The sequence below is a fragment of the Flavobacterium sp. genome (genome assembly GCF_965277525.1).
In the GTDB taxonomy this organism is placed as follows: domain Bacteria; phylum Bacteroidota; class Bacteroidia; order Flavobacteriales; family Flavobacteriaceae; genus Flavobacterium.
Window position 1 is genome coordinate 346,030 of sequence record NZ_CBDIDC010000014.1, and the last position, 57,671, is coordinate 403,700.

A 57,671-nucleotide genomic window follows, 5' to 3' on the forward strand; every position below is an offset into this window, starting at 1 on the left:
AAGAGCTGCTTTGTTCAATATCCATTTCCCAAAAAATGCTGACGCTCTGGCGAAAGCCCAATTTAGATTGAAATTTGAAGAATTGTTCTTTATTCAATTGCAATTGATTACCAAAAACCTGATTCGGAAACACAAAATAAAAGGGTATCCTTTTTCAAAAGTGGGTGAATTTTTTAATGATTTTTATCAGAATCATTTACCGTTTCAACTTACAAACGCTCAAAAAAGAGTGGTCAAAGAAATCCGTTCGGACATGGGAAGTAATGCCCAAATGAATCGATTGTTACAAGGGGATGTAGGTTCAGGAAAAACGATTGTAGCTTTTTTAAGTATGCTGCTCGCTATAGACAATGGCTTTCAGGCTTGTCTGATGGCGCCTACTGAAATTCTTGCCAATCAGCATTTTATTGGCTTATCAGAGCTGGCTGAAACATTAAACATCAACATAAAAATCCTTACGGGTTCCTCTAAAATCACAGCCCGAAGAGTCATTCATGAAGAACTTGAAAACGGAAGCTTGCATATTATAATAGGTACTCACGCTTTATTAGAAGACAAAGTAAAATTCAAAAACTTAGGCTTGGCTGTAATTGATGAGCAACATCGATTTGGAGTTGAACAAAGGTCTAAATTGTGGAAGAAAAATGAAATTCCACCACACGTTCTGGTTATGACCGCCACTCCTATTCCGAGAACTTTAGCGATGAGTTTGTATGGCGATTTAGACATCTCAGTAATTGATGAATTACCACCTGGCAGAAAACCAATTCAAACTGTACATCGTTTTGATAGTAATCGTTTGAAAGTATGGAAATTCCTGAGAGACGAAATTGCGCTGGGAAGACAAATCTATATTGTTTATCCGCTGATTCAGGAATCAGAAAAAATGGATTATAAAGATTTAATGGACGGTTACGAAAGTATCTCGCGTGACTTTCCATTGCCTCAATATTCGATTTCAATATTACACGGAAAAATGAAACCGGCAGATAAAGATGCAGAAATGAAACGCTTTTCTGAGGGTAAAACCAATATAATGGTTGCAACAACTGTAATTGAAGTTGGTGTTAACGTACCGAATGCCAGTGTAATGATTATCGAAAGTGCTGAACGTTTTGGATTATCCCAGTTACACCAGTTGCGTGGTCGCGTAGGTCGTGGTGCTGAACAAAGTTATTGCATTTTGATGACAAGCCATAAATTGAGCGCTGACAGTAAAACAAGAATGGAGACCATGGTTCAGACGAATGATGGTTTCGAAATTGCCGAAGTTGATCTTAAACTTCGTGGTCCCGGAGATTTAATGGGAACGCAACAAAGCGGTGTTTTAAATCTTCAAATTGCTGATATCGTACGTGACAGGGATATTTTAAGTTTAGCCCGAAATTATGCCATGAAAATTTTGAAAGAAGACGGGCCGTTGCAAAAACCGGAACACGCTATACTAAAAGCAGTTTTTATCGAATTGACGAAGAAAAAAAGCATTTGGAATTATATTAGTTAAAGATTTATAGCTTAAAAGTTTTAAAACTTCAATGAATTAAAAAACAGAACGTCTAAATATTTTATGAGTTAAAACATATAAAACAGCTACAATATTATCAGAAATTTCAAGGCTTCTATAATTAATTTGATTATTTTCAAAATAAATCAAACTTGCTTTAAACCTTTTTATCAAAAGCATGTCCTATTTACAAAAAATTGTCAAAAATAACTGTTAAGAGACGTTTAAAGTTAATATTATGCAAGTGTTAAATAAAGCCTAACATCTTTCGTTTTCGTTTCAAAAAGTTAAATTTGCAAGCTTACTAAAAACACATACCAAAAAAAAATTACCCCAATTTTATGAAAGTAAAAAACCTTGTTTACGCCTTACTGATTATCTGTATCGGAGGATTTATAACGTACCGAATTGTTTCCAATAAAAGCAAAAATGATGAATCTAAAAAGTCCGGTGATAAAAACACTCCAACCACAGTAAGCGGAATTGTTATTAAAACAGCTACTTTTGATAACAACCTATCACTTTCGGGGTCTATAGAAGCAAACGAACAAATAGAAATACATAGTGAAGTTTCAGGAATTGTTGAAGGTATTTACTTTACCGAAGGCAGTAACGTAAATAAAGGTCAGGTACTTTTTAAAGTAAATGATATTGAACTTAAAGCACAATTAAGACAAGCGGTAACCAGAGAAGGTCTTGCTGCTGAAAACGAGAGAAGAGCTAAATTATTACTTCAAAAAGAAGCTATAAGTCAGGAAGAATTTGATGTTGCAAAGGCTGATCATGCTTCGGCACAAGCTCAAAGTCAATTGATTAAAGCACAAATCGCAAAAACTTCTATAAAAGCCCCTTTTTCAGGAAAAATAGGATTGCGTTCTATTTCTCCGGGAACTTACATTACTCCAACCATTTTAGTGGCAAAATTAGTCAATACAGGAAAATTAAAAATTACATTTTCTATTCCTGAAAAATATGCTTCGCAGGTACAAGCAGGTTCTTCTATTGAATTTAAGGTTTCCGGTTCAGATAAAGTTTATTCGGCAAAAATATATGCCATAGAACCTGAAGTAGCAGTTGCTACCCGTACTTTACAAATTCGTGCCATTGCGGATAACATTGATGGAAAACTTTTTCCGGGAACTTTTGCCGATGTAAAATTACCTTTAAACATTATTAAAGACGCTATTGTGGTTCCCTCTGAAGCTATCATTCCGGTGCAAGATGGTAAAAAAGTGTATATCGCCAATATGGGCAAAGCCAAAGAAGTGATGGTGGATGCTACTACGAGAACTGATGCTTCTATTTTGATTTTATCAGGATTGAAAGCTGGAGACACCTTAATTACCAGTGGTGTTATGTCATTAAAAAATGAAGCACCGATAAAAGTTAACGTAAAAAAATAATCTTTAAGTTATGAGTTTTGGGTTATGAGTTGTAAAACCTCATTCACTAAATCTAAACTCTAAAATCATACATCATAATGAGTTTATCAACTACAAGTATAAAAAGGCCTGTTCTGACTATTGTACTGAATCTTTTGATTATTTTATTCGGTTTCCTTGGTTATACCTTTTTGGGAGTTCGGGAATTTCCTTCGATTGATCCTGCACAGGTTTCTATCCGAACCAATTATACAGGAGCCAATTCTGATATTATTGAGTCACAAATTACAGAGCCCCTTGAAAAAGCAGTAAATGCAATTGACGGGATTCGAAATATAACATCTTCCAGTAATCAGGGAAGCAGTAACATTACTATTGAGTTTAACCTTGACAAAAACCTGGAAGAAGCCGCGAATGACGTACGTGACAAAGTATCACAAGCCGTCAGAAGTTTACCGCAGGATATTGATGCTCCTCCGGTTGTATCGAAAGCTGATGCTGACAGTGAGGCAATTATTTCGATGACGGTACAAAGTGATACCCGTAGTTCGTTAGAATTAAGCGATTATGCTGAAAATGTTATTTCACAACGATTAGAAACTATTCCGGGTGTGAGCGCTGTTCAGATTTGGGGACAAAAACGTTACGCAATGCGTTTGTGGATTGATCCCGTAAAATTAACCGCTTATGGTTGTACTGTTGCGGAAGTTCGTGCTGCCTTAAATGCACAAAATGTAGAATTACCTTCAGGAAAACTAACCGGTAATAATACGGAACTTACTGTAAAAACAATTGGAAATCTTTCTAAGCCCGAGGAATTCAATAATATTATTATTCGTACTGACGGTGATAAAATTGTTCGTTTGAGCGATGTTGGGGGTGCTGAATTAGGTCCTGAAAACTTAGAAACAAAACTTAGCCAGTCAGGTCTTCCGCTAATTGGTTTGGCTATCGTGCCAATGCCAGGGGCTAATTACTTAGATATTTCGAAAGAGTTTTATAAAAAATACGATGCTTTAAAGAAAGATCTTCCAAAAGATATTAAGTTGAATATTGCGCTGGACAATACGATTTTCGTAAAAAAATCAGTACTTGAAGTTGCGGAAACTTTAGGGATTTCTATTATTCTTGTGATTATTATTATTTACTTGTTTTTTAGAGACTGGGCAATTGCCTTCAGACCCTTAATTGATATTCCGGTTTCGTTAATCGCAACGTTTTTTATTATGTGGCTTTTTGGATTTTCGATCAATGTATTGACATTATTGGCCATTGTTCTGGCTACGGGACTTGTAGTGGATGACGGAATTGTGGTTACTGAAAATATCTTCAAAAAAGTCGAAGAAGGAATGTCGCCAATCGAAGCGGCAATCAAGGGATCTAATGAAATTTTCTATGCTGTGATTTCTATTTCAGTAACGCTTGCAGCTGTATTTTTACCTGTAATATTCTTAGAAGGTTTCGTAGGCCGACTCTTTCGGGAATTTGGTGTAGTGATTGGTGCCGCAGTATTAATTTCGGCTTTTGTATCACTGACTTTAACGCCAATGCTGAATGCCTATTTAATGAAAGGCGGAGAACAGAAAAAATCGAAATTCTACATCAGAACGGAACCTTTTTTCGAGAAATTGAATAGTGGATATGCAGAGGCATTAAATCGTTTCATGGAGAAAAAATGGATCAGTTTCCCCATTCTAATTGCATGTTTTGGATTGATTTATTTATTCTTTACTATTCTTCCAAAAGAAACCGCACCTTATGATGACCGTAGTTCTGTAACAATGCGTATGACTACTCCTGAAGGATCTTCGTACGAATATACAGATCGTTTTATGCAGGAAATTTCAAGGCTAATTGACGACTCTATTCCGGAGAAAAAAGTAAGTTTAGTGATTACTTCGCCAGGATTTAGCTCAAACTCGGTAAATTCGGGATTGATCAGACTGACTTTGAAAGATGTAGATGAAAGAAAAACATCTCAAAAAGAAATTGCAGAGAAATTAACCAAATGGACTAAAAAATATCCTAGTGCAAAAACTTCTGTTACACAACAGCCCACAATTGCTGTAAACAGACGTGGAGGACTTCCGATTCAGTATATCATTCAGGCACCTACTTTTGAGAAATTAAGAGAAAAAATCCCTGTTTTTATGGATGAAGTGGGTAAAAGCGATGTGTTCTCTACTACAGATGTGAACCTGAAATTTAATAAACCTGAAATAAACGTCAGTATAGATCGTGCAAAAGCCGAAAGTTTAGGAATCTCAATCATTGATATTGCACAGACTTTACAGCTTTCGTTAAGCGGACAGCGTTTTGGTTATTTCATTAAAAACGGAAAACAATATCAGGTGATTGGTCAGTTTGATCAAAAAGACCGATCTAAACCTTTGGATTTAACTTCGATGTTTGTAAAAAACAAAAAGGGTGAATTAATACAGATGGATAATGTGGTGAATGTAGAGGAACAAAGTAATCCTCCTCAATTGTACCACAACAACCGTTATATGTCAGCCACTGTTTCCGCAGGTTTGGCACCCGGTAAAAGTATCAGTGATGGTATTAAAGAAATGGACCGAATAAAAGCCAAAGTGCTGGATGAAAGTTTCACAACTGATTTAAGTGGAGAATCCCGTGATTTTGTTGAAAGTAGCTCGAACACTTCTTTTGCTTTTGGATTGGCTTTACTATTAATCTTTTTAATTCTGGCGGCTCAGTTTGAGAGTTTTATCGATCCTTTAATTATCATTCTTACAGTGCCGATGGCGGTTGCAGGAGCTTTATTTTCATTATGGCTGTTCAATCAAACCTGGAATATATTCAGTCAGATTGGTACGGTAATGCTTATTGGTCTGGTAACTAAAAATGGTATCCTGATTGTTGAATTTGCCAATCAGTTACGAGAACAGGGAAAACCGAAATTAGAAGCTATTTTAGAAGCGTCAGAAGCACGTTTACGTCCTATCCTGATGACAAGTTTAGCGATTGCTTTAGGGGCTTTGCCAATTGCGATGTCGCTTGGAGCGGCTTCTACAAGTAGAATCGGAATGGGAGTTGTTATTGTTGGCGGGACTATTTTCTCCTTAGCTTTAACTCTTTTTGTAATTCCAGCTATTTATTTTATGTGGTCTAAAGCCCGAAAACATTATCCGGAATTTGATCATATTGACGAATACGAAAAAGAAAGTAAATAATTTATTAGCCCCGAATTCATGCGGTACAGTAAAATAAATTGGTGAATTCGAGGCAAAAGAAAACCTATATGAATATTAAAATTTTATTTAGTACTTTATTAGTGCTCTTATGCATTGCAAAAACAAATGCGCAAGAAGTCCTTACTATTGAAGATGCCATGAAAATAGCATTGGAAAATAATTTTGAAATCAAGATTGCCAAGAACAATTCGAAAATAAGCGAAACCAACGTAACGGTGGGAAATGCCGGAATGTTGCCTGTTGCTACCGCTTCGATTACGGACAATAACAGTGTGCAAAATTCATCGCAGACGCGTCAGGACGGAACTACAACATCATTAAACAACGCTAAAAACAATAGTTTGAATTATGGTGTAAGTTTAGGGTGGACTGTATTCGACGGAATGAAAATGTTCGCGAAATTAGATCAGCTGAAAGAATTACAAAAATTAGGTGATGCTGAATTAAAAAGAACCATTTTGATGAAAATTGGTCAGGTAAATTCAGCTTATTACGATTTAGTACAGCAGCAACAGCAATTGTCTGCTTTAGATACCACAATAGTCATTTCGAAGCAACGATTGACTTTGGCACAAAATCGTTTTACTATCGGAAAGGCTTCAAAACTAGAAGTTCTGAATGCCCAAGTCGATTTGAATTCAGATCAGGTTGCTTTGCTAAGGCAAAAAGAATCGTATAAGAATGCTAAAATTTTACTGAATCAACATTTAGCCCGTGATCCAAAAATAGATTTCACAGTAAGCAATACTGTTAAGGTTGACAACAAACTGGTTTTGATTGACTTAATGGAGTTAGCACAAAAACAAAATCCGGCTTTAGAATCGCAAATAATCAACAAACGAATTGCCGAATTGCAACTCAAGCAGGTTAAAGCAGATCGATATCCTGTTGTCAACTTAACTTCGGGGTATAATTTCTCGGATAATCAGTCCAGTTTAGGGTTTACAAGTCAATCTTCTGCCAGAGGTTTGAATTATGGTTTTAATGCAACACTTAATATATTTGATGGTTTTAACCAGCATCGTAATGAAAAAGTAGCAAAACTTGAAATTGAAAATTCTAAAATTGCTATCGAACAACAAAATCTAATTTTGAATACACAATTAAGCACTGCTTTTCAAACCTACTTAACGAATTTAGAATTAATTGGTTTAGAAGAAGATAACGAAGCTATTGCCAAACAGAATCTAGACATTACTTTAGATAAATTTAGAATCGGAACCATTACAACTCTTGATTTCAGAACAGCTCAGCTCAATTATGTTAACGCAAAAGTACGTTACAGCAATGCGCAATATGAAGCGAAGTTATCTGAAATTGCTTTAAAAGAATTAGCGGGAAATATTAATTTTTAAAGTAAATTTGTTTCAAAACGAAGACAAATGATCTCATATAACACTAAGGATTGGTTTACTTTTATATTCCATATTCATAAATCAGATACCGTTAGAAAGTTATTTCCGATTATGATTGCCATCGGAATCTATTCTTCTGTTATTGGATATCTTGAAATTTCTTATTTTAAATTTGGCAAAAACGATTACATTCATAACATCCCGATTATGCACGGAATGCTGGGATTTGTAATCTCGTTATTGCTTGTTTTCAGAACTAACACCGCTTATGATCGCTGGTGGGAAGGACGAAAATTATGGGGTGGTTTGGTTAATAATAGCCGTAATCTGGCGATTAAACTTTCGGCAATACTTAAAGATGAAAATGATCGAAAATTCTTCAGAAAATTCATTCCCACTTATGCATCAATTTTACACAAACATCTTCATGATTCTGAGACCAGTAAACAACTTTTTGACGATGTAGATTTAGAGATTGATCATCATAAACACAAACCAAATCAGGTTAAAAGAATGATGTTTCATAAAATCAATGATTTGTATGACGCCAAAAAAATTACCGGAGATCAGCTCATTATTTTAAACGAAGAATTACAATCTTTCACGGATATCTGTGGGGCCTGTGAGAGAATTAAAAATACTCCTATTCCCTACTCTTACAGTGCTTTTATAAAAAAATTCATCTTCTTTTATACCATGACACTGCCTTTTGGGTATTCTATTAGTTTAGGATACTTTGTAGCTCCGGTTGTTGTTTTTATTTTTTACGTACTGGCCAGTTTAGAGCTTATTGCTGAAGAAATTGAAGACCCTTTTGGTGATGATGAAAACGATTTGCCAACCAAAAAAATAGCAGAGAATATCAAAAAACATGTTGAGGAACTGATTTAATGAAACGTTAAATCTGGGTTTTCTATATATATTTTGATTAAATTTAAAGTCGCTACTTAAAATTTAATCACAATGAACAACCAACGTGCTTTAATCAGTCCTCCTCAATTATCGAATGAAAAATCATTAAAGACACTTGTTGAAAACCGTACGGTTTATAACTTAAATCATTGCGAATTAAATCTTTTTGAAACCTATGAATCTTCTCAATTGGTTCCGCTAAAGTTTAATGATTTTGTAGTTACCAGCATGTTGAGGGGCAAAAAAGTAATGCATCTTTTTGATGATCCCGGATTTGATTATTTACCCGGAGAAACCGTTGTGATTCCGTCAAACGTAGAAATGAAAATTGATTTTCCTGAAGCATCAAGAGAAAACCCAACGCAATGCCTGGCGCTGGCCATCGACAAAACTAAAATAACCGACACTTTAAATTTTCTAAACGAACGTTATCCAAAGGAAGGCAGTAATACGTACTGGCAATTAAATTATCAAAACTATTTTTTCTATAATAATGTAGATCTTGCTTCCACGATCAACAAACTGATCAAAGAATGCATGAGCACTTCGATTACCAAAGATGCCCTCGCAGACCTTACCTTGCAGGAATTGCTAATCCGAATCATACAAACACAGACGGTAAAATCTATCGATGAAGGAATTGCAATCCACACCAATAATCCGATTTTTGAAGTAACAGAATTCATCAGGCTTAATTTAAAGGAAAACATAAATATGAAAAATCTGAGTGAAAAGGCCTGTATGAGTCCAGCCTCTTTCTATCGTTTTTTCAGAAGAGAATTAGGAATGAGTCCGATTGAGTATGTTTTGAATGAAAAAATAAAACATGCTAAAAAACTACTCCGAAACCCAGGAATACAAATTAATGAAGTTTGCTATTTGTCCGGTTTTGAAGATGCTAATTATTTTATCCGATTGTTTAAAAAGCATGAAGGCATCACGCCGAAGCAATATCAGTTGTTGTATGTGAATTAAAGAAAGATGCAAAGGCGAAAAGGTTCACAGGTACAAAGAGTTGCGCGCATTTTTTATCATTTCGACGAAGGAGAAATCACACTAGAAATTCCGAAGAAATCGTCAATCTTTTTCTAATTACACGTGTGATTTCTCCCTTTGGTCGAAATGACAAGATCGAGAAAAATCTCTGTCCCTTTGTTGCTCTGAACCTTAGAACCTATTCAATAATACTTACCGGCTCCAAATCCTTTTCTTCTTCCTCAGTAAAAATTCTATATTCTATTTGAAACGTTTTCTTTAATGGAGTTTCTAATGAAAAACCTCCAACTCCAAAGGCATCAATTACTTTTAAGGTAAAATGGGCATGCTTCCAATATTCGAATAAATCTTTATCGACCCAGAATTCAGTATCTTCAATCGTTCCAATGCAAACATCTCCCATTCTTTGATAGTATCCTCCTTTTTCAAAACATTGTGGCTGCGTCCCTTCACAGCATCCTCCTGCCTGATAAAACATCAAATCACCATGTTTTTCTTTAAGGATTTTTATCAATTCAATCGCTTTATCCGTGGCGTCAAGTCTCTTTATCATGATCTTTTTCTTTACATTAAATTTACAAAAAAAGGTAAGTCAGAAACTTACCTTTTCAAACCAACATTATAACAAATTAAAAGAAACCTAATTTCTTTTTATCATAAGAAATCAGCATATTTTTAGTCTGACGGTATTGTCCTAACATCATTTTATGGTTTTCACGACCAATACCGGATTGTTTGTAACCTCCAAAAGGCGCTCCTGCAGGGTAAGAATGGTACTGATTGATCCAGACACGACCTGACTGAATAGCTCTTGGCACCTGATAAATTTCATGTGCGTCACGTGTCCAGACTCCGGCCCCCAAACCGTACATCGTATCATTCGCAATTTCAATAGCTTCTTCAGTCGTTTTAAAAGTCGTAACTGCGAGAACTGGCCCGAAAATTTCTTCCTGAAAAATTCTCATTTTATTATTCCCCTTAAACAGTGTGGGCTTAATATAATAACCACCTTCAAGATCTCCGCCTAAATGATTTTCATCGCCACCTGTCAAAAGCTCTGCCCCTTCTTCTTTTCCTAATTTTATATAAGACAAGATTTTTTCCTTCTGAACTAATGACGTTTGTGCTCCAATCATCGTCGATTTGTCCAGTGGATTTCCTGCTATAATGGCCTCTGTTCTTTCGATCACTTTGGCAATAAACTTATCGTATATATCTTCATGAATTAATAATCTCGACGGACAAGTACAAATTTCACCTTGATTTAAAGCAAATAAAACAGCACCTTCGATTGCTTTATCAAAGAAATCATCATCGTGATCTGCTACTGACGGAAAGAAAATATTTGGTGATTTACCTCCTAGCTCAAGTGTAACCGGAATAATATTTTCAGTAGCATATTGCATGACCAGACGTCCTGTAGTAGTTGAACCGGTAAATGCCGCTTTCGAAACTTTTTTGTTCGTCACTAACGGACGTCCCAACTCAGCACCAAAACCATTTACGATATTCAAAACTCCGGGAGGAAGAATGTCTCCTATTAATTCCATTAAAACTAAGATAGAAATTGGCGTGCTTTCTGCAGGTTTCAATACAATAGTATTTCCTGCTGCCAATGCCGGAGCGATTTTCCAAACGGCCATTAAAATCGGGAAATTCCACGGAATAATTTGGGCAACAACGCCTAAAGGCTCGCTTAAAGCAATGGAAACTGTTTGGGAATCTAGTTCTGCAATTGAACTTTCTTCGGCACGAATTACACCTGCAAAATACCTGAAGTGGTCTATTGCCAACGGAATATCTGCTGCAAGCGTTTCACGAATTGGTTTTCCGTTATCAATTGTTTCTACAGTTGCAATGTATTCAAGATTATCTTCTATCTTTTGTGCAATCTTATTTAATAAAATACTTCTCTCGGTAACTGATGTTTTTCCCCAGGTTTTAAACGCCTCATAGGCTGCGTCTACTGCCAATTCCAGATCCTCTTTGCCTGAATGCGCTGCTTTTGTAAATACTTTTCCATCAATTGGAGAAAGAACATCAAAATATTCTCCTTTTACCGGAGCTGTAAACTTTCCGTTGATGTAATTATTGTACTTTGCCTTAAATTCAGGTCTTTGAATGGTATTGCTCATAATAAATATTTTTTGGATTCCTTTCAAATTTACTTTCATAATCCGAAACAGAATAGCACTTTTCATTCATGTAATAGCACAAAAATTACATATTTCTTTTTATAACTAATTTTTAATAATTAATTATTAAAATATTGGCATTAAAATTACGCACTACTCAATAATAAAGGTTTTTGCACAGAATAAAAGCAGCTATAAAAAACCAAATAAATTGTTTCTTTCTACCACACGCAATCCTTATATTTGTATCCTTATACAAGAATAAAAAAGTTAACATGAAAATATCTTACAACTGGTTAAAACAATTCATTAAGACAGACTGGACATCTGAACAAACTTCAGAATTACTAACAGATTTAGGCCTGGAGGTAGAAGTAGTCGAAAAATACCAATCAGTTAAAGGCGGTTTGGAAGGAGTTGTTGTAGGACACGTACTTACTTGCGAAAAACATCCTGATGCAGACCGATTAAAAGTTACCACCGTAAATATCGGGTTAGAAGCTCCTATACAAATTGTTTGCGGTGCGGCTAATGTTGCAGCTGGGCAAAAAGTACCTGTAGCCACTATAGGAACTGTTTTATATGATAAAGATGGTGTGGAATTTACCATCAAAAAAGGAAAAATTCGTGGACAGGAAAGCCACGGAATGATTTGCGCCGAAGACGAATTAGGTTTGGGCACAAGCCATGACGGAATTATGGTTCTGGATGAAAAATTGAAACCCGGAACACCGGCTTCAGAGGTTTTTAAAGTTGTAAATGATGAAGTTTTCGAAATAGGATTAACTCCAAATCGTGCGGATGCGATGAGTCATTATGGCACGGCCCGTGATTTAAGAGCGGGAATGTTACAACGCGGTGTCAATATAGAACTGATTACTCCTTCTGTGAGTAATTTCAGAGTTGATATGCGTACTTTGAAAATCGATGTGAATGTTGAAGAGCCTCTTTTGGCACCTAGATATTGCGGTGTAACGATTTCAGGAATTTCTGTTCAGGAATCGCCGGCTTGGTTGCAGAATCGTTTAAAAGCGATTGGATTAACGCCAAAAAATAATGTTGTCGATGTTACTAATTATGTTTTACATGAATTAGGGCAACCTCTTCACGCCTTTGATGCTGCAAAAATCAACGGAAAAATAATTGTAAAAACACTTCCGGAAGGTACCAAGTTTGTCACTTTAGACGATGTCGAAAGAACATTACACAAAGAGGATTTAATGATTTGCGACGAAAAAGGGCCGCTTTGTATTGCAGGTGTTTTTGGAGGAAAAAAATCCGGTGTAACGGAAGGTACCACTTCAATATTCTTAGAAAGTGCCTATTTTGATGCTGTCAGCATTCGTAAAACAGCTAAAAGACACCAATTAAACACAGATGCTTCTTTTAGGTTTGAAAGAGGAATTGATCCTACTATTACAGAATATGCCCTAAAACGTGCAGCTCTTTTAATTCTGGAAGTAGCAGGCGGAAAATTAACGTCTGATGTTGTAGAAGTATATCCAAAAAAAGCAGAAGATTTTTCTGTTTTACTGAACTTCAGTCATGTTTCGAAGATTATCGGACAGGAAATCCCGAAAGATACCATTAAAAAAATCCTGGTTTCTTTAGATATTAAAGTAAACAGTGTTTCGGATTCCGGTTTAGGTTTAACAATACCGGCTTATCGTGTAGATGTGCAACGCGAAATTGATGTTATCGAAGAAATCCTAAGAGTTTACGGGTATAATAATATCAATTTCTCGAAAAAATTCAACGCAACCGTTTCAAATTCGCCAAGAACTGAAGATTATAAAGTACAAAATGTAATTGCTTCTCAATTAAACTCACAAGGGTTTCATGAAATGATGGCCAACTCTTTGACTACTGCGGCTTATACTAAATTATCAACCGTATTAAAAGAAGAGCATAACGTTACGATTTTGAATCCGTTGAGCAATGATTTGGCTACCATGCGTCAATCTTTATTGTTCTCTGGTTTAGAAGCTATATCCTATAACATCAATAGAAAAAATTCAGACTTAAAATTATTTGAATTCGGAAAGTCTTATCATAAATACCTTAACGGATACGAAGAGCACAAACATCTCACTTTATTGATTTCCGGAAACAGGAATAAAGAAAGCTGGACAAACCCACAAAAAACAACGGATTTCTTTTTATTAAAAGGATATGTGAAAGGGATTTTGACTCGTTTAGGAATTGATAAAATTTCGAATGCTCCCGTACAAAGTGATATTTTTTCAGAAGGAACGGCCATTTGCTACAACAATGATACATTAGTTGAAATGGGTGTGGTAAAAAAATCGATCTTAAAACATTTCGGCATTAAGCAAGATGTTTATTTTGCTGATTTTAATTGGGATTTGGTGCTGAAAATCATCACTGGAAAAATTAAGTATTCTGAAATACCTAAATATCCTGAAGTTCGTAGGGATTTGGCTTTATTGATCGACAAGAATACAACTTATGAAAGCATTTTTAATCTTGCTAAGCAAACCGAAAAATCGCTTTTAAAAGACGTTAATTTATTTGATGTTTACGAAGGAGAAAAACTTCCGGAAGGCAAAAAATCGTATGCTTTGAGTTTTACTATTCAGGACAATACAAAAACGCTTACAGACGTTCAAATTGATAAGATCATGTCGAAATTGCAACAAACTTTCGAGACTGAACTTGGAGCTACTTTGAGATAAGATCGTTTTCTATAAAATAAAAATCCCAATTTTGAATTATTTCAGAATTGGGATTTTTTTTATTTCTGATTATTTTATCTTTAATATGTAATAGCAACAAAAACAGAATAGTCTTTAATTTTTTCTCTTCCGTTCAGAAATGATAATTCCATCAGGAAATTACATTGTACAATTACACCTCCTAATTGCTCTACTAATTCACAAACTGCTTTTGCGGTCCCTCCTGTCGCTAAAACGTCATCGTGAATCAAAACCCTGTCTCCTTTTTTTATTGCGTCTGTGTGCATCTCTAAGCTATCTGAACCGTATTCTAATTGATACGTAGCCGAAATGGTTTCGTAGGGCAGTTTTCCGGGTTTTCTAACGGGAACAAAACCTGCATTTAATTCCTGAGCCAATAACATCCCAAAGAAAAAGCCTCGACTCTCTGCTCCTACTACTTTATCTATAAGTTGTCCATTTAGGGATTCTGCTAAAATAGAAAGTGCCTCTTTTCTGGCCATCGGATCATTTAGCAACGGAGTGATGTCTTTAAACAAAATTTCTTTTTTTGGAAATCCCTGAATATCACGTATATAATTTTTAATCTTCATTTTTTTTCATTTTTATGTTATTTTATGCTTGGATATCTCACATTTCTTTCTATCTTTGCACCCGCAATAAGCAGTCAACGAAGTTACAAAAAAATAGCTAATTGACAACAAAATGGCCTCGTGGCGCAACTGAATAGCGCACTTGATTACGGCTCAAGAGGTTACTGGTTTGAATCCAGTCGAGGTCACAAAATTAAAATCCTATTTCTTACGAAATGGGATTTTTTTTTGCCTTTTTGGACATAAATTAGCAAGCTAACAGATCACGGATCAGGTTCAAAAGTTGGGGATTAGGCAAAAAGATTAAATAATCTGAATAAGAAAAAGTCAATATTTCTGACTCCTCTAAACTGAGATCTAAAAGCGTTTATTTTGGTATTAAAAGATTCTGCTGAAGCATTTGTACTTCTATTGTCAAAATAGTTTAAGATGGACTGGTAATTAAAAGTTATGGTATTGAGTAAGATATTCAATTCCGCTCAATGTTCGTTTGGCCGATTCAAAACTTTTAAAGCCTAATCCGTTTTGTATGCGCCACTTTATAAAACGATGGTCCTGTTCGATAATATTGTTGATATATTTACACTGCCGGATTTTAATCTTTGAGATCGAACTCTTGTTGTCTACTTTGATCGCTGCAGTATTAGAACCGCTTTTATCAATGTTAATTATTCTTGGCCGGCAGTTATTACCAATTGCTTTAATTAGAAATGACTGAGCACTCCTTCTCTGTCTTTTTCTGGTCAAAAGAAAGTCAACCGTATGACCTAATTTATCGACCGCTTGATATAAATAACACCAAATACCTTTTACTTTGATATAGGTTTCATCCAATCTCCAGCTTGTCCCCACTCTACCCTTTCTCTGCTTCATCTCCGACTCAAGCAAAGGTGTAAACTTATAAACCCAGCGCTGCATAGTAGCATGATCAACAGAAACTCCTCGCATTTTCATGATCTCTTCAACATCCCGATAACTTAAAGTAAACCTAAGCTTAAAATATACTGCCTGCAGAATAATAGACTTTGGATAACAATGACCTTTGGTATTCATTTTTCGATGGGTTTAAAATTATAAAGATAAAGTTATTCCCAAATGCGGCAGAACCTTATCAGATACTTATAAAAATTAAAACCAAAAGACATTTCAATAATGCAAAAAACAGTCAAAATTGTTTGATTTAAAATCAGCACAAACTTTACTTTCTTTTATGAAAAATTAAGAGAACAATTAATTCTTTATCACCTTAAAATTGTTTGTTTTGCCATTTTCCATGATTTTTATAAAATAAATCCCATCGGCTTTTTCCAAAAGATCTATTTTATCTGTTCCCGAATTTATTTTTTTAGCTAATATTAATTGTCCTAAATTATCGTACACTTCTATTTGCTTATCGGATGGAAGCTGCAAATAAAACATTCCTTTGCTTGGATTTGGATAGATTTTTAAAGTAGGATTGGTGCTAAAATCATCTGTACTTAAAGTTGCGCAATCAGTGATAATTGGAAAAGAACAAGGCACAAGTAACCGAACGGCATATTGACCTGAAATTGTAGGTGTAAAAGATTGATTTGTTTCGCCCACTATATCGGTACCATCACAGTTTATCCACTGATAACCAACTCCTACTTGATCAGCCATTAGTGTACCATTATTTTTACTAACGGTAGTTATGATGTTTGGTGGTGCACTATTTATGGTTAAATCCAGTTTTTCGGTTATGCAGTTCGTTGTTGTTCCATTATAAATTCCAGATACTGTATACGTAATTCCATTCCAAAGATAACTTCCGCAAGCCGAAGCTGTAGTTGTATTATTTGTTGCCGGAGTGATTGTCAAATCCAGTTTCTCGGTCACGCAATTTGTGGTTGTTCCGGTATAAATTCCAGATATCGTATACGTAATTCCATTCCAAATATAGCTTCCGCAAGCTGAAGCAGTAGTTGTATTAATCGTTGCAGGAGTTATTGTCAAATCCAGTTTTTCAGTCACACAATTCGTCGTTGTTCCTGTATAAATTCCAGATGTCGTATACGTTACACCATTCCAAACATAACTTTCACAAGCCGAAGCCGTAGTTGTATTAATCGTTGCAAGAGTTATTGTCAAATCCAGTTTCTCGGTCACGCAATTTGTGGTTGTTGCGGTATAAATTCCAGATACCGTATACTCAATTCCATTCCAAATATAGCTTCCGCAAGCTGTCTGCGTTGTGATATGATCCGAAATTGGATTAATAGTTAAATCCAGTTTTTCAGTCACGCAATTTGTGGTTGTTCCTGTATAAATTCCAGATGCCGTATACGTTACACCATTCCAAACATAACTTTCACAAGCTGAAGCAGTAGTTGTATTATCTGTTGCAGGAGTTATTGTTAAATATAGTTTTTCGGTTACACAATTTATTGTTTTTCCTGTATAAATCCCAGATTTGGTATAAACTTGATTATTGTTTACCCAAGTGTAAGAATCGCAAGCTGTTGCCGTAGTTACATGATCTAAACTTGCTGTAATTGCTATTGTCAACATAGCCGAATCTGCACATTGATTAGCATCGGGAGTAAACGTATAAATTGTTGTTGCCGTTGTGTTTATTGATGGCGACCAAGTTCCTGTTATACCATTATTAGAAGTTGTTGGCAATGTAAAACTACTTCCCGAACATAACGGGGCAATGGTGGTAAATGTGGGAATAGTTTTTGACGTTGCCTCAATAGTCATCGTGCTGGCACAATAGGATTGTGTTATTTGAGTTGGGTTGTGTTTGCTGGTCGTCGTACCATCTCCAAATTGACCAGCACCATTATATCCCCAAGCCCATAAAGTCCCATCCGATTTTAGTGCTGCAGTATGTCCATATCCTTCGGATATACTTTTCCATAATGTTTCCGTACCAATTCTTTTAGGAATAAGTTGGTTTGTTGTTGTGCCATCGCCTAATTGACCATACTCATTATTCCCCCAAGACCATAAGGTTCCATCTGTTTTTACTGCAACAGTATTCCCAAATCCAACCGTAACTTCCTTCCAATTTGTGGCAGCACCTATTTTTACAGGAATAAGTTGGTTTGTTGTTGTACCATCTCCTAATTGACCATAATGGTTACTTCCCCAAGCCCACAAAGTGCCATCGTCTCGTACTGCAACTGTATGCATCTCTCCACAAGCTACACTCATCCAAGAGTTCGTATTACCATAAACAGCAATTTGTTGTGGCTGATAAATGGAGGAGCTTGTACTACCATTTCCTAATTGTCCAAAGCCGTTACGTCCCCAACCCCATAACGTTCCATTGGTTTGTATAGCAAAAGTATGGTATTGTCCCGAAGATACAGCTTTCCAACTGGCATCATTGGGATTGTCAATTTTTCGGGGTATAGTAGTATTACCATAATAACCTAATTGACCCGTGCCATTCTCTCCCCAAGACCATAGAGTGCCATCGGTTTGTATAGCAAAAGATTGGTTTCTTGCTGCCGATACCGATTTCCAATTGGTAGCCGTTCCTATTCTAGTAGGGCTATCTTTGTTTATTTTTGTGCCGTCTCCTAACTGTGCATTTTCATTATATCCCCAAGCCCAAAGGGTACCATCTTTTTGAATGGCAATAACGTGCATCTCGCCACAGGCTACACCCTGCCAGTTTGTTCCAGTTCCTATTTGTATAGGTGTCTTTGCAAATTTACCAAAGCCTAATTCAACATATTCACTACTTCCCCATCCCCACAAGGTGCCATCTGTTTTTATTCCGATAGTAAAATCGGGACCTGCTGTAATTGTTACAAAATCGGCTGGTGTATAGATATAAGTAGTGGTCTTGGTATTGTCTATAGCAGGTGTCCATCTGCCTGTTGCACCATTTGTGCTGGTTGTTGGTAATGCACTTATGCTTTCTCCTGAGCAAACAGGGCTAATTTGTTCAAATACAGGAACGGTCTTTACAAGAACAGTCATCTGCACTGATGCTGCACACAATCCTGGTGTTGGCGTAAAGGTATATGTTGTTGTATTCGTGTTATCTAAAGGGGGCGACCAGGTTCCTGTAATTCCATTGTTAGATGTTGTTGGTAAGGTAAAACTGTTTCCCGAACACATAGGTGAAACTTGTGTAAATATTGGAACATTATCTGAACTTGGTGTAATGGTCAAATTGAGTTTTTCGGTAACACAATTGATGGTTGTTCCTGTTTTTACTCCAGAAGTGGTGTAAACTGTTCCGTTCCAAGTATAAGAATCGCAAGCGGTTGCAGTTGTGATATTATCAGAACTTGGTGTAATGGTTAAATCTAATTTTTCAGTAACGCAATTGGTGGTTGCTCCTGTGTAAAACCCTGATGTTGTGTAAACCTGATTGTTGTTTGCCCAAGTGTAATTGCCACAATTTGAAATCGTTGTTACATGGTCTGAATTTGGTGTAATGGTCAAATTCAGTTTTTCGGTGACGCAGTTGGTGGTTGTTCCTGTGTAAATTCCTGATGTTGTGTACACCTGATTATTGTTTGCCCAAGTGTAATTGCTACAATTTGAAATCGTTGTTACATGGTCTGAATTTGGCGTAATGGTCAAATCCAGTTTTTCGGTGACGCAGTTGGTGGTTGTTCCTGTATAAATCCCTGATTGGGCGTACACCTGATTGTTGTTTGCCCAAGTGTAATTGCCACAATTTGAAATCGTTGTTACATGGTCTGAATTTGGTGTAATGGTCAAATTCAGTTTTTCGGTAACGCAGTTGGTAGTTGTTCCTGTGTAAATCCCTGATGTTGTGTACACTTGACCGTTGTTTGCCCAAGTGTAATCGCCACAATTGGAAATCGTTGTCACATGGTCTGAATTTGGTGTAATGGTCAAATTCAGTTTTTCGGTAACGCAGTTGGTAGTTGTTCCTGTGTAAATCCCTGATGTTGTGTACACTTGACCGTTGTTTGCCCAAGTGTAATTGCCACAATTTGAAATCGTTGTCACATGGTCTGAATTTGGTGTAATGGTCAAATTCAGTTTTTCGGTAACGCAGTTGGTGGTTGTTCCTGTGTAAATCCCTGATGTTGTGTACACTTGACCGTTGTTTACCCAAGTGTAATCGCCACAATTTGAAATCGTTGTCACATGGTCTGAATTTGGTGTGATAGTCAAATTCAATTTTTCGGTAACGCAATTGGTAGTTGTTCCTGTGTAAATCCCCGATTGGGAGTAGGTTTGGTTGTTCCAAATATAACTTCCACAAGATGCGATTGTAGTTACATTATACGTACTTGGAGTAATGTTTACAGTTAACACAGCCAATTCTGCACATTGGCTCCCATCAGCCGTAAAAGTATAAGTGGTAGTTGCTGTTGTGTTTATTGATGGCGACCAAGTTCCTGTTATGCCATTATTTGATATTGCAGGTAAAACAAAACTACTACCTTGACATATTGGATCAATTGCTGTAAAAGTTGGCACAGCACCTCTACAAATGGTGAGGATATAAGTTTTTACATCTCCGTTTTGTGCAGTAACTTTTATATCAATACTATTATTCCCCACATTCAAAACCAATGCACTTGAGGAAGTTCCACTTGCTATAGTGGTATAACCACCACCATTTACTTGCACTTGCACCGTTGCTAATGCGTCTTCTACAGTTGGGGTTACTGTTGTAGTTGTTGTGGCATTAGAAACAGTTGCTGTATAAGCAGTTGTTGCTGTTGCAAAAACGGGGCTTATTGTTCCTGCACTTGAGGTTAAAGCACTTAAATTAGCATTGTTGCTATTGTAATAATTTTTTTGAGACGTTTCGACTATTTGCCTATCCGTACTACTCAACGTGCTATTGAAAAGCACCAATTCGGTAGTCCAAAAATTACCAGAACCACTTCCATCATTTCGATTGCCTATTTGCAGCGCATTGCCATTATCAGCATAAGCAGAAACGGTACCACTACTGCTTTGTATCCCATTTAGATAACTATAAAAAGTACCCGAAGCAGGAATGACAAACGAATATACTGATGCTGGTACTGTACTACTCACATCCGCTCTAGGGGTACTATTAGCTATATTGTTGTAAGATGCAGCAGTTGTATTAGCATTTCCTACAAAAAAATTCCCTCCACCATTGGTAAAATCAAAAGGGGCAGGATAATTGGTGTTGGTATCGGATGCCGTTCCTGTTTTGGTAACCAATGACGATGACGTGGTGCTATTTCCTTTTGCAAAACCGACCATTGACGTGGCTGTGAAAAAAAGCGTCCCTTTGGCCGTTGCCAAATTAGCAGTGCCAAAAAATACGGCAGGTCTATTGTTTAAACGATCCAAAACACCCGCATTTACAATACGAGGTTGTAGGGTGGTGTTTGCTTGTGTTGCATCATTCCCATTACCGCTTTGGTCGTACCATTTGGTTACATACCCACTGAAACTACCCACAAAAGCAGTTAAAGCAGCAGTGTCCAATCCTCCACTGACATCAAAACCAATTTCTAGCAAAGCGTTATCACTGCTTCTACGAACTTGTATTGCATTACCACTATATATACTCGCCAATTTACGCAGCGAATACGCTGTTGTTGCTTGGGTTGTAATTGTTAAACCAATAGTATCCAAAACGATAGCTATTCTTCTATTTAGAGTTATTGTATACGTTTTTGTATCTCCATTTTGTGCCGTAACTTTTACTTCAATACTATTATTCCCCACATTCAAAACCAATGCACTTGAGGAAGTTCCACTTGTTATAGTGGTAAAACCACCACCATTTATTTGTACTTGTACTGTTGCTAATGCGTCTTCTACAGTTGGGGTTACTGTTGTAGTTGTTGTGGCATTAGAAACAGTTGCTGTATAAGCAGTTGTTCCTATTGCAAAAGCAGGACTCATTGTGCCTCCTGTTATGCTTAAGGCGCTTAAATTAGTATTATTGTTATTGTAATAATTGGTTTGAGACGTTTCTACTATTTGCCTATCGGCAGTACTCAACACGCTGTTGAAAAGTACCAATTCCGTAGTCCAAAAATTACCAGAACCACCCCCGCCATTGCGATTGCCTATTTGCATGGCATTGCCATTATCGGCATAAGCAGAAACGGTACCACTACTGCTTTGCACCCCATTTAGATAACTATAAAAAGAACCCGAAGCTGGAATAACAAACGAATATACCGATGCAGGAACGGTACTACTTACATCTGCTCTAGGTGTACTAGTAGCTATATTATTGTTAGAACCAGATGTCGTACTAGCATTTCCTACAAAAAATTGGCCTCCACTATTGGTAAAATCAAAAGGGGCAGGATAGTTATTGTTAGCATCCGAAGAAGTACCACTTTTGGTAACCAATGACGATGGGGTGCTACTATTTCCTTTTGCAAAACCTACCATCGAAGTGGCTGTGGCAAAAAGCGTCCCTTTGGCTGTTACCAAATTCGCCGTGCCAAAATATACGGCAGGTCTATTATTTAAACGATCCAAAACACCCGCATTTACAATTCGGGGTTGCAGAGCGGTGTTCGTTTGTGTTGCATCATTCCCATCACCGCTTTGGTCGTACCATTTGGTTACATAAACACTCGAACTTCCCGCAAATGTTGTTAAAGCAGTTGTATTAAGTCCTCCACTCGCATCAAAACCAATATCAAGTAAAGTATCATCGCTAGATCTTCTTACTTTTATCGCATTGCCAGTATAATTACTAGATAATTTACGCAGCGAATACGCTGTTGTGGCAGGCGTAGAAGCTGTTAAACCAAGTTTGTCAAGAAGAGATGCTCTTTTTATCGTTAGGGTATAAATTTTTGATGTGCCATTTTGTGCAGTTACAACAACTGTGATAGTATTGCTACCCTCACTTAAATTAATAGTACCAGATGCTGAACCACTGGCAACAGCCACTCCATTTACAAGAATTGTGGCATTATCATCGGCTTTAGTTGGCGTTAAAGTTATTGTATTGGCTGCATTGGGTACCTTTACAGTATAGGCTGTTGTTGTTGCGTCAAAATTGGGGTCTAATGCGCCAGTATTTGTTGTTAAAACGCTTAAATTAGTATTGTTAGAAGTATTCCGTAACACCGAAACAACACCACTATTATAAGCAACATAACTCGCTACTACTAAATCTGGCTTTCCATCTCCATCTAAATCGCCTATAGTGACTGATTTAGGATCTGTACTCGTTGCAAAATTAATTTTAGAGGCAAAACTACCCGCATCAATAGCACCGTTGGTTGCTGTATTGCGTAATACCGAAACGCTATTAGTGTTTAGAAATGCCGACGAAACGGTGTCATTATTAGCATTTGCTACCGCCAAATCAGGCTTGCCATCACCGTCTAAATCGCCTATAGCGACTGAAACAGGACTTGCACCCGTTTTAAAATCGACTTTGGCAGCAAAACTACCAGTATCAATAGCACCACTTACTGCTGTATTCCGTAATACCGAAACAGCACCATTATTATTCGTTACCGCCAAATCAAGCTTGCCATCACCATCTAAATCGCCTAATGCTATAAATTCAGGATTAAAACCCGCAGCAAAACCAACTTTGGCAGCAAAACTACTCGTAGTAATAGTTCCTCTGGTTGCTGTATTGCGTAATACCGAAACTGTACTGATACTATTATTCACTACCGCCAAATCGGGCTTGCCATCCCCATCTAAATCGCCTATAGCGATTGATTTAGGACTTGGCTCGGTTGGAAAATCGACTTTGGTGGCAAAACTACTTGTTGTAATAGTACCGCTTGTTGTTGTATTGCGTAATAGCGAAACGGTAAAGTCATATAAGTTTGCTACTGCTAAATCGGGCTTGCCATCGCCATCTAAATCGCCAATAGCGACTGAATAAGAACCAGAACCCGTTATAAAATCGACTTTGGTTGCAAAACTGCTAGCTGTGATAGTACCACTTGTTGCTGTATTCCGTAATACAGAAACGCTACCGTCAACATAATTCGCCGCCACCAAATCGAGTTTTCCATCGCCATCCAAATCGCTAATAGCGATTGATCGAGGGTTATAATTCGTTGCAAAGTCGACTTTGGTTGCAAAACTAGCCGCTCCAATACTACCGCTTGTTGTTGTGTTTCGAAATACTGAAATCGTATGGCTATTAGCATTCGCCACCGCTAAATCGGATTTTCCATCTCCGTCTAAATCACCAATAGCTACTGAATAAGGAGCTGTACCCGATGTAAAATCGACTTTCGTTGCAAAATCGGTTGTTGTTATCGAACTTTTTGCAGGACTATAAACAGGATTAAAGTTATTTAAACTATAACAAGCTAATGCTGTTCCTGTATTCAAAACACTGATAGGCGAGTATATTGCTCCAGAAGGAACTGTAACGGTTAAACTTGTTGTACTTGCTGTAGTTACGGTAGCTTGAATAGCGCCAAAAAAAACGATGTTATTGGTTGGTAATGTATTAAAATTAATACCCGATAGCGTTACGGCATCACCAGGTTTTGCATTTGTAGGCGAAAAAGAATTGATAGTTGGTGCTGTCTGTGCAAATACATTTGAAGATAGTACAATCAAAAAATAAAGTAAAACCGAAAACAGAATGTAATTTTTTTTCATAATAACAAGGTTTTGAAGTAGAAAAAGTACAGCGTACTTACCTACTGCAATAGTATTACTTTAAAAAATAACTTAAATTATCTTAATGTTACCTAGAGTTGTGTGAATTGTAAAACACCGTAAACAAAAAAAAACTTAATTTTCTGATTTTTAATAATTTAATCCTTAATTATTAAATCATCCAAAATCCAAACATGGTGATTATTTGACAATTGTCAAACTTTATTTTTCAGATGTGTTACGAATTTGGCTACGAACTCGGCTCAGAGTTTCAAGATTAATACCTAAAAAGGAGGCAATATACTTTAAAGGAATACGAGTTGAAAGATGTTTATAGGCTTTTAGAAAGTATTCATATTTTGTTTCAGCCTTACTTAATCTGCCCATTAAAGCTCTAATTTCGGCATCAGAATAGTATTTTTCGTAAAAACGTCGGGCCGTTATATTAAATTCGGGTTCAATATTGTATAAATGTTGTAAGTCTGAATGCTTCATACCCAGAAGAGACGAATTTTCAATAGCTTCCATATTTTCGTAACTTGGAATTTGTAATATAAAACTATGAATTGAAGCCACCAACTCATTTTCAACTGTAATCCAGGTCGTAATTTCCCTATTAGAATCTTGTACATAACCCCGAATAGCGCCTTTATTTACAAAGTAAATCATATCGCAAATCTCTCCTGCCTTATGCAATTTTTTACCTTTTCTTACTTCAATTGGATAGGTGTTTTCCATAAGAAATTTTTTAGAACCCTCACTAATCGGATAAACACTGTTGAACACGTATAAAAGTGTAGCAGCTTCTTCTGGAGTACTATGGCGTACATAGTGATTCAATTGATTCATAATTGGGTTTAAAATTTTATTGTTTTAGTTTGCTCTTTTATGTAAATGTATAATTATTTTGTTGCACCTGGGAATAACTTTTTAAGTGTTAGATGCCGCAGCGTTTTATTAGTTCGTTTACCAACATTAAAACTCACAACTGTTTTAGAATTCTTTTCCAATGCATAAACCAGCCAGATATAATTTTTCTTGTGTCTGATATAAGTGCACAGCTCATCGCATTTTAATCAAATCTTGAATCATGAAAGTAAAAATCTTCTTTTTGAATTTTTAAAAAGATTTAATTCTTATTCCAAAAATAAAAACTCACAAATTTATTGCTCAAAAAATTAAACCAGATAGCAAATAAACATCAAAATAATTTTACCTTTACAGGTGTTATGTTTCAACTAAAACCTACTAACTGGCTTAAGCAGTTTAAGCAGTATTTTTTTACTTACAGTAATGGTTTTTACCATCTGCCTTACAGTAGCAAATCTCCCGAAGCACTAGTCGAGAGTTTTGCCAATTACCCTTTTGTAAAACATAATAAAGAAAGGCAGAGTATTTATGCTAATACCCCTTTTTGTGAAGGAGGATTCAATTATCAAAAGCTTGAGGAGGGTTGCTGGATTATCTACTCTAAAATGAGATACAAGACCAATGTGGCCTTCGACCTGGTTTATGATAACCCGGAAGAGAAAAAGATCGAAGATAAAGGATATTATATGTTAAGCCTTAATCATGTTTCAAACCTTGTTACCATAGATAAAAAAATTTGTGAAAAACAATTTTGCTTCTCAAACTATAGCTGGACGCTTTTTAAGCCGAAAGAGCGAAACTGTGACCTGAATTTTAAAGGTGCCAATAACAAATATATTACCCTGTATTTTAATAAAGAATGGCTTGAGCGTAATCTGGCTCAGAATATTCTGTTTACCGAAGGAAGACTTACTGATTTTATAGCTTCTGATGAGCCTTATATTGCATGGCCTTTAACTGGTAATGAAGAAGTACTCAAAAATTTCAGCCATTTTGACGATGTCATGAATTTGAATGCGCAGGTTGCTTCGATAGACTTTTTGCAATTAAAATTTTCAACAATTAATCTTATTTTCGATTTTTTCAGGCTTTGTAAGGAAGAGAATATAATCGGACGCCATTTTGCTATTGAATACGAGAATAAATTCAGTATCAATAAGGTTGAAAACTACTTAACAAATAATCTGTTTGACAAATTCCCCGGAATCGACATGCTGGCAGAAAAATTTAAAATTTCAGAAAGTAAATTAAAAGCCGAATTCAAGCAGTTCTTTGGAAAGCCCATTTATAAGTATTTTCAGGAAAAGCAGATGAATCTTGCCAAAGAACTAATCTTTGAAAACAAGCTGCTGATAAAAGAGATATCATATAAATTCGGTTACGAAAACACCAGTAAATTTAGCGCTGCCTTTAAAAAATGTCATGGCATTCTGCCAAGCGACCTGCAAAAGCAAGAGTTTGAAATAGCAGATTAAATCTTATTATTCCTATCTTTTCACACTTTCCCATACTCAAAAACTTTTTGGGCTATAGATTTTATTTAACAAAACTTTTTGGAGCATTTCTGTACATATTCTTGTAATAACTTTGTTAATAATATATAACGGTATCTTAAACCTGCTCCAAAAATAAGCTACAACTGATAGCTACAACTGAAAGTTTAACCAATTAAACCTAATACTATGACTAATTCTACATTCTCTAAAAGAAATGTTGATATTTTTCAGCAAATTGAAAATGCCATTGCCGAAGGAATATCAATTGAAAATGCATTCGAAATTTTTTTTAATGATAACAATGATAACATTGAAGAACTAATCCCTTTTACAGGATATTATAGCTTAGATGTAGCATCTGGCTCATTTGTTTCTATAGATACAAATGAGTACTACATAAATAAGCAAAAAGCTATAAGGCCTAAACGATCCCAAATAATCATATCAGTATCACTGGATGGAAAAACTTCAGATCAATATACATTTAATAACCAGATGACTTTTGTCAATAATGTACTTACAATTCCAAATGTCCTTCAGTTAAAATTTAAAAGAGATTTTATAGATGGTAAGTTGGTAACTTTTAAAGGAAACATTGGAGAAAATAATGTAAACGGTTTTACACGCTTTAATCCGGTAAGATTATCCGAATTTAAAGGTACTTATTTTAATATTAGTAGCTCTATTACTAGCTTAACGATTGTTGAAAAAAAGGAATTTACTGAAGTTAATTATAATATAGACAACACTCTTATTCCTATAGAATTTTATTCCTATAATCCTGCCATGTACGTACTTAATTTTTATGCTGGAAAAGATAATAATTCATATACTTTAATGCTTGGTACATTCGGATCTCATGGATTAGCTTGTAGCAGTATGTATACAGCGAATGGTAAAAATAATAATGAATTTTTAGTAACTATTCTTTAAACGCGATAAATGAAAAAATTTATACTCTTATTTTTACTTTTCTTTGTTACCATTCAATTTACAGCACAGGTAAACGAACCTGCTTTAACCAGTAAAAAAATTGCTGTAGGGACAAATTCTGCTGTCTTAACTGCCACTAATAATGAGGTTACTACAAAAAGCGTTGTGCTAGGAACAAATACAGCTATTCCAAGCAATGGAGTTGTAACTCTTACCGGGAACATTACCATACCTCCTGATGCTGTAGTCACTTCTGCTAACATAGTTTTTACTGGTTTCAACCTATCTGTCGGTTCAATAATTTTTGATTTCTATGTAGCGGCTTCCGGTGCAGGAACTCTTCAAAATGATATTGTATCTAAATTTGCGAATACTAATAAAACATATTCAAAACCTGTTAGCAACCTTACTAACGGAATAATTACATTATCAATTTACGACGACTATCATAACCCTTTTAATAATCCAGCTGCAACTGTAACAAGCATAACGCTTACTTATAGCTATACTACTACAAAATGGTATGACGCAAGTACAGGAGGCAATTTACTGGGAACGGGAAACACTCTTGAAACTGTTGGCACATCAGTCCTGCCAAATACAGAGACAACCGGCACCTACAACTTTTACGCAGAAGCTATAAATGAATCAGGAACAAGTAACAGAACCCAGTCTACTGTAACTGTAGTACCTCTGTTGGGAGCATCAATTACTTCAAATAACCTAATCTGCAATGGAGTACCCAATGGAAGTGCAACTGCAATAACTTCGGGCGGTGCACCCCCATTTACTTATGAATGGCTACCGGCAGGAAGCACACAAACAATATCAGGTTTGTCACCAGGGACATATACACTAAAAGTAATCGACGACATCGGGCAACTCGCAACGGCAAATGTTACAATTACGCAACCAGATGCAATTGTAATCTCTTCTACGCATACTGATGCAAGCTGTAATGGTGGTAATAACGGATCAGCAACAGTAAATGTAACTGGTGGTACAGGTGCATATACTTACAGCTGGAATACTACTCCGGTACAAACAACAGCCAAGGCTACAGGGCTTGCTTCAGGATCATATATTGTAACTGTAACAGACGCAAAAGGGTGTATAAACACTGCAACAGTTACTATTGGACAACCTGCTGCTATTTCAATTATTACTAATCTGGAAAATGTTAGTATTAAAACTAATGGAAATGCTAGATATACTATCAATTCAACCAATGCAGATAGTTTTCAATGGCAGGTTACTACCAACGGAACAGAATGGACTAATGTTGTAGATGGCGGAACCGAACCAACTTATTCAGGAGCGACTACAAACACTTTAAACATCGCTTATATACCTATTACTTTTGACAATTATCAGTATAGAGTCCTTTTAACTAATGGTATTAACTGTGTTACTACATCAACTTTTGCCCTTTTAACGGTGAACAGCAATATTAAAGCTGCAAACGATGATTTTAGTGCAGTAGTTATCAATGAAGGTACATCTGGAATTGCTGGGGATGTGACTGCAAATGACTTGTTAAATGACGTTTTGGTAAATGATAGAGATGTGATTATAAATGTAGTGAATGACGGAGGCTTAACTGGCGTTACAATTGATGCAACAGGTAACCTTAACGCTCCTGCAACAGCAACATTTGGAACATATACCGTAACATACTCAATATGTGAAGTAGCAGATATTACTAACTGTAGTTCTGCAGAAGCAATAGTGGTGATTTCACCTACTTTGGGAAGAGATACTTTCAAAACATTTAATGTAAGTGTTTATCCTAACCCTGCTACTAAGGAAGTGTTTGTTAAGATTCCTGAATTCTCATCTTATCTTAACATTAAAGTAACTATTTATGATATGAGTGGAAGAAGTGTTAGAGAAAGTCATGTGACTACTGATATTCAAGCAATTGACATCTCTGACTTAGAATCTGGTATTTATAACTTTAACATCGTTTCGGATAATGGTACAACCACTAAACGAATCATTAGAAATAAATAATACGTTCTAAAAAATGGATTTATATTAATTTCCTGACTGCATTACGCAGTCGGGATTTTTATTCTATATATCTTACAGGAATGAATGTTTTATAAATTGTCCAGTAAGGCCACTTAAGGAGACCTTAGTCTGTTTGAAATAAACAGTCTAAAAGAGGCTTTATTAGAGATTTAATCGAAGCTATCTACCTGAATGCCGTTCTTGGAAAGAATAATAACGGCTTTTTCTGCTGAAACATTCTTCTCAATGAGATTCATTTTTTTTATTTCTTTTTCAGTTATTTTTTTTAAATAATATCTTTAAAAATGCTTGATTAAAATCTAAAGAAAAAGCTCCTGTTTTAAAATCAATATCAGTCAGTGGAATAAGATTTACAAGATATCTTTTATCTGAGGCATCAAATTCAGAAAATCTTCGAAAGATTTCGATTAATACTTTATTTTTATTTGATTTTTTTTATCAATAGCTTTTAATTAAATAAAGACATCAGAAAAATATCTCAGAAAGCAAAGCAAGAAATACATTTTTTATTTTTATAAATAAAACTCAGAACAAATAATCGATGATTCAGAACATTTCGTTCTTTAAAGACTTGTGTATTTTATACATTTGAGTATGTAAAGAAAACAATATCTTTGAATATATCTAATCTGTTTTAACTTTTATGTCTTGAGGTTCAGTTTCTTTTTTTTTCTATTTTTCATGGCTCTAACCTGTTTTGGCCAGCCTTCTTTTGAAACCTTGAGAAAGGATCTTGAGCAGAAAATGATACACTATCATTTTAAGGAAGCTTTAATTCTTATTAATAAAAATGCCGGCTTATATCACGGTTCAGCAAAAATTGAACTGGATATTATGAAAATGAAAATCCTTACTGAACTGGGGCTTTATGACGAAGCCTTTAAACTTTCTCAACATCTAGTCACCAATTCCAAAACCGTTGCAGAACAAAAACTTAAAATTCATGTTGAAAGAGCGCTAATTTTTGAAATTAATGACGATTACTCTTCCTGCATAAAAGAATTAAAGAAAGCGGAGAATCTGATTTCCAAATACCCGCAGCTTAAATTTAAAAATTACACCAATTTTCTTATCCGTAAATCTTCCTATTACCGTGTCAGCGGATCTTCGGATAAAGCATACCGGCTTGCACTGCAGGCAGAAAGGTATGCCATGACTGTACACGATACCGTAAACATGCCTGTAGTACAGCTGATCTTAGGTCTTGGGAATCGCAGAACAAATCCTGAAAAAGAATTAGAGCACTACCAGCGGGCGCTTTACTTATATAAAAAACAGCGTCATTACGAAGCCGTTATTTCTATGTATACTAATTTAAGCTATTTTTATCTGCAAAAAAAGCAGTATGAGTCCGCCACCTTATATATAGATTCTGCACTGGCTATTGCCTCAAAATCAAATGTCCTGAGTTACAAAGCAGATGTCTACCAGACCAAAAGCACCATACTGGAACAGGAAAACAAAACAGATTCTGCTCTTTATTACTTTAAAACTGCCGCAGAATACTACAAAAAGTCTAATAGTGAACAACGTGATATCAAAATTAAAGAACTTGAAGCTCAGTATAATTTTGAAAAAGAAAAAGCTGAAAAACAATCCCTTAAAAAAGATATCAAAAACACCCGTATCTTAAACACTACTCTGATTGTCTCTCTTCTAATCCTGGCTTTATTTATACACCAGATGATGAAAAACAAAAGAAAAATCGAAAACCAAAAGAAAAAAATCTCTGAAAATAATACAGCCCTAACGACCAGTCTGGAAGAAAAACAGTTTTTAGTCCAGGAACTTAATCATCGTGTTAAAAATAATCTGGCCGTTATTTTAAGCCTGATTGATTTCCAGAAAGACCAGGAAAAAAATGAAGATTACAAAAACAGATTTGATGATCTTTACCAAAGAATTAAAACGATTATGATCGCTCATGAGCTGTATAGTTACAGCGTGAATTATAATGATCATGCACTGGTTGAAGCCCGGAATTATCTCGATAAGATTTTTGAAACCCACCAAAACAGCAGTATCAGGACATTTACATATATCAATGATGCCGAAACAGTTTATTTTACTGTAGATAAAATACTCTCTCTTGGACTGCTGGTGAACGAGCTGGTAACAAATTCCATAAAACATGCACAACCTTCAAAGGAACTTGTTTTGCATCTGGAACTTAAAAAAACAGATAAAAATGAAATAGAAGTTTATTATTGTGACAACGGAATTGTTTTTAATTTTGAAAAAAACAATGATTCGCTGGGACTTTTGATTATTGAAGGCATGGTGAAACAACTAAAAGGAACTTACAATAGAGAAAAAGCAGACTATAAAATCGTATTTTCAAATGAATGAACATAAAAGCAGAATATTGATAGTGGAAGATGAGGTTTTAATTGCACTTTCGTTAAAAAAAATGCTGGAACCCATTTTTACAGCTGAGACTGCCAACAGCTATGAAGAAGCCAGAATGCTTTTGTCCCATAAATTGTTTGATCTTGTTTTAATCGACATTTCTCTTTCAGGAGATAAAACCGGGCTTGATCTTGCCCGATTTATCAATGACAATATTTCAATTCCTTTTATATTCACCACGGCCCTGACTGATCCCGCAACTCTGGAAAAGGTGACAGCTATCCGCCCGTCTGCTTATCTTTCTAAACCCGTAGAAAAGGTCAATCTTATTACTGCAATACACCTCGCTCTGGCCAATGAGGATTCGATTTTTAAAATTGAGCTTGGAAAACAGATTTATTATTTTCAGTCTAAGGATTTTCTATTTGCCGAAGCAGATCATGTCTATGTTGAAATACATCTCAAATCAGGTAAAAACCAGATTTTAAGAACAACGATGACCTATCTTGAAGAAGTTTTTCCCGCTAAGTATTTCAAAAGAATTAACCGCAGCACTGCTGTAAATCCTTACCACGTTACAAAAATCATAAACGACAAATTATACATCGAAGATAAGATTTTTAAAATCTCTAAAAATTTCTGATTGTATTTCAGAACAAAAAAAATAGGTTTCAGAACATTTTTTTAATAATTGAATTACAAGTATTTAGTTTTAAACCTGCAAACTAAATCGACTATCACCTTTACAAGTGATAATGTAAATCAATTTTATGAAAACTACAGAAAATTTAAACCAGGCAGCACTAGTTAAATCCTGGCCAAATGAGTTTGAGATTACTTTATCTGAAGATATAGAAAACCTTCAGATTAAAATTAATGATTTTCAAATTTCCAAGGGACAGCCCTGGAATAGTAATCTCATTGTTCAAAAAATATCTTCAAAGCATTGGAAAATAACAGTTGAAGCAGGAAGACATAAAACTAAAGAGGTTGCCAACTGGTTTAAAAGCAAAATAACGGGAGGTGCAGCATTGGGTTGTGACACTTCTGCAGCTTTACCACATGAGCTTAATTTTTCATTTTCCTGTACCTTTTCGTTTGTACTTCATGGATTACCTGTTTTATTTTCTAATATTATCATTGCACAAGGAAATAATGGCAGTAATAATTGGTGGATTGGCAGTGCTAATTTACAAGAACGAAACAATGGGAATTTTCTTTTTTCAGATAATAAACGCATTAAGCTAAATATTCATTGTTTTGATGTAAATGGATTTAATTTTAAAGTTTCATTAGGAGATTGGATGCGCTCCTTACCGCCGGATTCACATATTACAAACCTAAGCATTCCAGGTACACACGATACAGGAACTTATCGTCTTTCTTCAGCTGATTTTGGAGCACGATGTCAAAATTATGATATATTTCAGCAGTTAGAAGATGGGATTCGCTTTTTGGATATCAGGCTTAAAAACAACGACGGAAATGCATCTGACCCGCTTCAGTTATACCATTCCATATATAACTGCGGAGTAAGCTTTGGAGAAATAATGAAATCATGTATTGATTTTCTGACCCAGCATCCTTCTGAAGTTATTTTAATGTCTGTAGAAAATGAACAGAGCGGCCAAAAGATATCAAACAACTTTATAAAATATCTTCAAAAATACCCGAATTCTTATTATAAAGATGATGATTTTCCAGTACTGGACAAGCTGCGGGGCAAAATCTTATTTCTCTACCGTTTTACATATGAGCCTATATCAGGTTTTGAAAATGATAAAGTTGGCATAATGTTTGGCCGCCCTTGGAAAGACAATGCTACTTTTGAATCAGTTAACGCGCAAGGGCAAAAATTTCAGATAGAAGATAACTACAAAGCTCATGATACGCATAAAAAAGCAGATTTAGTCGAGAAAAATCTGAAACTGGCCGCAAATACTGCTAACAACAATTCAAATCCCCTTTTTCTTACCTTCAATACTATTGGAATGGGTGGCCACACTCCTTACCAATATGCCTGGGGTGGTTTAGGTGTTGATCCGCAAATGAATCCCTGGTTAATGAGATACACATCTTACAGCGGAAAAAGATCTTTAGGTCTTATTCCGCTTGATTTTTATAATAATGGAGGAAATGATAATCCTATCGAAAACGGGCTTTTAATCAATATTGTAAATTCTAATTTTTAGACCATAATTATGAAAAGAATTATACTTTTATTGACAATTTTGTCAGCCCTAATTTCAAATAAAGCTGAAGCCCAACCTTACTATGATTTTCCCCATCCCTCTACACCTGGAACTTATTCTGTTGGCAACATAAATGTCGGATTTAATTACAGTCCTAACGGCGGTCAGGTATATATTGACGAGAGCTGTTCAAGTGTTTTGGGTTACAATTCTACTGATGGCGGCTATTTTACTTTTGGCTTTAATGTTCCTATTTCGGGTGTAAGAATAAGAGGAATCCGCCAGACATTTAATTCCAATACTACTATCGACGTAAGAATAAATGGAGCACCATATACATTGAATTCGTCAAACCTTTCATCCTTTAGTGCCTGCGGTTTTACTACACAAGGTTCTATATCAAACGGAGATTTAGTTGGCGGCAATGGTATAATTACCATTACACAGCCGGGAATTACATCTCTTCAGGTACAGAATAATGGCAGTGATTATTGGATATTTGTTGTAGAAATCCTGCCTCTTGTTACCACAGCCAACACTCCATGTACAGGCAGTACTCTCAACCTAACCTCTGACTTTTCTGGATTAACCAGTGGCATATCTTATAATTGGACTGGTCCGAATGGTTTTACTTCCAATCAAAAAAATCCAAGTATACCCAATGTGACCGCAACTAGTGCAGGCATCTATACCGTTACAGCAGGCAATGGAACTGTAACAGCTAAACAAACACAAAATGCCACTATAAATCCGATACCTGATGTAAACACTGTAAACAACCAGACAGTGTGTAATGGTTCTTTGACCAATGCAGTGCTCTTTACCAGCAATACATCTCCGGTTACCTACATCTGGACCAATAATAATACAACAGTTGGGCTCGCTGCTTCCGGTGCGGGCAGCTTACCCTCCTTTGTAGCTGTTAACAATTCCAGCCAGCCTGTTACAGCTGTTATTACAGTGACTCCCAAATATATCGGTAACGGTGCTTCATGTGAAGGTGCGCCTAAAAACTTTACCATTACCGTAAATCCATCACCCGCAATTCTGTCTCAGCCTGTATCAACGAGAGTATGCGCTAATGGCAATGCTGTTTTTACTTCAACTGTAAGCAATGCATCCTCTTATAAATGGCAGCTCAATACAGGTTCCGGATTTGTCGATGTGCAGAATATCGCGCCTTATTCAGGGGCATCCACATCAACTTTAAACATCGCCAATGCCGCTGTCACTGTTAATGGCTATCAATATCGATTAATTGCTTCAGGAACATGCGGTTCTTCCGTCACTTCAGACACGGCAGTTTTGAACATCTCTGCATTAAGTGCCAATGCAGTTGTGGATAACGTTAGCTGCAATGGAGGATCTGACGGAAGTATAATTATTAACCCATCGGGCGGAATCTCCCCTTACACATTCAGCTGGGACGGTGGTCTTACTACAAAGGACATAACAGGACTTACTGCCGGAACTTATACGGTAAAGATAACAGACGCTAATTTATGCAGCCTTACAGAGAGTTTTACTATTATTCAGCCAGATGCTCTTACAGTATCAACATCTCAAACTGATGTGCTATGTAATGGTGGTTCGAATGGATCTGCAACTGTAAATATTGCCGGAGGAACCGGAGCATATTCTTATTCATGGGCTCCTTATGGAGGAACTGCTGCAACTGCCACAGGATTAACAGCAGGAAATTACAGCTGTTTCATAAAAGATGCTAACGGATGTCAGATAACTGAAAACTTTACAATTACACAGCCTTCTGTTTTAACAGCTACTCAAAGTCAGATCAATGCGACTTGTTCAACTGATGGTCAGGCCCTGGTAACTGTTACTGGTGGCACTACTCCTTATACTTATTTATGGTCACCATCTGGTCCGACAACTGCAATAGCAACAGGGCTGAAAGCCGGAAACTATAGTGTTTTGATTACAGATGGCAACGGATGTACTTTAACAAAAACCTATATAATTACGACAACAAATACATTAGTGGCAAGCGCTTCAAAAACTGATGTTTTATGTAATGGCACATCAACAGGATCTGCTACAGTAATCCCTAGTGGAGCTCCCGGACCTTTTACATATGTATGGTCACCCTCTGGAGGAAATGCAAGTACAGTGTCTAACCTTAGTGTTGGTAATTATGCTGTAACTATTACATCAGCTACTGGCTGCTCTATAGTCAAAAACTTTACAATCAATGAGCCAGCAGCAATTACACTAACACCAAACTCAACAAATATTACCTGCAATGGTGGTGCAAACGGAACTGCTAGCGTTACCGCAACAGGCGGAACTGGTTCTTATACCTACTTATGGTCACCGTCAGGCGGAACTGCTGCAACTGCAACCGGACTTACTGCCGGAACATATGCTGTAACGGTAACAGATGCAAATTCTTGCTCTGTTGTAAAAAACATAACCATTACAGAACCTGCGTCTTTACTTGCCAATGTAATAGTTACAAATGTAACATGTTACAACGGCAATAACGGATCTGCTGCTGCAAATCCATCTGGAGGAACTGGTGCGTATTCTTACTTATGGTCACATAATGGAGTAACAACTTCTACTATAAATGACCTTACAGCTGGAACTTATACTGTAACTATAACTGATGCCAATTCCTGCTCCGCTACTGCTGCTATCGAAATTACACAACCAGTCAATCCTGTGAATCTAAGTACTTCGGTTGTTTCCGGTATAACCGTATCGGGCGCTACATTATCAGGTACAGCTTTTTCTGATGGAATAAATGCAGACAAAGGCGAATGTCTGACAGAAGTGGGTTTTGTATATGCTGCTCATTCAAATCCTGCCATAACTGATACAAAAAATAATATTACATCTGCTTTAGGAACATTTACAAGTTCTTTATCAGGACTTAAAGGAAACAAAACGTATTATGTTAGAACTTATGCAATCAATAGCAACGGTTTTATCAATTACGGAAACGAAGTAAGTTTTACAACAGAAAAATATACCCTGACTATAACTGCCGCTTCTGGTCATATCAAAGTTTACGGTACGACCGATCCTGTATTTAATTATACAGCTTCAGGATTTGAAAACGGAGACACAAATGCTATAATCACAGGACTACTTTCCAGAGATTCCGGAGAAAATGCCGGAAAATACAATATCAAATTAGGAACTATTGGCGCTGGTGCAGATTATACAATAGTCTTTACCGGTGCAGAATTTGAAATCGTAAAAGCAAATCAAAACATTATCTGGAACCAGACTTTAGAATTCGGTTGTAATGATTCAAATATGGTAACATTAACTGCAATAGCGGACAGTGGATTACCTGTTTCATACGCTATTACAAATTCTTCAATTGGAACTATTTCTGATGCAACTCTTACGATTTTAAATTCCGGAAGCAGTACAGTTAAAGCAACGCAAAACGGAGACCAGAATCATAATGCAGCCACAGCCCTAATTAAACCAATCGAAATAAGCCAGTCCGGGCTTGTTGTGCAACAGTGGACAGATGTTCTTTTCTTTGATAATAAATCCAACCATTTTACAGCCTGGCAATGGTATAAAGACGGAAATTCAGTTTCTGGCGCAACACGTCAGTATTATAGTGAAAACCAGCCTCTAAATGGTATTTACTACGTCATTGCAAAAGATACAAATGGAAATCAAATCAAATCATGTCCAATTGAAACAATAGGAACTCCCTTTACTAAAAAACTAAAAATTTATCCTAATCCAGCCAGACCTTTAAACCAATTTACTTTAGAATGTGATTTTAGCGAATCTCAACTGAATGGAGCCGAGATTACCATTTTTGACATTACAGGAAAATTAGTTCAGACCATTTCAAATGTAAAAGCTAAAAACCAAGTTACCGCTCCTGCTCAATCCGCTCTATATGTTGTCGTTCTTTCACTGAACAACAATCAGAAAAAAACAATCAACTTATTGGTTAAGTAAAAATGAGATTTAATTTAAAAGTAAAAACAATGAAAATTAAAATCACTTTAGCAATATTTGTATTGTTTAGTGCCACGATACAAGCACAAGAATTCAATTTAAAAATAAACGGAGGGCCATCCGGAATTTTATATGATAGTGCTATTGGAAATGGTAAATTAAAATCTGGCGGAGGAATAGGTCTCGGATACACTTATTTCTTGAGCAGTCATTGGGGAATCGCCACTGGAATTGATGTGATGTATAATCAGAATAGTTTTCAATTAAATGATGCAAATACAATCACAAGTTACGAAGTCGACGACCAGACTTCTGCTTTTGAATATCGCGTAACCCCTTTAAAATACAAAGAAGATCAGCACTTTATTTCTGTCGCGATTCCGCTTTTTCTGCAATACAGAACTGAAGTTGCTTCTAAAACACAATTGTATTTTGGATTTGGAGGAAAAATCCTTTTTCCCGGAAAACAAACTATAAAAGCATCTGCTTCTGAATTACAATTAAGCGGCTATTATCCGGACTTAAATCTGTTAGTTGACGATCTTCCTTCTCACGGATTTGGAAAAGTATCAAACTGGCAGGACAAAACAACGATAAGTTTAAAACCGTTATTTTTGTTAAGTGCTGAAACTGGTCTTACTTTCAAAATAAAAGAAAAAACACAGCTTTATACCGGAGTTTACATAGATTATGGTTGGTCTGATTTAGTGAAAGATACTCCAGATCTTAGTATTGTTGCCTATGATCCAAGCGGACTCGATAATATTCAGTCAAACGGAACAATTGGAAACAAAAAAATGATACAGGAGAGCCGTTATCTATCAGCGGGACTTCAGTTGAAGCTAGGTTTTTCTTTAGCAAAAGACAAACAGCAGCCCGTACAACAAAAAGCAGAAATCCTGCCTCAGAAACAAGTTATCGCGCCAATTCCCGAACCTCCAGTTCAAAAACAAGTAGTTGAAACGGCACCGCTGAAAAAAGAGCTCACTATAGAAGAACGTAGTTATATCGAAAAAGAGCCTCTTGCATTTCAGGAAATTGGAAGTACAAATTTAACTCCTGAACTTGCTGTAAGATTAGATCAAATTGCTAAAATCCTAAATTCGAATAAAGACACAGAATTAACTATTACAGGATATACTTGTGATATAGGATCTGAAGCCCGAAATCTTGAAATTGGAATGCAGAGAGCTCAGGAAGTTGCCGATTATTTGAAGAATAAAGGAATAGAATCTGACCGTATGCACCTATTCTCAAAAGGAGAAAGTGAACCTCTGGTTACAAATGCTTTAGCCGAAAACAAACCGCTAAACAGAAGAGTTAAACTTAAAATAATTGATCAATTATCCCGAGGTTTTTAATTTGCTTAACCGCTGCTATTTGACTTAATAAAAAGAGGTTAACGATTTATTTTTTGACGCTGCATTTTCCTTCGATCCCCGACAGGACATCCAAATCAAATTCATAAGGCCAATGAAAAACACCTCCTGCCTGTAGTAAGCCAATATTTTCGATGAAATTTATAGAAATTTATCCTGTAGTTCACTTAAGGAGACAACTATTATATAGTTGTCTCTTTTTTTATGCGCAAATATGTAGATTTTTCAAACCTGGTTCAAAAGTTGGGGATTAAGCAAAAAGATTAGGTAATCTGAATAAGAAGAAATCGATCCGTTCAAACAACCCAAATAAGAAAAAAATTCACTGTTGAGCAGCATCCCTAAATGAGGGATCAAATTGTTTTACACTTTCTTCTTTACTGCTATCACACAGCAATCTATAGACTGTATAGTTGTTATCTATTAACTTTTTGGCCACTGAACTGCCGATATATCCATTGGCGCCAATTAAAAATACGATCGCTTTTTTCATTTTGCCTTTTTTGAAAGTAAAACTAAAACTGCTTCTCCAACAGCTTTTGCTGATTGCGGATTTTGTCCAGTAACTAAACGCTGGTCACTCACAACATGTTCCTGCCAAAGACCTGATTTTTCATAAATACCACCGCGTTCTTTTAACTTTTCTTCCAGTAAAAATGGAACTATCTTATCTAGGTTTACAGCAATTTCTTCCTCATCAGTAAAACCATTTACTTTCTTACCATCAATCAAGTACTTACCATTACTTAATTTGATATTTACTATACCGGCAGGTCCATGACATACTGCGCTGACAATGCCTCCGTTCTCATATATTTTGGCCGCAATATCAGCTAGTTCTGTATTATCCGCAAAGTCCCACATAGCACCATGTCCTCCTGCGTAATGAATAGCTACGTAATCTGAAGGATTGATCTCAATTGGTTTTTTAGTGTTCTCAATTTTGCTGCGATATACCTTATCATTCCAAAATTCTGCATTTACCTTATCGGTCAAATCAAGACCGTCTACAGGTGCTTTACCTCCTTGTGGACTTACAAATTCAATTTCATATCCTGCATTTTTCAATATTTCCCATGGATGAGATACCTCTGAGAGATAATACCCCGTTGGATCTCCTGTATTTCCTTTTTTATCATGACTGGTCACAACAAATAAAATTTTCTTTTTCATATTCTTAGATTTTACACTTTGCGCCACTGCTGTGTTTGTTGAGAAAAAAATGGCACAACTTATAAGGGTCATTATTGCTTTGTTGATCATTCTCATAATTTATGGTGTTTGAATTAAAGGGTTACTTTTCCTGATTATAATAAAAGCTATTTTGAGTTATCACAATTGATATGAAGAGGTCACTTTTGATATTAAATTTGTCCTCACTTCATTTGTTTTTGATGATACAAAATTGCGATGAAACAAAAACAAATAAAAGGAGTATAATCACAAAATAAGTGTGATTGAAATCACATTTAAGGATGGCGCAATCGGCTTAATGTTTCTCTGGATATTCCCAGATACGCAGCCAATAAAGTCTTTGACACCCTTTGCAATAGATATGGATTTAATTGCAAAAACCTATCGTATCTCTCCTGTGGGTTTTTATTGAGCAGTATTAATATACGTTGTTGTAAGGCTACATAACCCACATTGGATTTTTTACGAAAAAATTCAGCGACACTGTGCAATTCTCTACACAGCTTTTCTTTGTTTACAGAGGAAATAACCAATAGTTCACTTTCTTCAATACAGTCTATCGAAATAGTGGCAAAACCACTGTTTAGATACGCCTGATAATCTGAAACCCACCAATCTTCCATTGCAAACTGAAGGATATGAATTCTTCCTTTTTTATCTGTATGACAGGCTTTAAGAAGGCCTTTAATTACCCAATAATCATTAATAACTTTATCATCTTCCTGTAAAAGAAACTGATGCTTTTTTAATTTTTTAGTTGTAAAATGAGAAAGAACGTAATCAAACTCAGAATCTGTCAAGGGTATAATTTTTTCAATATGTTGTCTAAGTGCGATACTCATTGGATACTATTATTTGATTATTTTATTGATGGGATTCCTTGAACTGAATTAATTTAATACCAAAGAATTAATAAAATCATAGGTCATCTATAGATTCATTATAAAAACCAATTCAAAGAGCCTAAAAAAAGAAAAGCAGACAATAATCGTTTTGATCTTCTTGTCTGCTTTATGGCATTAATTTTCTTGTTGATATACAGAATAATCCAGGTATCCATTTTCTTTCCCACCGTAGTGCAGACTGCGATCAGGTTCCGCTAAGGGCCAGTCGTTTTTAAGTCTGCTTACCAGATCGGGATTGGCTATAAAAGGTTCTCCAAAAGCTGCCAGATCAATAATTCCGGATTCAATCATTGTTTCTGCAATTTTTTTATCCATTCCTCCTGCCAAAATAATAATACCGTTATACCAAGAGCGAAAACGCTCTAAAAACCCTTTAGGAAGAGCAAAACTTCCTCTGGATTTTTGATCCATAATATGAATATAGGCAATTCCCCTATTTTGTAATTCCGTTGCCAGGTATTGGTAAGTAGCCTCAATTTCATCATAATGAGGTAATTCATGAAGACCTCCATAGGGAGTCAAACGAATCGCAACCTTGTCTGCCCCAATTTTGGAAATACAAAGATCTATTGCCTCGAGCAGAAATCTACTACGGTTTTTAATACTTCCGCCATACTCATCTGTACGATTATTGGTGTGAGGGTTTAAGAACTGCTCTATCAAATAGCCATTGGCTCCATGCAATTCAACACCATCAAATCCAGCTTCTATCGCACAAGTTGCTGCATGAGCAAAATCCTGAGCAACTAGTTTTACCTCTTCAGTCTCCAATGGCCTTGGTACAGAACAAGTGACAAACCCTTCCTTCCCATTTTCATCAAATCCCCAGGCTGTTGAATTTTCTGCCCTGATGTCTGATGCACCAACTGGTAACTGCCCATCAGGCTGATTAGAGGTGTGAGATACACGTCCAACGTGCCAAAGCTGGGCAAAAATTTTACTTCCCTTATTATGTACGGCTGTAGTTACTTTTTTAGCACCCTCAACCATTTCTTGTGTATAAATTCCCGGAACATACAAAACCCCCATTGACGTTGGTGAAATAGCCGTACCTTCTGTTATAATTAGTCCGGCTCCGTCCTTTCCTGAACGCTGGGCATAATAAGCTGCATTCATTTGGTTTAAGATACCATCAGGATTACGTGCCCTTGTCATTGGCGCCATTACCACACGATTAACCAATTTTAAATTTCCTTTTTCGAAAGATTTGAATAATTTCATGAATATTTTTTTTTGGTACTTACTAAATATGTACCTGTTTTTACTTTTTCTATAGCTTTTTATTTACTGAACATCATACACGGGATAATCAATATAGCCCTGAGTCCCTCCTCCAAAAAATTTAGTACGGTCTGGTTCATTTAAGGGTAAATCATGTTCAAGCCTGTAAGGCAGGTCTGGATTTGCAATAAATGGGCGCCCAAAAGAAACCAAATCTGTCCAACCTTTCTTAAGGGCCTCTTCTGCTCGCTCTTTAGTATATTTTCCAGTATAGATTAATGTACCGTTAAATGCTTTTCGATAAGCTTCCTTAAATTCGACCGCCATAACCGGTGCATTATCCCAATCGGCTTCGGCGATATGAATGTAGGCTATTCCTATTTCGTTTAATACTTTTGCCGCTTCAATGTAAGTAATTTCAGGAGTATCATCCTGTGCCCCCATAAGCGTAGTCAAAGGTGCTTGTCGCACTCCTACCCTATCTTTTCCAATAGCTTCTGCCACGGCAGAAACGACTTCTCTTAAAAAACGCAGACGGTTCTCAACACTTCCCCCATATTGATCCGTTCGATGATTAGTTTGCGAATCAATAAACTGCTCAATAAGATATCCGTTGGCGCCATGAAGTTCGACACCGTCAAAACCAGCCTCAATAGCATTTTTAGCAGCCTGTGCAAAATCCTCAATAATGGCTTTGATCTCGGAAATAGTCAATTCACGAGGCATTGAATGTTGTACCATTTCCCCAACTCCATTTTCTGGTCCTTTGTTTTCTAAATCTAAAAAAACCTTTACTCCATCTGCCAATATTGGAGATGGTGATACAGGAGAAGAGCCATTTTCCTGTAAAGAAGTATGAGATACGCGTCCTACATGCCACAGCTGAGCAAAAATAAGCCCTCCTTTTTCGTGGACAGATCGTGTAACTTTCTTCCATCCCTGAATTTGTTCCTGTGTATAGATACCCGGAGTCCAGGCATATCCCTGCCCTTGGCGACTTATTTGTGTTCCTTCAGAGATAATAAGTCCGGCAGATGCTCTTTGTCCGTAATACTCTGCCATGAGCGTCGTGGCTACTTCATTAGCGCCAGCGCGCGAGCGGGTCATAGGAGGCATGACAACCCTGTTGTTTAAAGTTAAATTTCCTAATTTATACTTTGTAAATAACATAACTTTTGATTTTTTTGTTTGTACTTTAAAAATTCTTGTAACGTAACTCTATTTATCAGTTTTCTTCTTAATTGACCGTGTAAGCAAAATAAAAAGGCCTGGTTTACTTACTCTTTTATTTTCTCAGTATTACATAAATTACTGATACTGATTTAAAAGGCAAATTTCTTTAAAAAAATACTATCATCAAAATAATTTAAATCATACATTTGTATCATAATTATAATAACACACTTTATGATGCTTAATTTAGAATGGCTCCGCACTTTTAAAGCAATTTACGAAACAGGAACATTATCAGCAGCTGCTCAGGCATTGTTCATCTCCCAGCCAGGAGCTAGTCTGCACCTTAATTCATTAGAAGCTTTTACAGGTTACAAACTTTTTGACCGCTCGGCCCGCAAAATGGTACCAACTGAGCGAGGAAAGGTGTTTTATAACTTTATTTTAGAACCGCTTACAAAATTAGAAACCGCCGAACAGCTATTTCACAAAAGCTCAAAAACAGATCGTGCTACTATAAGTATAGGCATGTGTTTTGAAACCTTTCAATATACTCTTGAAGAGCATATTTCCAATCTGTCTTTTAATCTAATTATCAAATTTGGAGAATACCATCAAATGCAGCAGGATCTGGATAATGGTCTGTTAGACTTAATCATTACTCCTCATAAAGGCCAGCAAAAAAACCTCGACTACAGAGCTTTTTCTCAAGAAAGAATTGTTCTGGTTGCCGGCAGTGAAACAGAAACTGCCGAACTCGAATCCTTACTGGCTTCTTCTAAAACAGATAAAATAAGCGAATGGCTCAAAAAACAGATCTGGTACAGTACAGCTGCTGATATGGAACATCACAAAAATTTTTGGCTCAAAAACTTCGGGCATCATCCTGATTTTAAGCCCAATTATATCGTTCCAAATATTAGTTCTATCACACGATGTCTAAGCAAAGGAAAAGGTTTCTCAATCATACCTGATTTTCTTTGCCGGGAATCTATTAATCAGGGAGGAATTAAATTAATATGGGAAGGAACTACTCCCTTAGAAAACATACTTTATTTTGGAACTCGAAAAAAAACAATTTATGCCAAAGAATTAAACGCTCTCGAGCAGATATTCATGGAAAAATGGAAGTAAGTAATTCAACACTAATAAGATGCCTATTCAGAATCCTCACAAAATCAGTTTCATTCTCAAATGTTAAAAACACGATAACTTATTAATATTGATTTAAGGGTGTTTCGTTAAGCTAAATAAAAGAGGTTGTTTTTTTTGCCGGATGATAAGACTAATCATTCTTGAGATCATAGTGATAAACCTTAAGATTAGAGATCTTTATGATTTAGTTTATAGTATAAATAAAATCATGGATTTGTTGCCCAAACATTAATTTCAGGAATAAATGCAATGTCATTTAAAGTAAGTGTAGAGGCAATCACCTGCGCAATTTCTATACCCTTTAATTTTCGCTCAGGATCAACAGAGACATGTCCTATTTTTGCAGCAAAGTCTGTAATCACTTCGCTTGGATTTATTTGTGTCACGCGAATATTGTACTTTCTCAATTCTGCCTGCCAGCACATAGTGAGTCCCGAGATAGCAGATTTACTCGACACATAGGCTGAACCGTTTGCAAAACCACGGACAGCTCCCATAGATGAAATATTGATGATGTTACCTGAACTTTGAGAAATAAAATATTTAGCGGCCAACTTTCCACACATAAAGACACTCCTTGTATTGATTTGCCAAATATTTGTAAAGTCATCAACCGAAGTATCTATTAAAGATCCCATGAATCCGAGTCCTGCATTGTTTATTAGAACATCGAGCCCTTCCAGTTTTTCTAGAGCATACTCAAACATTTTTTCAATATCACGCTCTATGGCAACATCAGCCTGTATACCAAATATATCAAGTTCTGCAGCAATTTCATCTACATTCTCTTTCCAGCGGCCACAAATTACGATATTAGCTCCCTTAGATCGTAATAATTTTGCTGTTTCATAGCCTATTCCTGTTGTTCCTCCTGTTATGAGGATTTTAGCACCATTTAAATCCATAATGTATCAGTTTAGTGAGTTTCTATACTCGATTGGCGATTGGTTTGTTTTATTCTTAAAAAGTTTATTAAATGACTGCGAATACTCAAATCCCAGTCTAAATGCAATTTCACCAACCGTTAAATCAGTAGTAGAAAGCAGCTCTTTGGCAAATTCAATTATTTTACCGTGAATGTGTTGCTGAGTATTTAATCCAGTAAGCTGGCGAAGCATATCACTTAAGTAATGAGGGGTAACATTCAGTTCTTTGGCAAGAAAATCAACCGTAGGAATTCCTTTCGATTGTAAATTATCCGCATTGAAATATCCTTCCAAAATATTTTCCATCTTTTTGAATAGATCATTGCTGGCATGTTTTCTAGTGATAAACTGCCTATTATAATAACGATTACAGTAGGTAAGCAGTAATTCTATCTGAGCAATCATTACATCCTGGCTGTATTTATCAATTGACACATGATATTCGTGCGTAAGGATCTGCATAATATTTGTAACTGCAATTTCTTCTTTTTCAGAAAGATGCAACGCCTCATTTACAGTATAAGAAAAATAACCATACTCTTTTATTTTCCTGGATAAAGGATAATTGATAAGAAAGTCCGGATGTACCACCAGCCACCAGCCTGATAATTTCAGATCTGAAACAATTTCAGTTGATACGATTTGATTAGGTGCAAAAAATGTCATGACCCCTTCATCAAAGTCATAATAATTCTGCCCGTATTTCATTTTTCCTTCAAAGCCTTTTTTCAGGGCAATGCAGTAAAAATTATACGACACACTACGTAAAGCTTCATCCGAATAACAAGTGATTTCTTCAAAATTAATTACGCTTATCAAAGGGTGTTGTGGTTTTGGAAGTTCCAGTATACGATGTAATTCTGAAATTGAATTCATCATATAGGGTTTATTCCAGTCTTTTTTCATCACACAAATTGTATTATTTTTTATTTATTAATAGTGGCCATATCAATTACAAAACGGTATCGCACATCGCCTTTTTTCATACGCTCAAAAGCATGGTGTATATCTTTTATGTCAATAAGCTCTACATCTGAAACAATATTGTTTTCTGCACAAAAATCAAGCATTTCCTGAGTCTGGGCTAATCCGCCAGCACCCGATCCGGCCAACGCCTTATTACCGGCAACAAGTGAAAACGGAGCAACTGACAGGGACTCCAAAGGTATACCTACGCAGATATGCACACCGCTGGTTCTAAGCAGTGACAAGTATAAATTTATATCGTGTTTAGCCGAAACCGTATCGAGTATAAAATCGAACGAACCTTTAACATCTTTTAATTGCTCCTCATCTTTAGTCACAACAAAATTATGCACTCCTAAGGCTTTTGCGTCATTTCTCTTTGATTCAGAAGTACTTAAAACAGTAACTTCTGCGCCAAAAGCAATACCAAATTTTACTGCCATATGACCTAATCCGCCAAGACCTACTACTGCCAGCTTATGGCCCTTGCCTACTTTCCAGTTACGAAGGGGAGAATACGTAGTAATACCTGCGCAAAGAAGTGGTGCGACAGCAGCCAGGGGTAATTTTTTTGAAACTTTCAGAACAAATTCCTCACGGACCACAATATTATTAGAATAGCCACCATAAACGGGCAGGTTGTCCTTTCCTATATTATTATAAGTCTGCACTCCTTCGGGGCAAAACTGTTCGTGATGGCTTCGGCAGTTTTCACACTCCAGACAGGCATCAACCATAACCCCGACACCAACGATATCATCAGCTTTAAATTTAGTAACATTGCTCCCAACTGCAGTAACCCTTCCTACTATTTCATGTCCGGGAACCATTGGAAAAACTCCCGCAAACCAATCGTTTTTTATCGAATGAAGATCGGAATGACAGACACCACAGAATAAAATATCAATCAGCATATCATTTTCAGTAATATCTCTTCGCTGAAATTCCCATGCTGCTAAATTAGTATCAGCACTTTGCGCCGCATAACCTTTTGATTGTATCATCTCTTGTTTTTTTATTTATAACAAAGATCTTCAATTACTCTAAACTGCGAAGTATCCATTTTGAATCTATTTGTATCCAAAATGAAGCATTTTATTAGGCTGATGTACTAATCAGATAAGTAGAAATCATATACTTAAATAAGATATAAAGTAACCAACCATGCAGACAAAGCCCTGTATGTACAAAGGCTTTATTTTTTCAAAGTCTTTTTATTAAAATACACTTGCAAATTTTAGAATAAATTAATTTAAAATATGATACAAGCAACCCGTTAAACATAATTTAACTGATTGGTACCGTGTCATATCCGTACACGATCACTAGCATAACCAAATTATACATTCTATTATTACTGCTATGTATGTCTTATGTTCTAATTAACTCCCAAAACAATAAACAATCTTAATCCTGTTAACTTTTTGTTAACGCTATTATAATACTAGTGAGATAGTACGATTTCTCTTTTTAGGTACTTACAAATAAATAAGAATAGTAATTCAAAATATTCTATCGGCAAGACTTTCAGAAAATAAAGTTTGTATTGCAGATAAGTATTTTTTCTTTCTCAGTTTGTAATAGCTCAAGAATAATTTTATCTAAATCAAGGAATTTTAAATAGATTATAAACCATTAAAACTAGAATTATGAAAAAACAGAATCGAAAAAAAGTCTTAAGAAAAGTCTTAATTATTGTATTATCCGCAATTACATTCTCATGTCAGGACACGACATTAGATGAAGCAGAAACTACCGCTGTGGCAACAAAGCAACAAAACACCAAAAAAATCAGCGCGGCAGCTATTTCTGATTTAGCACGAAGATGGGCTCCTATTCATTATAAAGATGTAGATGCCACAGGAACATATGCTGAAGGAGGAAAATCTGATTACCTTACTGCTATTAATTATGACAATGACTGGAATGGCGAAAACAACTGGGACAATCTTCCTGCTTATGCCAATTCTTTAGCTGCGCATTGTTACTATTCGGTTGTAGAGTCCAATACACACTGGTTCATTACTTATGCCTTCTTTTCTCCAAGAGATTGGACAGATAACCCACTTCTATATCAATTAGACCAACACGAAAATGATCTGGAAGGAGTCTTAATGATTGTAGAAAAGAATGGTTCTGCGTACGGTATCTTAAAAGGAGCTGTTACAGTAAGTCATTCAGATTTCTTTTCGTATGTACCAACAGGCAGTTCTTTTGTAAACGGATTGGAAAGTATTGACGGAACATTACAAATGAGAGATTATAACGGAGAATTACATCCTATTACGGCACAAGATTCTAAAGGACATAGTCTTAAAGCATGGCCACAGCACGATATAGATGGAGATGGAATTATTTACTACCCTTCGGCAACCGGAACTGCACAAATACCCTCTGATAATTATGATAATTATGTAGAGTACAAACTTGTCGATATTTTTGAAAGTGGAGGATTATGGGATCAACGATTTAACACCCAATTGTTTTCTAGTCCAGCTGGAGGATTTACAGGAAATAATTTTAAAACAGGCGGAGCCAATGCTCCTTGGGCATGGAACGATGGAAATGATGCCATAGTACAAACTGGAGAATTTGCAACAGATCCTGCAAAATTAGCTGATAATTATTTTGATGGGGTAGGCAATTTATCACGTGCTTATATAGATAATAAATATAATAGTGCAGCTGGTGGAATTGTGACTGTATATCAAAATTGTAATTATACTGGTTATGCAATTGCATTGCCTGCTGGAAATTATACGTTGGCTCAGTTAAAATCGTATGGCGTTGTAAATGATGATTTGTCTTCAGTGCGCTTAGAAAATGGGTACAAAATTACGATGTACCAGAATGATAATTTTGGAGGAGAATCTGTAATCATAACAGGAAATAACAGTTGTCTGGGAAGTTTTAATGATAAAGCCAGTTCTGTGAAGATTAGTGCTATATAAACTACTTTTGATTTTGGATATGCAAACAAAAATAAAGAAGAGAACTAACTTATATTCTTTTTTGCATATCCATTTTTTTTACCCATATCTTAACTTTTAATTTACCTATTAACGTTTAGTTTATCATTGATAAATTTTGATGTAAATATTTTCAAATTAATAATTTAATTTTACTTTACGTAAACTTACATCACCAATACTTGCTAATTATTTTTAACACGAATCATTTTACGTTATTTTATAAATTCAGAATATCTAAATCAGACAAGATTAGGATATTTAATCTTCTATCCATTCAAAATCCAATTTATGTTTTCTTCTAATATTCCTCTGACCTTCAGTAATTGCAGGTGTCAATAAGTACTCTAAGCTTTTAATGGTATGCAGTGAATTTATAAATTTTTCCATATTGATACCGTTAAAGTTTTCCCTTCTTTTAAAACCAAGCAAAGAGAGGTTTTCAAGCTTGTGGAAATCAAATTCCAAAAAGAAAGTTCCAGCTTCTCCAGCTTTTAAAAGGGTAATTCTCAACTTTAATTTTTTTTTTGATCAATATTTTTACGATCTTGAACAGAAATATTGATAATATGAAAGAACTTATAGACGCCCTTTCAAGATACCCTGCACTTAACGATCAAGATATCAAGTTAATAACAGATAGAGCTCAATCAAAATTCATTAAGAAAGGAGATTGTTTTTTAGAAAATGGAAAAGTAGCTAAAGAACTTGGATTTGTAACAGAAGGTATTTTGCGTGTTTGTTATCTTACTACTCAGGGTGAAGATATCACAAAGGCTTTCATCACAGAGAACAATTTTGCGTTAAATATTTCCAGTTTCAATAATAAAACTCCATCCGAAGTAGATTTTAAAGCCGCATCTGATTGCAGAATATTGTTTTTTTCCGAAAAAGATCTAAACGATCTTGCAATTGCAATTCCTTGTTGGAAGGATCTCTTTTTAGAAGTTACCGCTGATGCATTAATAAATAAATTAAAAATTAGTAACAACATGCTGATTCAGGATGCTAAGACGCGGTATCTTGAGTTTCTAAAAATTTATCCTGGTCTTGCTAATAGAATATCATTATCAGCAGTGGCATCTTTTCTGGGTATAAAACAGTCAACTTTAAGTCGTATTAGAAAAAAGTCCATATAATTTTTGACAATTGTCAAAAATTATACTAGTAAATAACTTCAATTTTGACATTTATAAAACGAATAAAATGTCAAAAAAATTTGAAATAATTAATGCAGAAAGGGATACCACCATTTCTAATTGGAGAATTAATCCTTTCAATCGCTGGGCATTTCACAATGTTAAAAGATTTATCCCGTCGCTGTCCATCGAGAATGACGCCCTTCATGCTAATGTTTTTAGAAACGCTTCGAAATCTCTAAATGGTTTTCTACTAAAATTGCTGTTAAAAATTACAGCAACCGACTCTTTAGTAGTTCTTCACAAGGGTGAAATTGTACATGAGTCCTATACTAATGGAAATGATTTTCGCACTCCTCATATACTAATGTCAGCAACTAAAGCTGTGATCGGAATTCTCGCAGGTATTCTAGAACATAAAGGAGACATCGATCTGAATGCTTCCGTTTCGACCTATATTCCGCAAATTAATGGAACCCTTTATCAGCATGTAACTTTACGTCAATTGCTTGACATGCGCTCAGGAATAGTGTTAAGTGAAGATCAGCAAAAAAACTATGATCTTGCAACTAATTGGGAGTCTGTACCAGAAGGAAATCAGCCAATGAACCTACATGAATTTTTCATCTCATTAAAACAACCTCAAAAAGCAACAGATGACTCATTTAGCTATGTTTCTGCTAACACGGACCTTTTAGGTTGGGCAATTGAAAATGCGACAGGAAAAAAAATCAACAAACTCCTGAGCGAACTATTATGGAAACCAATAGGTGCTGAGAACGAGGCCTTTATTACTGTAGATAAAGAAAAAAATCCCAGATGTACAGGAGGTCTTAACACAACAGCTCGTGATTTCGCCCGCATAGGTCAACTTATCATCGATGGTGGAATTGCTGATTCAAAAGAAATTATGCCCTTATCTTTGATCGAAGATATTCTAAATAATGGTGATACTGATGCCTGGAAAAATGGTCAATGGGGTAAAGCTTTTGCGCCTATCAGCAAAAATATGTCTTACCGAAATGGTTGGTATATTATAAACGAGAAGACACAGATCATGTTTGCCATGGGAATTCATGGACAGAATCTTTTTGTTGACAGAGCAAACCAGATTGTTATCGCCAAGTTTTCGTCCTGGAACAAGCCAACCGACTATTTATCTTTACCATTAACGCATTATATGGTAAAAAAAATAAGGGAATCATTGATAAAAAGATATGATCATAGTCAGAAAGCACACAATTGACGAATTGGTTTTAAATTTTACTATTTGCCCAACCTAGTTTTATAATCTTATCTGACTATTAATTACCTACTAAAGTCTTCCATAAGATTTAACTCTACAAAAAAAAGTAATGTAGTCCCAAAATAAATAACCCCGAATTATCAATTTCACTTACTACTTAAGTGAGCAGAAAACTATTTAAGAGCCCAATTGATTAATTTCAAATTCATATTAAAAATAATCTCATGAAAAAAACAATTGTAATTACCGGAGGAACTGGTGGTATTGGATATGCTGTTGCTCTGGCGCTAGCTAAAAAAGGTAATACTATTATACTACAGGGTCGCGATACTGAAAAAGGTAGTCAAATTGCCGAAGAACTTTCAACGATAAATGGCTCCTCCGCAAGATTCATAGCTGCTGATGTTTCTACTATTGAAGGAATCAAACAACTCGCAGGAGAAATAAAAAAGCTGACCAATAAAATTGATGTATTAATTCAGGCTACAGGTACCCTAAATTCTCAAAGGAGCGAAACAAAAGATGGTTTATATGGAAGTTTTGCAGTGAATTATCTTTGTAAATTTATGCTCGATGAGCTTTTAATTGAGGAATTACAACGCGCGCAGGGGAAAATTATTATTGTAGGTGGTCCACTTAGAAAAAATGCTTTAATAAATTTTGAAGACTTACAGATGAAAACTAGCTATTCCTTAATGAAAAGTATAGGCCAAAATATGCTTGCCATTCACATGCATGCTCAAGAGTTCAATAAACGATATGGCACCTCAATTCCAATTAATGTTATCAATGCCGGAGTTGTGAAAACCGGAATTGATCGAAATGTAAAAGGTGTTATGAAATTTCTTTTTACTGTTTTTGGGCCTTTGATTGGCAACAGCGTCGAAAAAGCAGTTTTAAATGTTCTGGCTCTAACTGAAACGAAATCGCAAGACTCAGGATATTTCTTTCCCAAAGTCGCAAAACCTTCAATAAAAGAACAAATAAATTTAGATTCATTTATCGCGTCAAAATTATGGGATGAAAGTATGAGAATTGGAAAATTGAACTGATTAAGATTAATCTTAAATCTGCGAATGAAAATTACAGAAACAATAAACAGGGCTGTAATTATTTGCTAATTTTATTTGAATCTCTTACCAATAAATTACATAACATTAGTTTAACTAAAATTACTATGGAAAAAACAATATCAAAAAGAATACTCATACTGGGAGCAACAGGAAGAACAGGCAAACACGCTATCCAATTTGCGTTAGAAAAAGGGTATCAGGTTGCTGCATTAGTGAGAAATCCAACTAAAATTAATGTAAGATCTAATGGGCTAACAATTATAACCGGTTCCCCCACAAATAGCAATGATGTACGTAAAGCAATGAAGGACTGCGATGCGGTACTAAGCTTATTAAGCCCGTTAACACGCGGCGAAGCGATTTCCTTTCGCAAAATAGATCCTCCTCATTTTTTAGAAAAAACCATAACTATTGTCTTAAAAGTTATGAGTGAATATGAGATCAAAAGAATTTTAATACTATCTGCCATTGGCGCCGGAAATTCTTTTCAATATGCCCCATGGTATGTAAAATTATTGATTAGAATGACAAATTTTAAAATCATTTTTGATGATCACAATGCGCAGGAATTCTTAATCCAGGAGTCTTTAACAAAATGGACAATTGCCAGACCTGTGGGTTTAAATGAAAAAGAGACCTTAGGAGAATTAGACGTTACTTACGACCGCAAACTAAGGCCCTTTCAGATGAGTCGCAAACTACTTGCTAAATTTTTTATTGATAATTTATATACTGATACTTACAATCAAAAAATACCAATGTTATCAGAAAAATGATAACTAAAATTATTCATTACCTCTAAAAATCTCATGAAGCTCGTAACAATTGCAAATTTGCTATTACAGCTTATTGAAAATACTAAAATTATACCATTTAAAATTCATGATCGAAAAAGCTACATTACAAGATATTTCAAAATTAACGGCACTTATCAATTCTGCATATAGAGGAAAAAATTCTAAAAAAGGCTGGACTACCGAGAGTCATTTGCTAGAAGGAAAAAGAACCACAGAAAAGGAATTAACGGATATAATTTTAAACCCTAAAAACACATTTCTAAAGTTTACAGAGAACCAACAAATCATTGGATCAGTCCTTTTCGAAGAGCAAGATCACCAATTGTATTTGGGAATGTTAACTGTTTCGCCAGAATTACAAAATAGCGGGATTGGAAAAAAGATGTTGGCAGAAGGTGAAAATCACGCTAAAACTTTAGGGCTATCTATTATTAGTATAACAGTTGTTTCGGTTCGCTCTGAGTTAATTGCTTGGTACAAACGTCATGGCTATGTTGAGACAGGCCAAAGAGAAGCTTTTCCTGAGAGCGAAATTCATATTAATATTTCAGAAAAACCATTAGAATTTATCTATTTAAAAAAACAAATTTAAAATCGTACTATCTTGTTTCAGCAAGGTTTTGCAAACAATCCTTTAATCCTTTTATTATCATTATAACCCCTTAAAAATATTTAGTAAAAAAACTACTCATTTCGTTTCATTAGTAATTTTCGAATTAAATGAACGCTCAGCAACCCCAAAGTTTTTATGATAAATGATCTTATGATTATTTTGAACTAGCACCGTTCCATTGAATTGGTTCTTAACAGCATATTCATCCACCATTTTGCTTATATTGCTTTTTTGAGCAAAACAATATGTGTTTATAATTCTGGTAAGCCAATCTCTTCAAATCCTCCATAAAGTATAGGAATTTGTCCAGTGGAGGTCACAAGGCCAAATGACGCCAATTGAAGACAATTGGCGCCATTTTTTTCATATACGCTATTAAATAATTAAGTTTTGCTCGTTTTTGTTTTTTATTTTTTTTTAAATCGCATTAAAATAAAAAAGCAAACTGCAAAAGAATACGCATTTAAATGAAAAATAAGAGAAACTTAAATTTTAGCTTTCGATAACTTAACAAGATTCGAACATAAAGAATAGATCTGAATTAAGTCATACATTTTCATAAACTGCTATTTCCGATCTCATGAGGAAATTGTCTATCAGTTCGCAATTTCTTTGCTTAGCAACCGTCTTTGTGAGATGCACGTTTGTAAATCATCTTACTATCTCGTGCTACATAGTCACCAGATATAATTGGGTATAGGTACTTAGGTGCATGGGATACACTATGGCTTTTTATAATTATTGTGTCGTTAACTTTCAGGCTCTGTAACTGCTGAAATTCATTTTTGCCAGACTTTTCCAATCCAAAACTAAGTATATAATCATCATGATTAATCTTTACCATCACCCCAAAGCCTAATCTTGAGCCTACTGGAAGAGAAAGAGTGGTTACAACTGCCTCCATATTGACATAATCATTAATAGAGTTTCTTATTTTAGCTTCACTGGCATACACTTTTTTACCTGCGGGAGACGCTTCCCATTTTTTATACATTATTCCATCAGGAGTATCCTCCCATTTTTTCAATGCAGTTCTGTTTTCAGCAATAGAAAGTTTTTTGGGTGTTGACTTTTCAAAAATTTCATTTTTAGTTTCACGATTTGTAAATACAAATCCGCTTACCACAACCAAGGATAAGATCAACACATAAATCATTTTTTTCATACTTTTTGTAGTTTTAATTAATAACATCGTTTTATCTGCTTATTAAATTTTATGCAGCAAAATTACTTTGATATATTTTGGCTTGAGCGATAAAAATTGTAAATAAAAATGTAAACTTTGTAAATAAATTACTGACACTATGCATCTTAGTCGAAATTTCATTTCAGAAAATCGTAAAGTTCTATTTGTATTGATCTTAACCTTGCTTGCCGTTATAATCTGTACGGCTTTTAGTATGGAAGATAGTGACTTTGACTTTGCCAAGAGAGAAATTTTACTTCGAAGGGTCGGACACGAATTACTTCTGCAATCGGGCGACAGTACATCAAGGGTACTCCCTGTAAAAAAGATTTCAGAAAATGAATACCAGATCAGGTTTGAAAATGATTTTAGTTTTCAACCGGACTCATTAGTAAATATTACAAGTCGTTTATTAGCCAAAGATCAGTTCGCAACTTATTATATCGTTAACGTTCTAAATTGTAGTAATTCTAGTGTTGCTTATGGATATGCTATATCCAAAAATAAAAAAGATGATATTGTAACCTGCATAGGAAGAAGACAGCCCAAATCCTGTTATATGATTAACATTAAATTCAAGCCAGCGGAAATAACTACAGCAGAGAATAAATATTTTTTGGGCAGTCTGTCTTTTTTAGTATTTGCAGGTATTATTTTTTTTAAATCTGTCAAGCCGCGAAAAACATTACCTGAAAAACAAAATAAAGGTATTTATACTTTAGGATCGGCATTATTCGATACAACGAATCGAAAACTTATCATAAGCGGAAATACAATAGACCTCACCGGAACAGAAACCCGTGTATTGCTGATTTTGGCTTCTTCTCCAAACAAAATAATAGAAAGAAGCCGCTTACAAAAAGAGATATGGGAAGATGACGGTGTAATTGTAGGCCGTAGTTTAGATATGTTTATATCTAAGCTTAGAAAAAAACTTGAATCTGATCCAAATATCAACATTGTTGTTATACGTAGCAAAGGCTATAAACTTGAAATTAGCTAATAGAAAAAAATTTACTAACTAAAAAATCTTTCAATACTTTTGGTTTTGAAAACTACATTTACTGAATAAATATGAAATACAGAATTTTTAGATCAAATTCGTAGCAATCCTATTTTAAACTTAATACTTTTTCTGTCTCAAAAGCTAAGACGATTTTTAAAAGAGGTCAACTATTTGTTTTTTTTGCGTTGCATTTTCCATCAATCCCTAACAGGACATCCAAACCAAATTCATAAAGCCAATGGAGGACAGACACTAAATATAGGATGCCAATTTCTTCAAATCATCCATAAGATATAGAAACGTGTCCTGTCGAGGTCATAAAATTAAAATCCCATTTCTAATGGGATTTTTTTATGGATAATCTATAGTTTTATTGACCCATTATCCGAAATTTTTAACTCTTATAAATTGAAACATATTGCAGTTTTTAATGACTGTAAATAAATTTACGACTTCGATATAACTGTTTCTGCTTCGTTCCTGCAACTATTTCACGTAGTAGTCAAAATTCCATAATAATAAATAATCATGGGTAAACCCTTGAGGTAA

Annotated in this window: 40 protein-coding genes, 1 tRNA gene and 1 pseudogene (1 of these 42 running past the window's edge); 24 read left to right on the forward strand and 18 right to left on the reverse strand. The window is 35.6% G+C overall.

All coding sequences use genetic code 11. The features are described from left to right. The 6 genes from recG to ACQY44_RS25720 all read left to right on the forward strand — a co-directional run. Positions 1–1,504: the 3' portion of an ATP-dependent DNA helicase RecG gene (recG, locus tag ACQY44_RS25695; protein ID WP_428233116.1), read on the forward strand. It extends 605 nt beyond the left edge of the window; only the last 1,504 of its 2,109 coding nucleotides appear in the window; its start codon lies beyond the left edge, outside the window; it ends in the stop codon at positions 1,502–1,504. A 341-nt stretch (positions 1,505–1,845) separates the two neighbouring features. Next, complete coding sequence (locus tag ACQY44_RS25700) at positions 1,846–2,907, forward strand: efflux RND transporter periplasmic adaptor subunit (protein WP_428233117.1); 1,062 nt, start codon at positions 1,846–1,848, stop codon at positions 2,905–2,907. Positions 2,908–2,984: 77 nt separating this feature from the next. Next, positions 2,985–6,080 (forward strand): efflux RND transporter permease subunit, encoded by a 3,096-nt coding sequence (locus ACQY44_RS25705; RefSeq protein ID WP_428233118.1) that lies wholly within the window; start codon positions 2,985–2,987, stop codon positions 6,078–6,080. 68 nt (positions 6,081–6,148) lie between these two features. Next, positions 6,149–7,456: a TolC family protein gene (locus ACQY44_RS25710; RefSeq protein WP_428233119.1), complete on the forward strand. Its 1,308-nt coding sequence runs from the start codon at positions 6,149–6,151 to the stop codon at positions 7,454–7,456. A 27-nt stretch (positions 7,457–7,483) separates the two neighbouring features. Then, positions 7,484–8,347, forward strand: coding sequence for a bestrophin family protein (locus ACQY44_RS25715; RefSeq protein ID WP_428233120.1), 864 nt, complete (start codon positions 7,484–7,486; stop codon positions 8,345–8,347). A 72-nt stretch (positions 8,348–8,419) separates the two neighbouring features. Further along, positions 8,420–9,343, forward strand: a complete 924-nt coding sequence (locus tag ACQY44_RS25720; protein WP_428233121.1) for an AraC family transcriptional regulator — start codon at positions 8,420–8,422, stop codon at positions 9,341–9,343. Between the two features lie 199 nt (positions 9,344–9,542). On the opposite strand, the gene ACQY44_RS25725 is transcribed toward ACQY44_RS25720, so the two are convergent. Both ACQY44_RS25725 and ACQY44_RS25730 read right to left on the reverse strand, forming a co-directional pair. Then, a complete protein-coding gene (locus tag ACQY44_RS25725) occupies positions 9,543–9,917 on the reverse strand; it encodes a DUF779 domain-containing protein (protein WP_428233122.1) in 375 nt (124 codons plus the stop codon). Between the two features lie 76 nt (positions 9,918–9,993). Beyond that, entirely contained in the window at positions 9,994–11,499 is a 1,506-nt protein-coding gene (locus ACQY44_RS25730; RefSeq protein ID WP_428233123.1) for an aldehyde dehydrogenase family protein, read from the reverse strand. Positions 11,500–11,774: 275 nt separating this feature from the next. On the opposite strand from ACQY44_RS25730, the gene pheT reads away from it, so the two are divergent. Next, positions 11,775–14,195, forward strand: coding sequence for a phenylalanine--tRNA ligase subunit beta (pheT, locus tag ACQY44_RS25735; RefSeq protein WP_428233124.1), 2,421 nt, complete (start codon positions 11,775–11,777; stop codon positions 14,193–14,195). Between the two features lie 80 nt (positions 14,196–14,275). On the opposite strand, the gene ACQY44_RS25740 is transcribed toward pheT, so the two are convergent. After that, positions 14,276–14,788, reverse strand: a complete 513-nt coding sequence (locus tag ACQY44_RS25740; RefSeq protein ID WP_428233125.1) for an adenine phosphoribosyltransferase — start codon at positions 14,786–14,788, stop codon at positions 14,276–14,278. A 114-nt stretch (positions 14,789–14,902) separates the two neighbouring features. Between ACQY44_RS25740 and ACQY44_RS25745 the strand changes: the two genes are divergently transcribed. After that, positions 14,903–14,976 (forward strand) — tRNA-Arg (locus ACQY44_RS25745). Positions 14,977–15,078: 102 nt separating this feature from the next. On the opposite strand, the gene ACQY44_RS25750 is transcribed toward ACQY44_RS25745, so the two are convergent. From ACQY44_RS25750 to ACQY44_RS25770, 5 genes and pseudogenes are all read right to left on the reverse strand, one after another. Further along, positions 15,079–15,261: a transposase gene (locus ACQY44_RS25750; protein ID WP_428233126.1), complete on the reverse strand. Its 183-nt coding sequence runs from the start codon at positions 15,259–15,261 to the stop codon at positions 15,079–15,081. Beyond that, positions 15,230–15,841, reverse strand: a complete 612-nt coding sequence (locus tag ACQY44_RS25755) for an IS6 family transposase (protein WP_428233127.1) — start codon at positions 15,839–15,841, stop codon at positions 15,230–15,232. The genes ACQY44_RS25750 and ACQY44_RS25755 overlap by 32 nt, the downstream gene beginning before the upstream one ends. Positions 15,842–16,018: 177 nt before the next feature. Then, the gene (locus ACQY44_RS25760; protein ID WP_428233128.1) at positions 16,019–24,346 is read right to left on the reverse strand and encodes an FG-GAP-like repeat-containing protein; all 8,328 of its coding nucleotides are present in this window, start codon (positions 24,344–24,346) and stop codon (positions 16,019–16,021) included. A gap of 222 nt (positions 24,347–24,568) precedes the next feature. Beyond that, on the reverse strand, positions 24,569–25,084 hold the full coding sequence (locus ACQY44_RS25765; protein WP_428233129.1) for a Crp/Fnr family transcriptional regulator: 516 nt from the start codon (positions 25,082–25,084) through the stop codon (positions 24,569–24,571). A gap of 191 nt (positions 25,085–25,275) precedes the next feature. Further along, a pseudogene (locus tag ACQY44_RS25770) lies at positions 25,276–25,413 on the reverse strand (IS1 family transposase); the annotation flags it as partial. A 162-nt stretch (positions 25,414–25,575) separates the two neighbouring features. Between ACQY44_RS25770 and ACQY44_RS25775 the strand changes: the two are divergent. The 8 genes from ACQY44_RS25775 to ACQY44_RS25810 all read left to right on the forward strand — a co-directional run bounded on the left by ACQY44_RS25775 (position 25,576) and on the right by ACQY44_RS25810 (position 39,535). After that, complete coding sequence (locus ACQY44_RS25775) at positions 25,576–26,691, forward strand: helix-turn-helix domain-containing protein (RefSeq protein ID WP_428233130.1); 1,116 nt, start codon at positions 25,576–25,578, stop codon at positions 26,689–26,691. Between the two features lie 207 nt (positions 26,692–26,898). Beyond that, positions 26,899–27,645 (forward strand): hypothetical protein, encoded by a 747-nt coding sequence (locus ACQY44_RS25780; RefSeq protein ID WP_428233131.1) that lies wholly within the window; start codon positions 26,899–26,901, stop codon positions 27,643–27,645. Between the two features lie 9 nt (positions 27,646–27,654). Next, the gene (locus tag ACQY44_RS25785) at positions 27,655–29,658 is read left to right on the forward strand and encodes a T9SS type A sorting domain-containing protein (protein ID WP_428233132.1); all 2,004 of its coding nucleotides are present in this window, start codon (positions 27,655–27,657) and stop codon (positions 29,656–29,658) included. 765 nt (positions 29,659–30,423) lie between these two features. Beyond that, on the forward strand, positions 30,424–32,028 hold the full coding sequence (locus ACQY44_RS25790) for a histidine kinase dimerization/phosphoacceptor domain -containing protein (protein WP_428233133.1): 1,605 nt from the start codon (positions 30,424–30,426) through the stop codon (positions 32,026–32,028). Then, entirely contained in the window at positions 32,021–32,671 is a 651-nt protein-coding gene (locus ACQY44_RS25795) for a response regulator transcription factor (RefSeq protein WP_428233134.1), read from the forward strand. The genes ACQY44_RS25790 and ACQY44_RS25795 overlap by 8 nt, the downstream gene beginning before the upstream one ends. 127 nt (positions 32,672–32,798) lie before the next feature. Beyond that, complete coding sequence (locus tag ACQY44_RS25800) at positions 32,799–34,220, forward strand: phosphatidylinositol-specific phospholipase C domain-containing protein (RefSeq protein ID WP_428233135.1); 1,422 nt, start codon at positions 32,799–32,801, stop codon at positions 34,218–34,220. A 9-nt stretch (positions 34,221–34,229) separates the two neighbouring features. Next, a complete protein-coding gene (locus tag ACQY44_RS25805; protein WP_428233136.1) occupies positions 34,230–38,174 on the forward strand; it encodes an MBG domain-containing protein in 3,945 nt (1,314 codons plus the stop codon). A gap of 29 nt (positions 38,175–38,203) precedes the next feature. After that, a complete protein-coding gene (locus tag ACQY44_RS25810) occupies positions 38,204–39,535 on the forward strand; it encodes an OmpA family protein (RefSeq protein WP_428233137.1) in 1,332 nt (443 codons plus the stop codon). 340 nt (positions 39,536–39,875) lie between these two features. Here ACQY44_RS25810 and ACQY44_RS25815 read toward each other — a convergent pair whose 3' ends face one another. From ACQY44_RS25815 to ACQY44_RS25835, 5 genes are all read right to left on the reverse strand, one after another. After that, a complete protein-coding gene (locus ACQY44_RS25815; protein WP_428233138.1) occupies positions 39,876–40,046 on the reverse strand; it encodes a hypothetical protein in 171 nt (56 codons plus the stop codon). After that, positions 40,043–40,822 carry a type 1 glutamine amidotransferase domain-containing protein gene (locus ACQY44_RS25820; protein ID WP_428233139.1) on the reverse strand — a complete coding sequence of 260 codons (780 nt, stop codon included), beginning with the start codon at positions 40,820–40,822 and terminating at the stop codon, positions 40,043–40,045. Before ACQY44_RS25820 ends, ACQY44_RS25815 begins: the two co-directional genes overlap by 4 nt. Positions 40,823–41,022: 200 nt before the next feature. Next, positions 41,023–41,589 (reverse strand): Crp/Fnr family transcriptional regulator, encoded by a 567-nt coding sequence (locus tag ACQY44_RS25825; RefSeq protein ID WP_428233140.1) that lies wholly within the window; start codon positions 41,587–41,589, stop codon positions 41,023–41,025. A 177-nt stretch (positions 41,590–41,766) separates the two neighbouring features. Further along, positions 41,767–42,873, reverse strand: coding sequence for an alkene reductase (locus tag ACQY44_RS25830; protein WP_428233141.1), 1,107 nt, complete (start codon positions 42,871–42,873; stop codon positions 41,767–41,769). Between the two features lie 63 nt (positions 42,874–42,936). Further along, positions 42,937–44,043 (reverse strand): alkene reductase, encoded by a 1,107-nt coding sequence (locus ACQY44_RS25835; protein ID WP_428233142.1) that lies wholly within the window; start codon positions 44,041–44,043, stop codon positions 42,937–42,939. A 237-nt stretch (positions 44,044–44,280) separates the two neighbouring features. On the opposite strand from ACQY44_RS25835, the gene ACQY44_RS25840 reads away from it, so the two are divergent. Beyond that, complete coding sequence (locus tag ACQY44_RS25840; protein WP_428233143.1) at positions 44,281–45,180, forward strand: LysR family transcriptional regulator; 900 nt, start codon at positions 44,281–44,283, stop codon at positions 45,178–45,180. 227 nt (positions 45,181–45,407) lie between these two features. Here ACQY44_RS25840 and ACQY44_RS25845 read toward each other — a convergent pair whose 3' ends face one another. Genes ACQY44_RS25845 through ACQY44_RS25855 form a run of 3 tightly spaced genes read right to left on the reverse strand, consistent with a single transcriptional unit; the run spans position 45,408 to position 48,097 of the window. Beyond that, entirely contained in the window at positions 45,408–46,106 is a 699-nt protein-coding gene (locus tag ACQY44_RS25845; RefSeq protein WP_428233144.1) for an SDR family oxidoreductase, read from the reverse strand. 6 nt (positions 46,107–46,112) lie between these two features. Continuing rightward, on the reverse strand, positions 46,113–47,033 hold the full coding sequence (locus ACQY44_RS25850; protein ID WP_428233145.1) for a helix-turn-helix domain-containing protein: 921 nt from the start codon (positions 47,031–47,033) through the stop codon (positions 46,113–46,115). Between the two features lie 20 nt (positions 47,034–47,053). Continuing rightward, a complete protein-coding gene (locus tag ACQY44_RS25855; protein WP_428233146.1) occupies positions 47,054–48,097 on the reverse strand; it encodes an NAD(P)-dependent alcohol dehydrogenase in 1,044 nt (347 codons plus the stop codon). 645 nt (positions 48,098–48,742) lie between these two features. Here ACQY44_RS25855 and ACQY44_RS25860 point away from each other — a divergent pair. Beyond that, a complete protein-coding gene (locus ACQY44_RS25860; protein WP_428233147.1) occupies positions 48,743–50,044 on the forward strand; it encodes a hypothetical protein in 1,302 nt (433 codons plus the stop codon). 279 nt (positions 50,045–50,323) lie between these two features. On the opposite strand, the gene ACQY44_RS25865 is transcribed toward ACQY44_RS25860, so the two are convergent. After that, a complete protein-coding gene (locus ACQY44_RS25865) occupies positions 50,324–50,575 on the reverse strand; it encodes a hypothetical protein (RefSeq protein ID WP_428233148.1) in 252 nt (83 codons plus the stop codon). Positions 50,576–50,631: 56 nt separating this feature from the next. On the opposite strand from ACQY44_RS25865, the gene ACQY44_RS25870 reads away from it, so the two are divergent. The 5 genes from ACQY44_RS25870 (at position 50,632) to ACQY44_RS25890 (ending at position 54,909) form a co-directional block, all read left to right on the forward strand. Then, on the forward strand, positions 50,632–51,201 hold the full coding sequence (locus ACQY44_RS25870; RefSeq protein ID WP_428233149.1) for a Crp/Fnr family transcriptional regulator: 570 nt from the start codon (positions 50,632–50,634) through the stop codon (positions 51,199–51,201). 67 nt (positions 51,202–51,268) lie between these two features. Further along, positions 51,269–52,447, forward strand: coding sequence for a serine hydrolase domain-containing protein (locus ACQY44_RS25875; protein WP_428233150.1), 1,179 nt, complete (start codon positions 51,269–51,271; stop codon positions 52,445–52,447). A 224-nt stretch (positions 52,448–52,671) separates the two neighbouring features. Then, complete coding sequence (locus tag ACQY44_RS25880; RefSeq protein WP_428233151.1) at positions 52,672–53,499, forward strand: SDR family NAD(P)-dependent oxidoreductase; 828 nt, start codon at positions 52,672–52,674, stop codon at positions 53,497–53,499. A 125-nt stretch (positions 53,500–53,624) separates the two neighbouring features. After that, a complete protein-coding gene (locus ACQY44_RS25885) occupies positions 53,625–54,296 on the forward strand; it encodes an NAD(P)-dependent oxidoreductase (protein ID WP_428233152.1) in 672 nt (223 codons plus the stop codon). Positions 54,297–54,402: 106 nt separating this feature from the next. Further along, positions 54,403–54,909: a GNAT family N-acetyltransferase gene (locus tag ACQY44_RS25890; protein WP_428233153.1), complete on the forward strand. Its 507-nt coding sequence runs from the start codon at positions 54,403–54,405 to the stop codon at positions 54,907–54,909. 637 nt (positions 54,910–55,546) lie between these two features. On the opposite strand, the gene ACQY44_RS25895 is transcribed toward ACQY44_RS25890, so the two are convergent. Further along, positions 55,547–56,095 (reverse strand): hypothetical protein, encoded by a 549-nt coding sequence (locus tag ACQY44_RS25895; RefSeq protein WP_428233154.1) that lies wholly within the window; start codon positions 56,093–56,095, stop codon positions 55,547–55,549. Between the two features lie 235 nt (positions 56,096–56,330). Between ACQY44_RS25895 and ACQY44_RS25900 the strand changes: the two genes are divergently transcribed. Continuing rightward, positions 56,331–57,119 carry a winged helix-turn-helix domain-containing protein gene (locus ACQY44_RS25900; protein WP_428233155.1) on the forward strand — a complete coding sequence of 263 codons (789 nt, stop codon included), beginning with the start codon at positions 56,331–56,333 and terminating at the stop codon, positions 57,117–57,119. Positions 57,120–57,671 lie beyond the last annotated feature (552 nt).

Coding starts and splice junctions, on each gene's coding strand:
- ACQY44_RS25845 (WP_428233144.1), bottom strand. CDS start 46,106: ATGGATTTAAATGGTGCTAAAATCCTCATAACAGGAGGAACAACAGGA.
- ACQY44_RS25700 (WP_428233117.1), top strand. CDS start 1,846: ATGAAAGTAAAAAACCTTGTTTACGCCTTACTGATTATCTGTATCGGA.
- ACQY44_RS25880 (WP_428233151.1), top strand. CDS start 52,672: ATGAAAAAAACAATTGTAATTACCGGAGGAACTGGTGGTATTGGATAT.
- ACQY44_RS25795 (WP_428233134.1), top strand. CDS start 32,021: ATGAATGAACATAAAAGCAGAATATTGATAGTGGAAGATGAGGTTTTA.
- ACQY44_RS25760 (WP_428233128.1), bottom strand. CDS start 24,346: ATGAAAAAAAATTACATTCTGTTTTCGGTTTTACTTTATTTTTTGATT.
- ACQY44_RS25775 (WP_428233130.1), top strand. CDS start 25,576: ATGTTTCAACTAAAACCTACTAACTGGCTTAAGCAGTTTAAGCAGTAT.
- ACQY44_RS25855 (WP_428233146.1), bottom strand. CDS start 48,097: ATGATACAATCAAAAGGTTATGCGGCGCAAAGTGCTGATACTAATTTA.
- ACQY44_RS25730 (WP_428233123.1), bottom strand. CDS start 11,499: ATGAGCAATACCATTCAAAGACCTGAATTTAAGGCAAAGTACAATAAT.
- ACQY44_RS25785 (WP_428233132.1), top strand. CDS start 27,655: ATGAAAAAATTTATACTCTTATTTTTACTTTTCTTTGTTACCATTCAA.
- ACQY44_RS25710 (WP_428233119.1), top strand. CDS start 6,149: ATGAATATTAAAATTTTATTTAGTACTTTATTAGTGCTCTTATGCATT.
- ACQY44_RS25850 (WP_428233145.1), bottom strand. CDS start 47,033: ATGAAAAAAGACTGGAATAAACCCTATATGATGAATTCAATTTCAGAA.
- ACQY44_RS25765 (WP_428233129.1), bottom strand. CDS start 25,084: ATGGAAAACACCTATCCAATTGAAGTAAGAAAAGGTAAAAAATTGCAT.
- ACQY44_RS25790 (WP_428233133.1), top strand. CDS start 30,424: ATGATACACTATCATTTTAAGGAAGCTTTAATTCTTATTAATAAAAAT.
- ACQY44_RS25800 (WP_428233135.1), top strand. CDS start 32,799: ATGAAAACTACAGAAAATTTAAACCAGGCAGCACTAGTTAAATCCTGG.
- ACQY44_RS25885 (WP_428233152.1), top strand. CDS start 53,625: ATGGAAAAAACAATATCAAAAAGAATACTCATACTGGGAGCAACAGGA.
- ACQY44_RS25835 (WP_428233142.1), bottom strand. CDS start 44,043: ATGTTATTTACAAAGTATAAATTAGGAAATTTAACTTTAAACAACAGG.
- ACQY44_RS25810 (WP_428233137.1), top strand. CDS start 38,204: ATGAAAATTAAAATCACTTTAGCAATATTTGTATTGTTTAGTGCCACG.
- ACQY44_RS25900 (WP_428233155.1), top strand. CDS start 56,331: ATGGAAGATAGTGACTTTGACTTTGCCAAGAGAGAAATTTTACTTCGA.
- ACQY44_RS25725 (WP_428233122.1), bottom strand. CDS start 9,917: ATGATAAAGAGACTTGACGCCACGGATAAAGCGATTGAATTGATAAAA.
- ACQY44_RS25820 (WP_428233139.1), bottom strand. CDS start 40,822: ATGAGAATGATCAACAAAGCAATAATGACCCTTATAAGTTGTGCCATT.
- pheT (WP_428233124.1), top strand. CDS start 11,775: ATGAAAATATCTTACAACTGGTTAAAACAATTCATTAAGACAGACTGG.
- ACQY44_RS25805 (WP_428233136.1), top strand. CDS start 34,230: ATGAAAAGAATTATACTTTTATTGACAATTTTGTCAGCCCTAATTTCA.
- ACQY44_RS25705 (WP_428233118.1), top strand. CDS start 2,985: ATGAGTTTATCAACTACAAGTATAAAAAGGCCTGTTCTGACTATTGTA.
- ACQY44_RS25895 (WP_428233154.1), bottom strand. CDS start 56,095: ATGAAAAAAATGATTTATGTGTTGATCTTATCCTTGGTTGTGGTAAGC.
- ACQY44_RS25870 (WP_428233149.1), top strand. CDS start 50,632: ATGAAAGAACTTATAGACGCCCTTTCAAGATACCCTGCACTTAACGAT.
- ACQY44_RS25755 (WP_428233127.1), bottom strand. CDS start 15,841: ATGAATACCAAAGGTCATTGTTATCCAAAGTCTATTATTCTGCAGGCA.
- ACQY44_RS25825 (WP_428233140.1), bottom strand. CDS start 41,589: ATGAGTATCGCACTTAGACAACATATTGAAAAAATTATACCCTTGACA.
- ACQY44_RS25840 (WP_428233143.1), top strand. CDS start 44,281: ATGATGCTTAATTTAGAATGGCTCCGCACTTTTAAAGCAATTTACGAA.
- ACQY44_RS25815 (WP_428233138.1), bottom strand. CDS start 40,046: ATGAAAAAAGCGATCGTATTTTTAATTGGCGCCAATGGATATATCGGC.
- ACQY44_RS25830 (WP_428233141.1), bottom strand. CDS start 42,873: ATGAAATTATTCAAATCTTTCGAAAAAGGAAATTTAAAATTGGTTAAT.
- ACQY44_RS25860 (WP_428233147.1), top strand. CDS start 48,743: ATGAAAAAACAGAATCGAAAAAAAGTCTTAAGAAAAGTCTTAATTATT.
- ACQY44_RS25715 (WP_428233120.1), top strand. CDS start 7,484: ATGATCTCATATAACACTAAGGATTGGTTTACTTTTATATTCCATATT.
- ACQY44_RS25740 (WP_428233125.1), bottom strand. CDS start 14,788: ATGAAGATTAAAAATTATATACGTGATATTCAGGGATTTCCAAAAAAA.
- ACQY44_RS25875 (WP_428233150.1), top strand. CDS start 51,269: ATGTCAAAAAAATTTGAAATAATTAATGCAGAAAGGGATACCACCATT.
- ACQY44_RS25720 (WP_428233121.1), top strand. CDS start 8,420: ATGAACAACCAACGTGCTTTAATCAGTCCTCCTCAATTATCGAATGAA.
- ACQY44_RS25780 (WP_428233131.1), top strand. CDS start 26,899: ATGACTAATTCTACATTCTCTAAAAGAAATGTTGATATTTTTCAGCAA.
- ACQY44_RS25890 (WP_428233153.1), top strand. CDS start 54,403: ATGATCGAAAAAGCTACATTACAAGATATTTCAAAATTAACGGCACTT.